The sequence below is a fragment of the Exiguobacterium sp. QJM3NY_9 genome, assembly GCF_056173545.1.
The window spans coordinates 72,672-130,342 of record NZ_CM149679.1 but is presented as its reverse complement, the minus strand read 5'-3'; the positions used below and the strand labels follow the sequence as shown (position 1 = coordinate 130,342).

At 48.6% G+C, this 57,671-nt stretch carries 51 protein-coding genes, 6 tRNA genes, 6 rRNA genes and 2 other annotated features (2 of these 65 cut by a window edge); of the genes, 1 reads left to right on the top strand and 62 read right to left on the bottom strand.

The features are described from left to right. The 24 genes from rpsC to sigH all read right to left on the bottom strand — a co-directional run. Positions 1-322, bottom strand: partial view of a 30S ribosomal protein S3 gene (rpsC, locus tag AC0VYQ_RS00710; protein WP_026834299.1) — the start only. Its footprint begins 335 nt before the window's first position; 322 of the gene's 657 nt are visible here — the first part of the coding sequence; the start codon lies at positions 320-322; the stop codon falls past the left edge of the window. Positions 323-334: 12 nt separating this feature from the next. Beyond that, complete coding sequence (gene rplV, locus AC0VYQ_RS00705) at positions 335-667, bottom strand: 50S ribosomal protein L22 (protein ID WP_029332264.1); 333 nt, start codon at positions 665-667, stop codon at positions 335-337. Positions 668-687: 20 nt separating this feature from the next. Continuing rightward, entirely contained in the window at positions 688-966 is a 279-nt protein-coding gene (rpsS, locus tag AC0VYQ_RS00700; RefSeq protein WP_012369013.1) for a 30S ribosomal protein S19, read from the bottom strand. 63 nt (positions 967-1,029) lie between these two features. Next, positions 1,030-1,860, bottom strand: a complete 831-nt coding sequence (gene rplB / locus AC0VYQ_RS00695; protein ID WP_029332262.1) for a 50S ribosomal protein L2 — start codon at positions 1,858-1,860, stop codon at positions 1,030-1,032. A 32-nt stretch (positions 1,861-1,892) separates the two neighbouring features. Then, positions 1,893-2,177, bottom strand: a complete 285-nt coding sequence (gene rplW, locus AC0VYQ_RS00690; RefSeq protein ID WP_029332261.1) for a 50S ribosomal protein L23 — start codon at positions 2,175-2,177, stop codon at positions 1,893-1,895. Beyond that, complete coding sequence (gene rplD / locus AC0VYQ_RS00685; protein ID WP_029332260.1) at positions 2,177-2,800, bottom strand: 50S ribosomal protein L4; 624 nt, start codon at positions 2,798-2,800, stop codon at positions 2,177-2,179. The genes rplW and rplD overlap by 1 nt, the downstream gene beginning before the upstream one ends. 29 nt (positions 2,801-2,829) lie before the next feature. Continuing rightward, on the bottom strand, positions 2,830-3,456 hold the full coding sequence (gene rplC, locus AC0VYQ_RS00680; RefSeq protein ID WP_029332259.1) for a 50S ribosomal protein L3: 627 nt from the start codon (positions 3,454-3,456) through the stop codon (positions 2,830-2,832). Positions 3,457-3,524: 68 nt separating this feature from the next. Next, positions 3,525-3,833 carry a 30S ribosomal protein S10 gene (gene rpsJ, locus AC0VYQ_RS00675; RefSeq protein ID WP_029332258.1) on the bottom strand — a complete coding sequence of 103 codons (309 nt, stop codon included), beginning with the start codon at positions 3,831-3,833 and terminating at the stop codon, positions 3,525-3,527. A 316-nt stretch (positions 3,834-4,149) separates the two neighbouring features. After that, positions 4,150-5,337 carry an elongation factor Tu gene (tuf, locus tag AC0VYQ_RS00670; protein ID WP_088836007.1) on the bottom strand — a complete coding sequence of 396 codons (1,188 nt, stop codon included), beginning with the start codon at positions 5,335-5,337 and terminating at the stop codon, positions 4,150-4,152. Positions 5,338-5,454: 117 nt separating this feature from the next. Further along, complete coding sequence (gene fusA, locus AC0VYQ_RS00665; protein WP_475403988.1) at positions 5,455-7,533, bottom strand: elongation factor G; 2,079 nt, start codon at positions 7,531-7,533, stop codon at positions 5,455-5,457. Between the two features lie 124 nt (positions 7,534-7,657). Beyond that, positions 7,658-8,128, bottom strand: coding sequence for a 30S ribosomal protein S7 (rpsG, locus tag AC0VYQ_RS00660; protein WP_012369005.1), 471 nt, complete (start codon positions 8,126-8,128; stop codon positions 7,658-7,660). A gap of 49 nt (positions 8,129-8,177) precedes the next feature. Then, on the bottom strand, positions 8,178-8,600 hold the full coding sequence (gene rpsL / locus AC0VYQ_RS00655; RefSeq protein ID WP_012369004.1) for a 30S ribosomal protein S12: 423 nt from the start codon (positions 8,598-8,600) through the stop codon (positions 8,178-8,180). 125 nt (positions 8,601-8,725) lie between these two features. Next, on the bottom strand, positions 8,726-8,977 hold the full coding sequence (locus AC0VYQ_RS00650; protein WP_029332255.1) for a ribosomal L7Ae/L30e/S12e/Gadd45 family protein: 252 nt from the start codon (positions 8,975-8,977) through the stop codon (positions 8,726-8,728). An 80-nt stretch (positions 8,978-9,057) separates the two neighbouring features. After that, the gene (gene rpoC, locus AC0VYQ_RS00645; RefSeq protein WP_088836005.1) at positions 9,058-12,657 is read right to left on the bottom strand and encodes a DNA-directed RNA polymerase subunit beta'; all 3,600 of its coding nucleotides are present in this window, start codon (positions 12,655-12,657) and stop codon (positions 9,058-9,060) included. Positions 12,658-12,677: 20 nt separating this feature from the next. Next, positions 12,678-16,235, bottom strand: a complete 3,558-nt coding sequence (rpoB, locus tag AC0VYQ_RS00640) for a DNA-directed RNA polymerase subunit beta (protein ID WP_088838389.1) — start codon at positions 16,233-16,235, stop codon at positions 12,678-12,680. A 231-nt stretch (positions 16,236-16,466) separates the two neighbouring features. Then, positions 16,467-17,063: a class I SAM-dependent methyltransferase gene (locus tag AC0VYQ_RS00635; RefSeq protein ID WP_088836004.1), complete on the bottom strand. Its 597-nt coding sequence runs from the start codon at positions 17,061-17,063 to the stop codon at positions 16,467-16,469. Between the two features lie 81 nt (positions 17,064-17,144). Continuing rightward, positions 17,145-17,510: a 50S ribosomal protein L7/L12 gene (gene rplL / locus AC0VYQ_RS00630; protein WP_012368999.1), complete on the bottom strand. Its 366-nt coding sequence runs from the start codon at positions 17,508-17,510 to the stop codon at positions 17,145-17,147. A gap of 76 nt (positions 17,511-17,586) precedes the next feature. Then, positions 17,587-18,093: a 50S ribosomal protein L10 gene (rplJ, locus tag AC0VYQ_RS00625; RefSeq protein WP_029332251.1), complete on the bottom strand. Its 507-nt coding sequence runs from the start codon at positions 18,091-18,093 to the stop codon at positions 17,587-17,589. Between the two features lie 50 nt (positions 18,094-18,143). After that, positions 18,144-18,298, bottom strand: a sequence feature (ribosomal protein L10 leader region). 54 nt (positions 18,299-18,352) lie between these two features. Next, entirely contained in the window at positions 18,353-19,039 is a 687-nt protein-coding gene (rplA, locus tag AC0VYQ_RS00620; RefSeq protein WP_029332250.1) for a 50S ribosomal protein L1, read from the bottom strand. Positions 19,040-19,156: 117 nt separating this feature from the next. Further along, positions 19,157-19,582, bottom strand: coding sequence for a 50S ribosomal protein L11 (rplK, locus tag AC0VYQ_RS00615; RefSeq protein WP_012368996.1), 426 nt, complete (start codon positions 19,580-19,582; stop codon positions 19,157-19,159). 149 nt (positions 19,583-19,731) lie between these two features. Next, the gene (gene nusG / locus AC0VYQ_RS00610) at positions 19,732-20,283 is read right to left on the bottom strand and encodes a transcription termination/antitermination protein NusG (protein ID WP_088836003.1); all 552 of its coding nucleotides are present in this window, start codon (positions 20,281-20,283) and stop codon (positions 19,732-19,734) included. Positions 20,284-20,301: 18 nt separating this feature from the next. Continuing rightward, a complete protein-coding gene (gene secE, locus AC0VYQ_RS00605; protein ID WP_029332248.1) occupies positions 20,302-20,472 on the bottom strand; it encodes a preprotein translocase subunit SecE in 171 nt (56 codons plus the stop codon). Positions 20,473-20,516: 44 nt separating this feature from the next. Further along, a complete protein-coding gene (gene rpmG / locus AC0VYQ_RS00600) occupies positions 20,517-20,663 on the bottom strand; it encodes a 50S ribosomal protein L33 (protein WP_029332247.1) in 147 nt (48 codons plus the stop codon). A 156-nt stretch (positions 20,664-20,819) separates the two neighbouring features. Beyond that, positions 20,820-21,464 (bottom strand): RNA polymerase sporulation sigma factor SigH, encoded by a 645-nt coding sequence (gene sigH, locus AC0VYQ_RS00595; RefSeq protein WP_088836002.1) that lies wholly within the window; start codon positions 21,462-21,464, stop codon positions 20,820-20,822. Between the two features lie 252 nt (positions 21,465-21,716). Between sigH and AC0VYQ_RS00590 the strand changes: the two genes are divergently transcribed. Further along, a protein-coding gene (locus tag AC0VYQ_RS00590; protein WP_475403374.1) for an IS3 family transposase occupies positions 21,717-23,044 on the top strand; the annotation gives its coding sequence in 2 pieces (ribosomal slippage) (positions 21,717-22,086 and positions 22,086-23,044; 1,329 coding nt in all). A 90-nt stretch (positions 23,045-23,134) separates the two neighbouring features. On the opposite strand, the gene AC0VYQ_RS00585 is transcribed toward AC0VYQ_RS00590, so the two are convergent. From AC0VYQ_RS00585 to AC0VYQ_RS00400, 38 genes are all read right to left on the bottom strand, one after another. Then, positions 23,135-23,665 carry an NYN domain-containing protein gene (locus AC0VYQ_RS00585; protein WP_088836001.1) on the bottom strand — a complete coding sequence of 177 codons (531 nt, stop codon included), beginning with the start codon at positions 23,663-23,665 and terminating at the stop codon, positions 23,135-23,137. Beyond that, positions 23,662-24,423, bottom strand: a complete 762-nt coding sequence (gene rlmB / locus AC0VYQ_RS00580) for a 23S rRNA (guanosine(2251)-2'-O)-methyltransferase RlmB (RefSeq protein WP_088838388.1) — start codon at positions 24,421-24,423, stop codon at positions 23,662-23,664. Before rlmB ends, AC0VYQ_RS00585 begins: the two co-directional genes overlap by 4 nt. A 79-nt stretch (positions 24,424-24,502) precedes the next feature. Further along, positions 24,503-24,907, bottom strand: a complete 405-nt coding sequence (locus AC0VYQ_RS00575) for a Mini-ribonuclease 3 (protein WP_214805995.1) — start codon at positions 24,905-24,907, stop codon at positions 24,503-24,505. Then, a complete protein-coding gene (gene cysS, locus AC0VYQ_RS00570; RefSeq protein ID WP_475403987.1) occupies positions 24,904-26,301 on the bottom strand; it encodes a cysteine--tRNA ligase in 1,398 nt (465 codons plus the stop codon). Before cysS ends, AC0VYQ_RS00575 begins: the two co-directional genes overlap by 4 nt. After that, the gene (cysE, locus tag AC0VYQ_RS00565; RefSeq protein WP_214805997.1) at positions 26,255-26,938 is read right to left on the bottom strand and encodes a serine O-acetyltransferase; all 684 of its coding nucleotides are present in this window, start codon (positions 26,936-26,938) and stop codon (positions 26,255-26,257) included. Before cysE ends, cysS begins: the two co-directional genes overlap by 47 nt. A gap of 45 nt (positions 26,939-26,983) precedes the next feature. Continuing rightward, positions 26,984-27,201: a binding site (T-box leader), on the bottom strand. Next, entirely contained in the window at positions 27,201-28,646 is a 1,446-nt protein-coding gene (gene gltX / locus AC0VYQ_RS00560; RefSeq protein ID WP_214767893.1) for a glutamate--tRNA ligase, read from the bottom strand. (Overlaps the previous feature by 1 nt.) A gap of 44 nt (positions 28,647-28,690) precedes the next feature. Beyond that, positions 28,691-29,173 (bottom strand): 2-C-methyl-D-erythritol 2,4-cyclodiphosphate synthase, encoded by a 483-nt coding sequence (gene ispF / locus AC0VYQ_RS00555; protein WP_029332239.1) that lies wholly within the window; start codon positions 29,171-29,173, stop codon positions 28,691-28,693. Positions 29,174-29,175: 2 nt separating this feature from the next. Next, positions 29,176-29,859: a 2-C-methyl-D-erythritol 4-phosphate cytidylyltransferase gene (gene ispD, locus AC0VYQ_RS00550; protein ID WP_088835996.1), complete on the bottom strand. Its 684-nt coding sequence runs from the start codon at positions 29,857-29,859 to the stop codon at positions 29,176-29,178. Positions 29,860-29,910: 51 nt separating this feature from the next. Further along, positions 29,911-31,002, bottom strand: a complete 1,092-nt coding sequence (locus AC0VYQ_RS00545; protein WP_475403986.1) for a PIN/TRAM domain-containing protein — start codon at positions 31,000-31,002, stop codon at positions 29,911-29,913. 130 nt (positions 31,003-31,132) lie between these two features. Then, entirely contained in the window at positions 31,133-32,509 is a 1,377-nt protein-coding gene (radA, locus tag AC0VYQ_RS00540) for a DNA repair protein RadA (protein WP_475403985.1), read from the bottom strand. Positions 32,510-32,586: 77 nt separating this feature from the next. After that, positions 32,587-35,034 carry an ATP-dependent protease ATP-binding subunit ClpC gene (clpC, locus tag AC0VYQ_RS00535; RefSeq protein ID WP_029332235.1) on the bottom strand — a complete coding sequence of 816 codons (2,448 nt, stop codon included), beginning with the start codon at positions 35,032-35,034 and terminating at the stop codon, positions 32,587-32,589. Beyond that, positions 35,034-36,107 carry a protein arginine kinase gene (locus AC0VYQ_RS00530; RefSeq protein WP_214846401.1) on the bottom strand — a complete coding sequence of 358 codons (1,074 nt, stop codon included), beginning with the start codon at positions 36,105-36,107 and terminating at the stop codon, positions 35,034-35,036. The genes clpC and AC0VYQ_RS00530 overlap by 1 nt, the downstream gene beginning before the upstream one ends. Then, positions 36,100-36,528, bottom strand: a complete 429-nt coding sequence (locus AC0VYQ_RS00525; RefSeq protein ID WP_475403984.1) for a hypothetical protein — start codon at positions 36,526-36,528, stop codon at positions 36,100-36,102. The genes AC0VYQ_RS00530 and AC0VYQ_RS00525 overlap by 8 nt, the downstream gene beginning before the upstream one ends. Before the next feature lie 17 nt (positions 36,529-36,545). Next, positions 36,546-37,001, bottom strand: a complete 456-nt coding sequence (locus AC0VYQ_RS00520; protein WP_088835991.1) for a CtsR family transcriptional regulator — start codon at positions 36,999-37,001, stop codon at positions 36,546-36,548. 140 nt (positions 37,002-37,141) lie between these two features. After that, positions 37,142-37,257: ribosomal RNA gene (rrf, locus tag AC0VYQ_RS00515) — 5S ribosomal RNA — on the bottom strand. Positions 37,258-37,303: 46 nt separating this feature from the next. Continuing rightward, positions 37,304-40,218, bottom strand: a 23S ribosomal RNA gene (locus AC0VYQ_RS00510). Between the two features lie 167 nt (positions 40,219-40,385). Further along, positions 40,386-41,947: ribosomal RNA gene (locus tag AC0VYQ_RS00505) — 16S ribosomal RNA — on the bottom strand. Positions 41,948-42,075: 128 nt separating this feature from the next. Then, a tRNA-Ala gene (locus AC0VYQ_RS00500) sits at positions 42,076-42,151 on the bottom strand. 22 nt (positions 42,152-42,173) lie between these two features. Then, positions 42,174-42,250 (bottom strand) — tRNA-Pro (locus AC0VYQ_RS00495). Between the two features lie 6 nt (positions 42,251-42,256). Next, a tRNA-Arg gene (locus AC0VYQ_RS00490) sits at positions 42,257-42,330 on the bottom strand. Positions 42,331-42,367: 37 nt separating this feature from the next. Next, a tRNA-Leu gene (locus AC0VYQ_RS00485) sits at positions 42,368-42,454 on the bottom strand. 61 nt (positions 42,455-42,515) lie between these two features. Continuing rightward, positions 42,516-42,591: transfer RNA gene (locus AC0VYQ_RS00480), tRNA-Thr, on the bottom strand. 15 nt (positions 42,592-42,606) lie between these two features. Further along, positions 42,607-42,682, bottom strand: a tRNA-Val gene (locus AC0VYQ_RS00475). Positions 42,683-42,690: 8 nt separating this feature from the next. Then, positions 42,691-42,806, bottom strand: a 5S ribosomal RNA gene (gene rrf, locus AC0VYQ_RS00470). Positions 42,807-42,899: 93 nt separating this feature from the next. Next, positions 42,900-45,814: ribosomal RNA gene (locus AC0VYQ_RS00465) — 23S ribosomal RNA — on the bottom strand. 167 nt (positions 45,815-45,981) lie between these two features. Beyond that, positions 45,982-47,543, bottom strand: a 16S ribosomal RNA gene (locus AC0VYQ_RS00460). Together the 16S, 23S and 5S rRNA genes with 6 tRNA genes alongside form the textbook arrangement of a ribosomal RNA operon. Before the next feature lie 400 nt (positions 47,544-47,943). After that, positions 47,944-49,425, bottom strand: coding sequence for a lysine--tRNA ligase (lysS, locus tag AC0VYQ_RS00455; protein WP_157898521.1), 1,482 nt, complete (start codon positions 49,423-49,425; stop codon positions 47,944-47,946). Positions 49,426-49,595: 170 nt separating this feature from the next. Continuing rightward, on the bottom strand, positions 49,596-50,591 hold the full coding sequence (gene dusB / locus AC0VYQ_RS00450) for a tRNA dihydrouridine synthase DusB (protein ID WP_475403983.1): 996 nt from the start codon (positions 50,589-50,591) through the stop codon (positions 49,596-49,598). A gap of 31 nt (positions 50,592-50,622) precedes the next feature. Continuing rightward, the gene (gene folK, locus AC0VYQ_RS00445) at positions 50,623-51,120 is read right to left on the bottom strand and encodes a 2-amino-4-hydroxy-6-hydroxymethyldihydropteridine diphosphokinase (RefSeq protein ID WP_088835989.1); all 498 of its coding nucleotides are present in this window, start codon (positions 51,118-51,120) and stop codon (positions 50,623-50,625) included. Further along, a complete protein-coding gene (gene folB / locus AC0VYQ_RS00440) occupies positions 51,117-51,488 on the bottom strand; it encodes a dihydroneopterin aldolase (RefSeq protein ID WP_088835988.1) in 372 nt (123 codons plus the stop codon). Before folB ends, folK begins: the two co-directional genes overlap by 4 nt. Before the next feature lie 2 nt (positions 51,489-51,490). Beyond that, positions 51,491-52,282, bottom strand: coding sequence for a dihydropteroate synthase (gene folP / locus AC0VYQ_RS00435; protein ID WP_088835987.1), 792 nt, complete (start codon positions 52,280-52,282; stop codon positions 51,491-51,493). Then, positions 52,279-53,118, bottom strand: a complete 840-nt coding sequence (pabC, locus tag AC0VYQ_RS00430; protein ID WP_475403982.1) for an aminodeoxychorismate lyase — start codon at positions 53,116-53,118, stop codon at positions 52,279-52,281. The genes folP and pabC overlap by 4 nt, the downstream gene beginning before the upstream one ends. Continuing rightward, positions 53,102-53,683: an anthranilate synthase component II gene (locus AC0VYQ_RS00425; protein ID WP_475403981.1), complete on the bottom strand. Its 582-nt coding sequence runs from the start codon at positions 53,681-53,683 to the stop codon at positions 53,102-53,104. The genes pabC and AC0VYQ_RS00425 overlap by 17 nt, the downstream gene beginning before the upstream one ends. Next, positions 53,680-55,068 (bottom strand): anthranilate synthase component I family protein, encoded by a 1,389-nt coding sequence (locus tag AC0VYQ_RS00420; RefSeq protein ID WP_475403980.1) that lies wholly within the window; start codon positions 55,066-55,068, stop codon positions 53,680-53,682. The genes AC0VYQ_RS00425 and AC0VYQ_RS00420 overlap by 4 nt, the downstream gene beginning before the upstream one ends. 91 nt (positions 55,069-55,159) lie before the next feature. Continuing rightward, on the bottom strand, positions 55,160-56,104 hold the full coding sequence (gene cysK / locus AC0VYQ_RS00415; protein ID WP_029332223.1) for a cysteine synthase A: 945 nt from the start codon (positions 56,102-56,104) through the stop codon (positions 55,160-55,162). 80 nt (positions 56,105-56,184) lie between these two features. Further along, positions 56,185-56,496, bottom strand: a complete 312-nt coding sequence (locus AC0VYQ_RS00410) for a SurA N-terminal domain-containing protein (protein WP_029332222.1) — start codon at positions 56,494-56,496, stop codon at positions 56,185-56,187. Positions 56,497-56,508: 12 nt separating this feature from the next. After that, positions 56,509-57,435, bottom strand: coding sequence for an Hsp33 family molecular chaperone HslO (gene hslO / locus AC0VYQ_RS00405; RefSeq protein ID WP_475403979.1), 927 nt, complete (start codon positions 57,433-57,435; stop codon positions 56,509-56,511). Between the two features lie 11 nt (positions 57,436-57,446). After that, positions 57,447-57,671, bottom strand: partial view of a type III pantothenate kinase gene (locus AC0VYQ_RS00400; protein ID WP_088835982.1) — the end only. It continues 537 nt past the right edge of the window; the window shows 225 of its 762 coding nt (coding positions 538-762); the start codon falls outside the window, past its right edge; the stop codon is at positions 57,447-57,449.

The window sequence follows — 57,671 nt, the reverse complement described above, 5'->3', positions numbered from 1 at the left end:
TTTTCACTTCAACGACGTTAACGTGAACGCGTTTGCCTTTTGCAAGGTTAGTGATGTCTGTACGAAGTGTTTCGATTTCAGAACCGCCTTTACCGATAACCATACCAGGTTTAGCAGTGTGAAGTGAAATGTTCAAGCGGTTTGCAGCGCGCTCGATTTCAATTTTAGAAACACTAGCGTCTTTAAGACGTTTTTCGATATATTCACGAACTACGTAGTCTTCATGAAGGAGATCAGCATAGTCTTTATCTGCGAACCAACGTGATTCCCAGTCTTTGATGATACCTACGCGAAGACCAGTTGGGTTAATCTTCTGACCCACGGTAATCCCTCCTTATTTTTCAGATACCACGATGTGAACGTGGCTCGTACGTTTGTTGATACGGCTTGCGCGACCCATTGCACGTGGGCGGAAACGTTTGAGCGTTGGACCTTCGTTGACGTAAGCCTCTGTTACTACGAGGTTTTCGATGTTCATGTCGAAGTTGTGCTCAGCGTTCGCGATTGCCGATTTCAATGCTTTTTCAACGATTGGCGTTGCTGCCTTGTTCGTGTAAGCAAGAATCGAAAGAGCTTCGCCGATTTGCTTCCCGCGGATTAAGTCTACTACGAGACGTGCCTTACGAGGAGCAATGCGAACCATATTAGCCGATGCTTTTGATTGCATAATGAGTACCTCCCCTCAGATTAACGTTTCGTCTTCTTATCGTTACCAGCATGTCCTTTATAAGAACGAGTTGGCGCGAATTCACCAAGTTTGTGACCGACCATATCTTCTGTCACGTAAACCGGTACGTGTTTACGACCATCGTAGACAGCGATCGTGTGACCGATGAACTCTGGGAAGATTGTCGAGCGGCGTGACCAAGTTTTGATAACATGCTTGTCACCAGCTTCGTTGGCTTTATCAACCTTAGCGAGCAAATGGTGATCTGCAAATGGACCTTTTTTCAAGCTGCGACCCATAGTTGTACCTCCCTTTGGCATGATTCAGGAACGGTTCCTACGAACCGTTCAGAAATCACGTAATTATTTTTTAGAACGGCGGACGATGTATTTATCGCTCGCTTTGTTTTTCTTACGAGTTTTGTATCCGAGTGCCGGTTTACCCCAAGGAGTAAGTGGGCCCGAACGACCGATTGGAGCACGTCCTTCACCACCACCGTGTGGGTGATCAACTGGGTTCATTACAGAACCACGAACTGTAGGACGTTTTCCGAGCCAGCGTGAACGACCAGCTTTACCGATATTGACGAGCTCATGCTCTTCATTACCGACAGCGCCGATTGTAGCACGGCAAGTAGCAAGGATCATACGTGTTTCGCCTGATTGAAGACGAACAATCGCATATTTACCATCTTTACCGAGAAGCTGAGCAGAAGTACCAGCTGAACGTACCAACTGACCACCTTTACCAGGCTTAAGTTCGATGTTGTGGATCAACGTACCAACTGGGATGTTTACAAGTGGAAGAGCGTTACCGACTTTAATGTCAGCTTCTGCTCCTGACATGATTTGCATGTCAACTTTCAATCCTTTAGGTGCGAGGATGTAGCGTTTTTCACCATCGATGTAGTGTACAAGAGCGATGTTTGCAGAGCGGTTCGGATCGTACTCGATTGTAGCGATACGGCCAGCGATGCCATCCTTGTTACGTTTGAAGTCGATGATACGGTATTTACGTTTGTGTCCGCCACCTTGGTGACGTACTGTCAAGCGACCTTGGTTGTTACGTCCGCCCTTTTTCGAAAGCTTTTCAGTTAACGATTTTTCAGGACGTGAAGCCGTAATTTCAGCAAAGTCGAGTGCAGTCATGTTACGACGACCGTTAGTGGTCGGTTTAAACTTTTTAATTCCCATCGAGAGTTCCCTCCTTTTCTACAGAGTACCGATTAACCGAGGTAATCGAGTTCTTTGCTATCTGCAGTAAGCGTGACGACCGCTTTTTTGCGGCGTGCTGTGTAACCAGCGTGACGACCTACGCGTTTTGCTTTTGGTTTTGAGATAAGTGTGTTGATTTTTTCAACTTTAACGCCGAAGATCGCTTCAACAGCATCTTTGATTTGAGTCTTAGATGCCTTCACGTCTACTTCGAACGTGTACTTTTTCTCAGCCATTTGGTTCACTGAGCGTTCAGTAATTACAGGACGTTTGATAATGTCGTGTGTATGTGCCATTATGCAAGCACCTCCTCTACTCTCGCAACTGCATCCTTCGTGAAGATGACTTTGTCGTGTCCGACAAGATCAAGGACGTTTACTCCAGCAGCGTCAACGACTGTGACACCAGGAATGTTGCGTGTTGAAAGAACGACTGTCTCGTTGTAATCAGCAGTAACTACAAGAACTTTACGTTCGATTGAAAGAGCAGCGAAGACCGAAATCATATCTTTTGTTTTCGGAGCATCGATTGTCAAACCTTCAAGAACGATGAACTCGTTGTTAGCGACTTTCGAAGAAAGTGCTGAACGTAATGCGAGACGACGAACCTTTTTAGGAAGTTTATAAGCGTACGAACGTGGTGTTGGACCGAAGACTGTTCCACCGCCAACCCATTGTGGCGAACGGATCGAACCTTGGCGTGCACGACCAGTACCTTTTTGTTTCCATGGTTTACGGCCGCCACCGCGAACTTCCGAGCGACCTTTTGTATCATGTGTACCTTGGCGACGTGAAGCTTGTTGCATGACGATTGCATCGTATACGACTGCTTCGTTTGGCTCGATTCCGAAAACGGCATCTGCGAGCTCAATATCTCCAACTTGTGTACCTGTTTGGTTAAGCAAAGCTACTTTAGGCATTCGTTATTCCTCCTTTCCTTGCAAACGGATTAGTTGCCTTTAACCGCAGTTTTGACGACAACTTGGCTCTTACGTGCGCCTGGGATAGCACCCTTGACGAGGAGTAAGCCACGTTCTACATCAACTTTTACGATTTCAAGGTTTTGAACAGTGATTTGTTCTCCACCCATGCGTCCTGGGAGCAATTTCCCTTTGAATACACGGTTTGGAGCGACAGGACCCATTGAACCTGGGCGACGGTGGTAACGCGAACCGTGAGCCATTGGACCACGTGATTGGTTGTGACGCTTGATTGCTCCAGCGAAACCTTTACCTTTCGACGTACCTGTTACATCAACCATTTCGCCTGCAGCGAAAGTATCTGCTTTAATCTCTTGACCGATTTCGAAATCTGTTACAGATGTACGGATTTCTTTAATGAAGCGCTTAGGTGTCGCACTTGCTTTCGCAGCGTGACCTTTTTGCGGTTTGTTTTGACGACCTTCTTTGATATCACCAAAGCCGAGTTGGACTGCTTCGTAACCGTCCACTTCCATTGTCTTCAATTGAAGAACAACGTTACCTTCTACTGAAACAACAGTAACTGGTACTACTTCGCCTGACTCGTTGAAGATTTGTGTCATACCGAGTTTAGTTCCTAAGATTCCTTTAGCCATGAGATACACCTCCTAATATTGAATGATTTTGATCTTCTGGCTAGTATCAACTATTTATAGAAGAAAAATTAAAGTTTGATTTCAATGTCAACGCCCGATGGAAGTTCAAGACGCATAAGCGCATCAACTGTTTTCGGTGTTGGGTTAACGATGTCGATCAAACGTTTGTGTGTACGCATTTCGAACTGCTCACGAGCATCTTTGTACTTGTGAACGGCACGAAGTACTGTGTAGATCGCTTTCTCCGTTGGGAGTGGGATCGGTCCAGATACAGTAGCACCAGAACGTTTTGCTGTGTCGACAATCTTCTCAGCCGATTGATCAAGCACGCGGTGATCGTATGCTTTCAAACGGATCCGAATTTTTTCATTTGCCATGTTGTTTCCCTCCTTTTCGCCTATTTCGTAAATAGACATTCTCCGCGGAAATTTCCACACTAGCCATGGCAATGCCGCCTGGTGTGTCATAACCTCCCGCTTCATCGCGTTGTGTTTGTGACCAACATATTCTAGTTTACTTAATTCCAAGCAAGAATGCAAGCAAAATAAATTAGAACTTGTTTTCAAGTCTCTCACCACTCGCACAAACACTTTCCTCAGTATATAAGATGTCTGACCATGTTGCAAGACTGTTTTTCAGAAAACAAAAAAAGGTCTTCCGTCACGGGAGACGGAAGACCTTTTTGCTTAAAAATTACTCAACGATTTCTGTAACTGATCCAGCGCCTACTGTACGGCCACCTTCACGGATTGAGAAACGAGTTTCTTTTTCAAGAGCGATTGGTGCGATGAGTTCAACAGTCAATTCGATGTTGTCCCCAGGCATAACCATTTCAGTACCTTCAGGAAGTTGGCACATACCAGTTACGTCAGTTGTACGGAAGTAGAACTGTGGACGGTAGTTACCGAAGAATGGCGTGTGACGGCCACCCTCTTCTTTTGAAAGGATGTAAACTTGCGCTTTGAAAGTTTTGTGCGGTGTGATTGTGTTTGGTTTCGCGAGAACTTGTCCACGCTCGATGTCGTCACGTGATACACCACGAAGAAGAGCTCCGATGTTGTCGCCAGCTTCAGCATAGTCAAGAAGCTTACGGAACATCTCTACACCAGTACATACTGATTTTTTAGTTTCTTCGTGAAGACCAACGATTTCGATCTCGTCGTTGACTTTAAGAACTCCACGCTCAACGCGGCCAGTAGCTACTGTACCACGACCAGTGATTGAGAAAACATCCTCAACTGGCATCATGAAGTCTTTTTCAGTGTCGCGAGTTGGCTCAGGGATGTACTCATCAACAGCTGTCATGAGTTCCATGATTTTTTCTTCCCATTTAGCTTCGCCGTTAAGCGCGCCGAGAGCAGATCCTTGGATAACTGGGAGGTCATCGCCTGGGAAGTCATACTCAGAAAGAAGTTCGCGGATTTCCATTTCAACGAGTTCAAGAAGCTCTTCGTCGTCAACCATGTCGACTTTGTTCATGAATACTACGATGAAAGGAACACCTACTTGACGTGAAAGCAAGATGTGCTCACGTGTTTGTGGCATTGGACCGTCAGTTGCAGAAACAACGAGGATCGCGCCGTCCATTTGTGCAGCACCAGTGATCATGTTTTTAACATAGTCAGCGTGACCTGGGCAGTCAACGTGTGCATAGTGGCGTTTTTCTGTTTCGTACTCGATGTGAGCTGTTGCGATAGTGATACCACGCTCGCGCTCTTCTGGAGCACCATCGATTTGGTCAAACTTAGTTGCAGCTTTACCTTGTGATTTTGCAAGTACAGCTGAGATAGCTGCTGTTAAAGTTGTTTTACCGTGGTCGACGTGGCCAATTGTACCAACGTTAACGTGCGGTTTAGAACGGTCGAATTTTTCTTTACCCATTCTGAATTCCTCCTCTATGTGTCTAATAATTTTTTATAACTAGGAAGGTGAATCGTCGAATAACGTACACCTTCCTTAGCTTACACTAATCAAATAATCGTGACAACCTGTGAAGGATTAGCCGTTTGATTTTTTGATGATTTCTTCAGCAACTGATTTCGGTACTTCTTCGTAGTGATCGAAGTGCATTGAGTACGTACCGCGACCTTGTGTGCGCGAACGAAGTCCTGTTGCATATCCGAACATTTCCGAAAGTGGAATCATCGAGCGAACGACTTGTGCGTTCCCACGAGCTTCCATACCTTCAACGCGTCCACGGCGTGACGTAACGTCACCCATGATGTCTCCCATGTATTCGTCTGGGATGACGATTTCAACTTTCATCATTGGCTCAAGGATAACAGCGCCGCTCTTATCTTTAAGTTGTTTGACTGCCATTGAAGCCGCGATTTTAAATGCCATCTCGTTTGAGTCGACATCGTGGTATGAACCGAAAACGAGTGCTGCTTTAACGTCAACTACTGGATAACCAGCAAGGATACCGTTTTGAAGAGCTTCTTCGATTCCGTGCTCAACCGCTGGGATGTATTCACGTGGAACAACACCACCGACGATTTTGTTGTTGAACTCGAAGCCAGCACCTTCTTCGTTCGGCTCGAATTCTACGACGACGTGACCATACTGACCACGACCACCTGATTGACGAGCGAACTTAGAATCGATTTTCGCCGCTTGGCGAATCGTTTCACGGTAAGCTACTTGTGGAGCACCAACGTTAGCTTCGACTTTGAACTCGCGACGCATACGGTCAACGATGATGTCGAGGTGAAGCTCACCCATACCTGAGATGATCGTTTGACCAGTCTCTGGGTTTGTTTCAGTGCGGAACGTTGGATCCTCTTCAGCAAGCTTAGCAAGTGCTTGACCCATTTTATCTTGGTCGGCTTTCGTTTTTGGTTCGATTGCGACCGAGATAACTGGTTCTGGGAATGTCATTGATTCGAGAACGACGTTGTCTTTCTCAGAACAAAGCGTATCACCAGTAGTTGTATCTTTAAGACCTACAGCTGCAGCGATGTCACCAGCGAAGACCATTGGGATCTCCTCACGGCTGTTCGCGTGCATTTGAAGGATACGTCCAAGACGCTCACGTTTACCTTTTGTTGAGTTCTTAACGTATGATCCTGCCGAAGCTGTACCAGAGTACACACGGAAGAACGTTAATTTACCAACATACGGGTCAGTCATAACTTTGAATGCAAGTGCAGAGAATGGCGCTTCGTCAGTAGACTCACGAATGATCTCTTCATCTGTATCCATGTTAATTCCTGTGATTGCTTTTACGTCGACTGGTGATGGGAGGTAGTCAAGGACTGCGTCAAGCATAAGCTGAACACCTTTGTTCTTGAATGCCGAACCAACGAGTACAGGGTAGAAATCAACTGTAAGAGTCGCTTTACGGATACCCGCTTTTAACTCTTCGATTGAAATTTCCTCGCCCTCGAGGTATTTCATCATCATTTCTTCTTCGTAATCCGCAACAGCTTCGATTAATGATGCACGAAGTTCTTCAGCTTCGTCTGCGAATTCTGCAGGGAAACCATCCGTTACTTCGATATCAGTACCGATGTCGTTACCGTACATGTATGTTTTCTTTTCAACGAGGTCGATGATTCCTTTGAATTCATCTTCAGCGCCGATTGGAATTTGGATTGCGTGTGCGTTCGCTTGAAGGCGATCGCGGAGCGTTCCGACCGAGTACAGGAAGTCTGCACCGATTTTATCCATTTTGTTTACGAAAACGATACGTGGTACGCCGTAAGTTGTAGCTTGGCGCCATACTGTCTCAGTTTGTGGCTCAACACCAGACTGAGCATCAAGTACTGCAACCGCACCATCAAGTACACGGAGTGAACGTTCAACTTCAACAGTGAAGTCTACGTGTCCAGGAGTATCGATGATGTTTACGCGGTTACCTTTCCATTGTGCAGTTGTTGCTGCCGATGTAATCGTGATTCCACGTTCTTGCTCTTGCTCCATCCAGTCCATTTGTGAAGCACCTTCGTGCGTTTCACCGATTTTGTGGATACGACCCGTGTAATAGAGGATACGCTCAGTCGTTGTTGTTTTACCAGCATCGATGTGGGCCATGATCCCGATATTACGGGTGTTCTTAAGGGAGAATTCTCTTGCCATCTTTAAACATTCTCCTTTCGCATTTTAATTTAGTGTACGTGCGTTGCCACACGTCATGACTATACCCGAAAGCCACCTCATATTTCCATACAAAATGGCATAGATGAGGTGGTTAATTCCGGATTTACCAGCGGTAGTGAGCAAACGCTTTGTTCGCTTCCGCCATTTTGTGCATATCTTCGCGCTTCTTAACAGAAGCACCAGTGTTGTTTGCAGCGTCCATGATTTCATTAGCAAGACGAGCATCCATAGTTTTTTCGTTACGGAGACGTGAGTAGTTCACGAGGTAACGAAGTGCAAGTGTCGTACGGCGCTCAGGGCGGACTTCGACAGGAACTTGATAGTTAGCTCCACCTACACGGCGTGCTTTTACTTCAAGAACTGGCATGATGTTGTTCATCGCCTCTTCAAAAACTTCCATTGCATCGCGACCTGAACGTTCAGCGATAGCTTCGAAAGCTTTGTATAAGATTTGTTGAGCAGTACCTTTTTTACCATCTAACATAAGACGGTTGATAAGGCGGGTAACGAGTTTAGAGTTGTAGATCGGATCAGCCATTACATCACGACGTTCTACTTGACCTTTACGTGGCATTCCGAGTCCCTCCTTTCATATAGTGAGGTGATATCTTCAGATATCTAGATTATTTTTTTGCTGCTTTTGGACGTTTAGTACCATATTTCGAACGACCTTGCATACGGCCGTCAACACCAGCTGTATCGAGTGCACCACGAACGATGTGGTAACGTACCCCTGGTAAGTCTTTTACGCGGCCTCCGCGAATAAGAACAACACTGTGTTCTTGCAAGTTGTGGCCGATACCTGGGATGTAAGCTGTTACTTCCATTGTGTTCGTCAAGCGTACACGTGCGTACTTACGAAGAGCCGAGTTCGGTTTCTTCGGAGTCATTGTACCTACACGAGTACAAACACCACGTTTTTGTGGTGAGCTGATGTCAGTACGAGCTTTAATGAAGCTGTTGTACCCTTTGTTCAGCGCTGGCGAATCTGATTTCACAACTTTTGATTGACGTCCTTTACGGACCAATTGATTGATAGTAGGCATCTTTGAGATCCTCCCTTCCTGAATTCATGACAAGTTTCAAAACCACCGAGCCGGGTGGTTCATCGAAAGTCATAATGAAACGTTTTGCGTGGCTCAGGCATTCCATCGCCACACAAAACGTATTATCAAACTTTCTTAATGGCAACAGCAGTTGCCGCGACATCGATTCCACAAACCTTACCAAGCTCAAGCTTAGAAGGCACGCTCACAACCGGAACGTTAGCTTGTTTCGCCGCATCCAGCAATGCTTGTTTTACGTGTTCATCTGCGTCATCCGCGATGATCACTTCCGACGCCTTGCCAGATCGCAATGCTTTGAGCGTTTGCTTTTGACCGACAAACTTCAAATCTGCGCCGACTACTTTTTTGTAAGACATGAAGATATCCTCCAAAATAACACGGCCGGTTGGCAACACTATATCATAGTAGCACCGCCATACCGACGTGTCAAGGCGTTTTATTCTACAGGAGAATCTGCTTCTACAGGTGCTTCACCAGCTACTTCGAGTCCGATTTGACGGTAACGTGTCATTCCTGTACCAGCTGGAACTAGTTTACCGATAATAACGTTCTCTTTCAAGCCGCGAAGGTAGTCGCTCTTCCCTTTGATTGCTGCATCCGTAAGGACACGAGTAGTTTCCTGGAACGAAGCAGCTGATAGGAACGAGTCTGTCTCAAGCGATGCTTTTGTAATACCAAGGAGAACTGGTTTAGCGGAAGCGAGTGCTTTTCCTGCACGGAGCGCTTCTTTACATGCTTCTTTAAAGGTACTGATATCAACGAGTGAACCAGGGAGAAGTGTTGTCTCACCTGACTCGATGACGCGAACGCGGCGAATCATTTGACGAACCATGACCTCGACGTGCTTGTCACCGATTTCAACTCCTTGCATCCGGTATACTTTTTGAACTTCCTGAAGAAGGTAGTTCTGAACACCAGATACACCTTTAACGTTTAAGAGTTCTTTCGGATCAATCGATCCTTCTGTGAACACTTGACCGGCAATGACTTCTTCACCGAGTTGGACACGAAGACGCGATCCGAATGGAATCGTGTATGTGCGTGTTTCGCTCAGACCTTGAATCGTCAATTCACGTTTGTCACGCGACTCTGTAAAGTCGATGACTTGTCCGTCGATTTCCGAGATGACCGCTTGACCTTTCGGATTACGGGCCTCGAACAACTCTTGGATACGTGGAAGACCTTGCGTGATATCATCTCCGGCAACCCCACCTGTGTGGAAGGTACGCATTGTAAGCTGCGTTCCTGGCTCACCGATTGATTGTGCCGCAATGATTCCGACTGCTTCACCGACTTCAACATCGTTACCCGTTGCAAGGTTACGTCCGTAACATTTCTTACAGACACCATGACTCGTGTTACAAGTGAAGGCAGTACGAATTTCAACGTTGTCGATACCAGCGTCCGTAATTGTACGCGCGATATCTTCGTCGATGAGTTCGTTAACAGAAACAAGAACTTCTCCCGTTTCCGGGTGAACGACTTTTTCGAATGCCGTACGTCCGACGAGTCGGTCGTAAAGACTTTCGATTTCTTCCGTTCCTTCGCGAAGAGCCATGACACGGATACCACGATCCGTTCCACAATCATCTTCACGAATGATAACATCTTGCGCTACATCAACGAGACGACGAGTCAGGTAACCTGAATCGGCAGTTTTCAAGGCTGTATCGGCAAGACCTTTACGCGCACCGTGCGTCGAGATGAAGTATTCCTGAACCGTCAGACCCTCACGGAACGAAGATTTGATCGGGAGCTCGATGATCCGTCCACTTGGAGCGGCCATGAGTCCACGCATCCCTGCAAGCTGCGTAAAGTTTGATGCGTTACCACGGGCACCAGAGTCACTCATCATGAAGATCGGGTTTAGACGGTTGAGGGATTTCATCAGACGAGACTGAATTTCATCCTTCGCGTCGTTCCACGACTTGACGACACGCTCATAGCGCTCGTCTTCCGTGATGAGACCACGGCGGTACGATTTCATAACGCGATCCACGTTATCTTGTGCTTCGACCAGGATTTCCTGTTTGTCCGGGAGTACGATGATATCCGAGATACCAACCGTGATACCGGCACGTGTCGAGTGTTTGAAACCAAGGTTTTTCATGCGGTCGAGCATACGGCTCGTCTCCGTCGTTTCGAAACGTTTGAAGACTTCCGCGATGACATTTCCAAGGAATCCTTTTTTGAATGGCTCAATGATTGGACGGTTCTTGATTTCAGCAGCAACATCCGTTCCATTTTCAAGGAAGTACTTCTCAGGCGTTGCTTCCTGTAAGTTACTCATTGTTGGCTCATTCAAGTATGGGAAAGTCGTTGGGAGGATCTCGTTGAAGATCAACTTACCGACAGTCGTAACAAGTAATTTCTCGTTTTGTGATTCTGTAAACGTCGGGTTCTTAAGAACGCCGGCAGGAATCGCAACACGTGAATGGAAGTGAACATACCCATTTTGGTAGGCGATGAGTGCTTCATTCACAGTCGAGAAGATTTTACCTTCACCGATCGCGTTTTCGCGTTCGAGTGTGAGGTAATAGTTACCGAGGACCATATCCTGCGATGGTGTAACAACAGGCTTACCGTCTTTCGGGTTCAAGATGTTTTGTGCAGCGAGCATGAGAAGACGTGCTTCTGCTTGTGCTTCTGCAGAAAGTGGTACGTGGACCGCCATTTGGTCACCATCGAAATCGGCGTTGTAAGCCGTACATACGAGTGGGTGAAGGCGAATCGCGCGACCCTCGACAAGTGTTGGTTCGAACGCCTGAATACCGAGACGGTGAAGTGTCGGTGCACGGTTCAAGAGAACCGGATGCTCGCGGATGACTTCTTCAAGTACATCCCAGATTTCAGGTTGAACGCGTTCGATTTTACGTTTCGCACTCTTAATGTTTGGTGCGATACCACGTGAGACGAGTTCTTTCATGACAAACGGTTTGAAGAGCTCAAGGGCCATTTCTTTTGGAAGACCACATTGATACATCTTCAAGTTTGGACCAACGACGATAACCGAACGACCAGAGTAGTCGACACGTTTACCGAGTAAGTTTTGACGGAAACGTCCTTGTTTCCCTTTCAACATATGTGAAAGAGATTTAAGTGGACGGTTACCTGGTCCAGTGACCGGACGGCCACGACGACCATTATCAATCAAGGCATCAACCGCTTCTTGTAACATCCGTTTTTCATTCTGAACGATGATGTTCGGAGCGCCAAGGTCAAGAAGACGCTTGAGACGGTTATTACGGTTGATAACACGACGGTATAAATCGTTTAAATCTGATGTCGCGAAACGTCCACCATCAAGCTGGACCATCGGACGAAGTTCCGGCGGGATGACTGGCAATACTTCGAGAACCATCCATTCCGGGTTGTTGCCTGAGTTGCGGAAAGCATCTAAGACTTCAAGACGTTTGATCGCACGTGTACGACGTTGTCCTTGAATCATTCGAAGGTCTTCACGTAAACCAGCTACTTCTTTTTCGAGTTCAACGTCGCGGAGCAATTTACGAACTGCTTCCGCACCCATTTCAGCTGTGAATGAGCTACCGAATTTCTCACGGTATGCACGGTATTCTTTTTCTGAAAGGAGTTGTTTTTTCTCGAGTGTCGACTCGCCCGGATCTGTAACGACGTACGATGCGAAGTAAATGATCTCTTCGAGCGCACGTGGTGACATATCTAAGACAAGACCCATACGACTTGGGATTCCTTTGAAGTACCAAATGTGCGAAACCGGTGCTGCGAGCTCGATGTGACCCATGCGCTCACGACGGACTTTCGACTTCGTGACTTCAACGCCACAGCGGTCACAAATGATTCCTTTATAACGGATTCGTTTGTATTTCCCACAGTAACATTCCCAGTCTTTCGTTGGACCAAAAATCCGTTCACAGAACAAGCCATCTTTCTCTGGCTTGAGCGTACGATAGTTGATCGTCTCCGGCTTTTTCACTTCCCCGAAAGACCACGAACGGATCTTTTCGGGGGAAGCGAGGCCGATTTTCATATATTCAAATCTATTAACATCTACCAAGGGGTGGACCTCCCTTTCGCTTATTCCTCTTCAGTAACAACTGGTGCGACAGGCGCTTGAACTTCTTCGAGTGCTGGAGTCGCGTTCGGGATGTTGTCCTCGTCGTCGTCCTTCATTTCGATCTCTTCGTCCTCAGCAGACATCATCTTAACGTCCATACCAAGTGATTGAAGTTCTTTAATGAGAACTCGGAACGATTCCGGTACGCCCGGTTGCGGTACATTTTCGCCTTTAACGATCGCTTCATACGCTTTAACACGACCGATCGTATCATCCGATTTGATCGTTAAGATCTCTTGGAGTGTATACGCGGCACCATATGCTTCAAGTGCCCAAACTTCCATCTCTCCGAAACGCTGTCCACCGAACTGGGCTTTACCACCGAGCGGCTGTTGCGTAACGAGTGAGTAAGGACCCGTCGAACGTGCGTGAAGCTTATCATCGACCATGTGGGCGAGTTTAATCATATACATGACACCGACCGAGATGCGGTTATCAAACGCTTCACCTGAACGACCGTCATAAAGAACAGTCTTCGCGTCGCGATCCATACCGGCTTCTTCAATCGTTGCCCAAACATCTTCCTCACGTGCACCATCAAATACCGGTGATGCGACTTTGATTCCGAGTTGGCGTGCAGCCATACCAAGGTGAAGCTCGAGCAACTGCCCGATGTTCATCCGTGATGGTACACCAAGTGGGTTCAACATGATGTCGATTGGTGTGCCGTCTGGCATGTACGGCATGTCTTCTTCTGGCAAGATACGTGAGATAACACCTTTGTTACCGTGACGACCTGCCATTTTATCTCCTTCGTGAATCTTACGTTTTTGAACGATGTACGCACGGATCAACTGGTTGACACCAGGAGATAGTTCGTCGCCGTTATCACGATCGAAGATTTTGACGTCAAGGATGATACCGTCGCCGCCGTGTGGTACACGGAGTGATGTATCACGCACTTCACGTGCTTTTTCACCGAAGATTGCATGTAACAGGCGTTCTTCAGCTGTCAATTCCGTTACGCCCTTAGGTGTAACTTTACCAACTAAGATATCCCCATCTTTTACTTCAGCACCGACACGAATGATTCCGCGGTCGTCGAGGTTTTTCAGGGCGTCGTCACCGACGTTCGGAATATCACGAGTGATTTCTTCCGGTCCGAGTTTTGTATCGCGTGATTCACATTCGTATTCCTCAATGTGGATCGACGTGTAGACATCATCTTTCACAAGACGTTCGCTCATGATGACGGCATCCTCGTAGTTGTAACCATCCCATGTCATGAAACCGACGAGTACGTTACGACCGAGCGCAAGTTCCCCACCGTCCATTGATGGACCATCTGCAAGAATCTCGCCTTTATCGACAGGATCGCCTGCTTTGATGATTGGTTTTTGGTTATAGCACGTTCCTTGGTTAGAACGAATGAATTTTTGGATTTTATAACGATCAAGTTCACCTTGAACGATGTTGCCATCGACTTCCGTCGTACGACGGACAAGGATTTCACGAGCCGTTACGCGCTCAGCGATACCAGAGTGTTTTGCAACAACGGCAGCTCCTGAGTCTTTCGCAGACACGTACTCCATCCCAGTTCCAACAATCGGAGATTCTGGATCGAGAAGTGGTACGGCCTGACGTTGCATGTTCGCTCCCATGAGGGCACGGTTCGAGTCATCGTTCTCAAGGAACGGAATACATGCTGTCGCTGCCGAAACAACCTGTTTCGGAGAAACATCCATGTAATCGACACGTGATGGCTCAACAGACAAGTTTTGTCCACGGAAACGTGAGAGGACGTGTGTATCTTGGAACGTCTTCTCTTCCGTCAACAACATGTTTGCCTGCGCAACGACGTAGAGATCTTCTTCGTCTGCCGTCATGTAGTGAATTTCATCCGTGACAACACCCGTTTCCGGATTGACACGGCGGTATGGTGCTTCGATGAAACCATACTCATTGACTTTCGCGAACGAAGACAGTGAGTTGATCAAACCGATGTTTGGTCCCTCTGGCGTTTCGATTGGACACATACGGGAATAATGCGAGTAGTGAACATCTCGAACTTCAAAGCCAGCACGCTCACGTGTCAAACCACCGGGTCCGAGAGCAGATAGACGACGTTTGTGCGTCAACTCAGCGAGCGGGTTTGTTTGGTCCATGAACTGTGATAACTGTGAGCTACCGAAGAACTCTTTAATTGACGCGATAACAGGACGAATGTTGATCAATGCCTGTGGCGTGATCGCATTCTGATCTTGAATCGACATACGTTCCTTAACGACACGTTCCATACGTGAAAGACCAATACGGAACTGGTTTTGGAGCAATTCACCGACAGAACGGAGACGACGGTTACCAAGGTGGTCGATATCGTCTGTTGTTCCTACTTCATGCAACAAGTTGAAGAAGTAGTTGATTGCAGCAATCATGTCAGCAGGCGTAATGTGCTTGATGTCACGATCGATGTTACCGTTACCGATGATATTGATGATGCGTTCACCTTCAGCATCGTCCGGTGCGAACACCTTGATCGACTGTAAGTTGAAGGCTTCGCCTTGTGTTACGCCGCCAGTTGGCGTCGCTTCGATGTAACCGACAGATCCTTCAAGGAATGGCAAGACTTTGTCGAGCATACGACGGTCAAGAACCGTTCCAGCTTCTGCGATTACTTCACCTGTTTCCGGGTCAACGAGCGTTTCCGCAAGCTTTTGTCCGAACAGACGATTTTTTAAATGAAGCTTTTTGTTAATTTTATAGCGACCAACGTTTGCCAAGTCGTAACGTTTCGGGTCGAAGAACCGTGACACGAGAAGTGCTTTCGCATTTTCAACTGTCGGTGGCTCACCCGGGCGTAGACGCTCATAGATTTCGATGAGGGCTTTTTCCGTTGATTCTGTATTATCTTTTTCAAGCGAATTCCGGAGGTACTCATCATCTCCAAGGAGATCGATGATTTCCTGATCCGTACCGAAACCAAGAGCACGTAAAAGAACCGTTACAGGAATCTTACGCGTGCGGTCGATTCGGACATATACGATATCTTTCGCATCTGTCTCAAGTTCGAGCCATGCTCCACGGTTCGGGATGACCGTTGCCGAGAATCCACGTTTACCGTTCTTATCTAACTTATTGTTGTAATACACACTTGGCGAACGAACAAGCTGAGAAACGATAACTCGTTCCGCACCATTAATAATGAATGTTCCCGACTCCGTCATAAGCGGGAAGTCACCCATGAAGACTTCTTGTTCCTTCAATTCACCCGTCTCTTTGTTTTGAAGACGGACTTTAACGCGCAGTGGTGCCGAATAGGTCACGTCGCGTTCTTTCGATTCATCAATCGAATACTTCGGCTCACCGAGCGAGTAATCGATGAATTCTAATACGAGATTTCCTGTGAAGTCGGAAATCGGCGAAATGTCATGAAACATCTCACGAAGACCTTCCCGTAGGAACCATTCGTATGAATTCGTTTGAATCTCAATTAGATTTGGAAGTTCTAATACTTCGCTGATACGTGCATAGCTTCTTCTCTGACGGTGACGACCGTACTGAACAAGTTGACCAGTCAACTGATTCACCTCTCAGACCCACTTCTTCTTCTAGAGAAGGACGGGTGTAATATCGAACATTGAAGCCATTTTTTGACCGATAAGCGCAAAAAAGCGACGTCTTGTCTACTCAATCATCTGTAGTCGAGAACGCCAGCTACTTTCAACCTGCTTATCCAAAAATCACTCCAATGGCATTTTATAATACTATCATAGACACAACACAAGGTCAACGACAAATCACCCGATTTGTCAAGACCGAATTGATTTAAATATTGAATACCCTTTATCGCGGGTTACTGTCTCGCAAGAACCGAAGACCTCTTCCATCAGTTTCTTCGCTGATGGCCCCCCTTGTTTTTTCTGAATGACGACCCAGAGGGCGCCCCCTACTACGAGGTGATCATAAGCTTCACGTAAAATCCGATGAACAACTGCTTTTCCTGCCCGAATCGGTGGATTCGTCACGATCGCTGCAAATGTCTCATCACCTACGCCAACATACCCGTCACTTACACCGGTCGTCACGGAAACACCATTCGCACGTGCATTTTCAGCCGCTAGTTCAAGTGCCCGTTCGTTAACATCAACGAGTTTCGCGTCACGCCCGGTCGCTTTTGCCAGTGAAATCCCCATCGGCCCATATCCGCAACCGACATCTAGAATCGCACCCGGTACATCCGGCTCAACGAATGCCTCAATCAATAGACGCGAACCAAAGTCGACGCCACCTTTTGAGAACACACCGTGGTCCGATGTGAAGCGGAACGTTTCGCCGCGTAAGACGAACTCCCATGATTTCGGATCTCGTTTTGAGGAGGGATCATTCGTGTAATAATGGTCTGCCATGTTTCCTTCCCCTCTCTTGATTAAAGATGAAAACAAAAGAAGCCCGCAAAGCGAGCTTCTTTTGTCTGCGGAAGAAGAAAATTACTTAACTTCTACGCTTGCGCCAGCTTCTTCAAGCTTAGCTTTGATTGCGTCAGCGTCTTCTTTCGAAACGCCTTCTTTAACTGGAGCCGGAGTTCCGTCAACGAGTGCTTTCGCTTCTTTAAGACCGAGGCCTGTCAATTCGCGAACTGCTTTGATGACGTTGATTTTACCAGAACCTGCGCTAGTAAGGATTACGTCGAATTCAGTTTGCTCTTCAGCTGCTGCTGCGCCTGCACCTGCTGCTGCTACTGGAGCTGCTGCTGATACGCCGAATTCTTCTTCGATTGTTTTTACGAGTTCGTTAAGTTCAAGAACAGTCATGCCCTTGAGGTCTTCGATAAATTGCTCTTTGTTGAAAGCCATTATGGTTTTCCTCCTTTGATTTAGCCCACGTTGGGGTTTGAAAAATTGTGTGTTTGCCTATCCCGCTAAGCGGACATTAAGCAGATTGTTCTTCTTTTTGCTCTGCGATTGCGTTCGTTGCCACCGCGAGACCGCGGATTGGCGCTTGAAGCACGCTGAGGAGCATTGAAAGGAGACCTTCGCGTGATGGAAGTTCTGCAAGGGCTTTGACATCTTCTACTGAAGTGACTTTGCCTTCGATGATACCACCTTTAAGTTCGAGAGCCTTGTGTTCTTTAGAGAAGTTGTTCAAGATCTTAGCTGGCGCGATAACGTCTTCATTGCTGAATGCGATCGCACTAGGACCAGTGAATACTTCGTCAAGACCTTCAAGGTTGCTTTGAACTGCTGCGCGGCGAAGGAGACCGTTTTTGTAAACTTTGAATTCAACACCCGCTTCGCGGAGTTGTTTACGAAGTTCAGTGACTTCGTCTACTGTGAGACCACGGTAGTCGACGACGATTGTTCCAGCGCTCGCTTGCATTTTCTCAGCGATCTCAGATACGAGATCCGCTTTGACAGCGATAACTTTTTCGTTTGCCATTTCTGTTGCACCTCCTGGTAAATAAATTGTACCGGCGCGAGGGGCTGCTCGATTTCAAATAAAAAGCCTCCTTCTGCAGGGCAGAGGAGGCGTAATCGTCAAAAAGGATACCTGAACAAACAGGCTCTCTGAGCAAGAACACCTCGGAAGGGTTTAAGCTCAATCGTTGAGCACCTTCTGTCTACGGTATGTCGAATATATCAACGTTTTATACTGTAACAGCGTTCTTAGAACGTTGTCAAGTTCGTTTTAGACGAAATTATTTCGCGAAGTCAGCTGAAGATACTTTAACACCAGGACCCATTGTAGAAGCGATCGCGATGTTTTTAAGGTAAACACCTTTAGCAGTAGCAGGCTTAACTTTTACGAGAGTTTCCATAACGGTAGTGATGTTTTCAACCAACTTCTCGTTATCGAATGATTTTTTACCGACAGGAACGTGGATGTTACCTGATTTGTCGACACGGTACTCAACTTTACCAGCTTTGATATCGTTGATTGCTTTTGTGACGTCAAATGTAACAGTTCCTGTTTTCGGGTTAGGCATGAGGCCTTTAGGTCCGAGAACACGACCGAGTTTACCAACTTCACCCATCATGTCAGGTGTCGCAACGATAACATCGAAGTCGAACCATCCTTTTTGGATTTTAGCGATATACTCAGAATCACCAGCGTAATCTGCTCCAGCAGCTTCCGCTTCTTTCAATTTCTCACCTTTCGCGAAGACGAGAACGCGTTGTGTTTTACCAGTACCGTGTGGCAATACGACTGCTCCACGGATTTGTTGATCTGCTTTCTTCGGATCGACTCCGAGACGAACAGCAAGTTCGATCGTTTCATCGAATTTCGCTGTTGCAGACTTTTTAGTTAAGTCTACAGCTTCAGCGAGTTCGTATGAAACCGTACGATCGATAAGTTTAGCAGCTTCTTTGTACTTCTTACCCATTTTAGGTTCCTCCTTTGTGGTTGTGCGGAAAATCCTCCCACATAATGAAAGGGTAGCAAGGCTTCAATTAACTATCCGCCTGCGACCCTCATCGTTGTTCATTGTAATTCGAAAGACTTAGTCTTCGATTACGATACCCATAGAACGTGCAGTACCTTCAACCATCAACATCGCTGTTTCAACAGATGCTGCGTTGAGGTCTGGCATTTTCGTTTCAGCGATTTCGCGAACTTTGTCACGTTTGACAGTCGCTACTTTCTTACGGTTAGGCTCGCCTGAACCGCTCTCGATTCCAGCTGCTTTCTTCAAGAGAACTGCTGCTGGTGGAGTTTTAGTAATAAACGTAAATGAACGATCTTCAAAAACCGTGATGACTACAGGGATAATCAAGCCGGCTTGGTCTTGTGTACGAGCGTTGAACTCTTTACAGAAGCCCATGATGTTCACACCTGCTTGACCGAGTGCCGGTCCAACTGGTGGAGCTGGGTTTGCTTTGCCCGCAGGAATTTGAAGTTTAACTAGTTTCATAACCTTCTTCGCCACGAGACACACCTCCTTAATTCTTTAATGTGGTTTAATTGGACGTTGCGCGTCCTCCCACTCATTCTATTCGACGAGTTATTTATCGAAATAAGCACAACATCAAACAGGAAAAATTGTACCATTAAAACAAAACATTCGCAATAGGAAACTTAATCGATTTTTTCAACTTGTGAAAAATCGAGTTCTACTTTCGTTTCGCGACCGAACATATCTACAGAAACTTTCATTTTTTCTGTTTCTGTATCAAGCTCTTCAACCGTTCCTTCAAGGTTCTCGAAGGCACCCTCTTTGATTCGGACGATTTGACCGAGTGAGTAGTCATAACGACTCTTCATGTCGACAAGTCCCATTGAACCAAGGATGTTTTCAGCTTCTTCAGGAAGAAGCGGCGTCGGTTTCGATCCACCACCCACTGAACCGAGGAATCCGGTTACGTTCGGTGTGTTACGAACAACATACCAAGAATCATCCGTCATGACCATTTCAACGAGGACATACCCCGGGAAAATCTTAACTTCACGCTCTTTGATTTTTGTTTCGCCTTTTTTATTCGTTACTTCTTCCTGTACCGTTTCAATCGGAACGAGTACACGGAAGATTTTCTCGTCCATGTTCATAGACTCGATCCGACGTTCAAGGTTAGCCTTGACGTTGTTTTCGAATCCAGAGTACGTTTGGACGACAAACCACTGTTTATCCATGGTACGCCACCTCTTCTTTTACTTAATCAACCAACTCATGAGTGCGCTGAGACCAGAATCGATACCAAAGATGAAGACGCCCATGAAGATAACCATACCGATTACCGTCAATGTGTACTTCGTCAATTCTTTTCGTTTTGGCCAGCTCGTCTTTTTCAGTTCATTCCATACGTCACGCAAAAATTTCATCGTACTTTCCCTCCAGGATGTATTAAATCGGGATAGATGAAGCCTTATTTCGCTTCTTTATGAATCGTATGCGCGTTACAACGCCGACAGAATTTTTTCAATTCCAAGCGGACTGTGACATCCTCTTTTTTCATCGTCGTATAATCGCGGGCACCGCAAATATCACAAGCAAGGCCTACTTTCTTCGCCATCTCAAAAGACCTCCTTCTTTGCCGCTCTCTCTCTCGAACGGAGGAGATTCCTCCAAAAAAGAGCGTAAAAAAAAACGCCTATGAGCGGCGTCTCGCTAGTAAGGCGCTATTTATACAGTAGCATACGGTAGTCGGATTGGTCAATCCACCTCGCGGTTAGACAATCAACTCACGTGCCTCGAGGTATCGCTCCAGTTTCCGTTTGACACGCTGTAACGCGTTATCAATTGATTTGACGTGGCGATCGAGATCATCCGAAATCTCTTGGTACGTTCTTCCGTCGAGATAAAGTGCCAACACTTTTCGTTCTAAGTCACTAAGAATTTCATCCATCTTCGTTTCGATATCTGCATACTCTTCTCGGTTGACGATCAAGATTTGCGGATCCGATGGTGCCGTTGAAGTGATGATATCAAGCAACGTCCGTTCAGAAGATTCATCATCATAAATTGGTTTATCGAGCGAGATGTACGAATTGAGCGGAATATGTTTTTGACGGGTCGCCGTCTTGATTGCCGTGATCATTTGCCGTGTGATGCAGAGTTCGGCAAATCCTTTAAAAGAAGCCAACTTATCAGTCCGGTAGTCACGTACTGCTTTGTATAGGCCAATCATACCTTCTTGAATGATATCTTCGCGGTCCGCACCAATCAAAAAATATGACCGGGCCTTCGCACGTACGAAGTTACGATAGCGCTCGATCAAAAATTCAAGGGCATCGCTATTATCGAATACCTTCGCTTGTTCCACAAGCGCCTCATCAGACATGCACTCAAACTGGTCGAACGAAACCAAACTCATCCTTCATCCCTCCAAGCTTCTATGACGAACTAATCAATTGCCTACAATTATACAATAATTTCCTATCCTGCGACAGTGAAAATTGGCATGACCTCTTTTTATCTGTATTTCGCCCTTAAAAAAACCGCCTTCTCGACAGGTATGAACTGAACCCTGAATGGTGGACACTTGATAAAAGACCCCATTCGGGGTTTTTTGTGTTTAAAGATATCGATATACTGTATCTATTCAATTTAGACGGGAGAATTATTCATGAACAGACGTACCTTCAATCCAGATCAAATCAGACAACTTGAAGCGAATCTTCACGTAGCCTCGGTATCAGATCGTACGATTCAATATAAAGGAGAATTTAAGATTCACGCTGTACGTGAGAATTTAGCTGGTAAGCGACCGATACAAATCTTTGAAGAAAGCGGCTTTGACCTGGACATGATCGGTAAGCGAACAACGAACGAAGCGTTGAAACGATGGCGGAAGACCTATCGCATTTATGGAGAAGAAGGACTCTTGAATGAGAGACGTGGAAAATCAAATCTTGGAGGTCGACCGAAAAAAGATGATTCCGTCGAACGACGCCTTGCGAAAGCTGAAGCACGAATCAAGTACCTCACAGCGGAGAACGAATTACTAAAAAAGCTCGACGCTCTCGAAAGAGAGGCGAAGTATCGAAACTAACCGCATCTGAGCGCTATCAGGCAATCAATATTGTCTTACGGAAACAATCATCGGGCCGATTCGTGACGGACCTATGTACGCTCGCTGAAGTGAGCCGCAGTGGTTATTACGCCTGGCTCGCACGTACGGATAGTGTTTCCCTTCGGGAAGAACGCGACTATGCGGACTACCTACTTCTAAAACGTGTTCATGATCGTCACAAGGGAAAAATCGGCTATCGTGGTCTTTACATGGAGATGCTTGATGTCATTGGTGGACCGATGAATCATAAACGTATTTTGCGTATCATGAGGAAGTTTGGAATCGTGACGAAAATCCGTAGGCAGAACGCTTATCGTAAAATCGCTAAAGCGACATATGAACATAAGACTGTACCGAACCACTTGAACCGTCGGTTCGATCAAGATGAGCCTGGTAAGGTATTCGTCACAGACATCACTTATCTCCGTATTGGATCTGGTCAAACTGTTTATCTCTCTTGTGTGAAGGATGTCGCTACACGTGAAATTATGGCACATCATCTATCTACAAGCCTCCATATGGAACTAGTCCTTCATACAACGAATAAACTCGCAGAACGACTTCAAGGGAATATACACCCGGAAGCCATGATACATTCCGATCAAGGATTCCATTATACGCATCCTGCTTATCAAACACGCATCCGTGAGATGGGAATGCTTCAATCCATGTCCCGTAGAGGAAACTGCCTGGATAATGCCCCGATCGAATCGTTCTTTGGGCACTTGAAAGATTATGTCGATTATAAATTAGCATCTGACCTCGATGAGGTCTGTGCCATGGTCGATGCTTACATTGATTATTACAATAGCGAACGAAGACAATGGAAACTACAAAAGATGACTCCGGTACAATACCGAAGCCATCTCATAGCAGCTTAATACGTTAAGGGTGCTTTTATTAAACTGTCCAAACTCTAGGGCTCAGTTCAGTACGTCAAGAAAACGGTTTATTTTTAAGGGGAGACCCCCTTACTGATCTGAATTTTTTCTTCTTCGGATTTGTTCAAGCCGTTCGATGACATCTGCCGGCAAATCGATAGTCGACCGCGGTTTCTTGCTCGTCTTCGACATCGTCGTCTGTCCCTGAATGACGGCGACCGCTGCTTTCCAGTCCCGTCTCAACTCTTGTGCCGAGATGCGGAGTGCGCCGAGCGTAAAGATCACCCATTGTTCCGTGAAGTCGTTCGTCGCGACCGTCAGCTTGACACGGATGTCTTGTAACCACTCGGCTGCCGTTTTTTCTATCCATTCGTCAGCAGTTTCATTCTCGCGTGTATAAATGACCTCGAGTCCACTCTTTTTTAAGCGTGACTCGCGCCCTGGCTGAAGATAGGCATCAAAGACGATGGTGACACTAATTCCTGTCACTGCCTGATATTCCGCCATTGCATCGACCAATCGTTCCCGTGCTAATTCAAAATCTTGCTCCCGCAATGTCCGGAATTCCGGCCATGCGCCAATGATATTGTAGCCATCAACGATCAGACGGTCATATTTCATCGCGCGTACGGCTTTCTCGTCCGGTACACTTCATACAATAAGAGTGACGCGGCAACGGAAGCATTGAGTGACGTGACATGGCCCGCCATCGGAAGGTGGACAAGGAAATCACATTTCTCTCGGACGAGGCGACTCATCCCTTTTCCTTCACTACCAATGACGATTCCAAGCGGCATCGTTCCGTCAAGCGTCCGGTAATCATCACTTTCACGCGCATCCGTCCCGACGAACCAAAGTCCTTTTTTCTTGAGGTCTTCCATCGTCCGCGTTAAGTTCGTCACGCGAACGACCGGAATATGCTCGATTGCACCCGTCGATGCTTTTGCGACGACTTGTGTCAATCCGACCGAGCGCCGTTTCGGAATGATGACCCCGTGCGCACCGACAGCGTCTGCCGTCCGAAGAATCGAACCGAGGTTATGCGGGTCTTCCAGCTCGTCGAGTAAGACGATGAGTGGTGTCTCATCCTTCTTCTCTGCTAGGGCAAAGATATCGTCGAGTTCCGCGTATTCATAGGCGGCAACTGCCGCAACGACACCTTGGTGGTTGTCGCTCCCTGTCAGACCATGCAGTTTTGAACGGGGGACGATTTGAATTTGGACATTCGCTTCTTGCGCCATCGCATGGATGACGGCGAGTGGACCTTTTTGTTGACCTTCCTGGATAAAGAGTTTATTCATTTCGCGTCCACTTCGTAACGCTTCGAGAACGGGATTTCGTCCGTAAAGGAAATCCTGCCCTTCCGCGAGTGGTTCGATGACGACCGGGTCCTCTTGTTTCTTTTCAACACGTTTTCGTTTTTCGCCAGTCTTAGGGCGCTGTCCTTGATCGACTGGGTTATTTTCCGTCTGTCGTTTCGGCTTCGAGTAATTCGAACGCTTGCCCGATGAGTTCTTCAAGACGATCCCCTCCTTCTGAAAGATAAATGTAGCCTAACAATGCTTCGAACGCCGTCGCGTAGCGGTACGTATGGACATCCGTACTTTTTGGTACAGAACCGGACTTCGCATTTTTCCCACGCCGGACGACGGCTTGTTCCTCTTCTGTCAGTGTTCCCTGATTGAGCCAATGTGTAACGACGGTCGCCTGTGCTTGCGCCCGGACATACTGGACCGCCGCTTTATGCAACTCGCCTGGTTTGACGAAACCACGGTCAAGTAGTCGCTCTCTTACATGCATCTCATAGACGACGTCTCCCATATAGGCGAGCGCGAGCGCGTTCAATTGTTTATAGTTCTTCATCCGCGCTTCCACCGCATCCCTTGCGCTGTATCTTCAAGCAAGATGCCCTGGTCGCGTAACTGATCGCGGATTTCATCTGCCCGTCCGAAATCACGATTTTTCCGTGCTTCGTTTCGTTCTGTGATCAACTGTTCGACTTCTTCGTCGAGCAGTCCGCGGTCGACCGTCAACGTTACACCTAATACGCCCGACAATTCATTGAAAACGGTCAGGAAGCGCTCAAGAACTTCTTTTGACACTTGTGCTTCTGCAAGATAAAGATTTGCTTCTTTCGATAAATCGAACAAATCCGTTACAGCATTCGCTGTATTGAAGTCATCATCCATCGACGTGATGAAATGTTGCTTGATGCCTTCAATCCGCTTTAACCATTTTTCGTTTGCCGTTCCGAGATCTGCCGTCATCGCGAGACGATGCTCGACGTTTGCGACCGACTCCCGAATTCGCGCGAGACCGTTGACCGCTTGATCAATCAGCTCACGGCTGTAGTTGATCGGATGACGATACTGAACAGACAGCATGAAGAAGCGTAAGACCATTGGATCGACGACTTGAATCGCTTCATGGACCGTCAAAAAGTTTCCGAGTGATTTCGACATCTTCTCGTTTTCGATGTTGACGAATCCATTGTGCATCCAGTAGTTCGCGAATTTTTGAGAATTGCATGCTTCCGACTGGGCAATTTCATTTTCATGGTGCGGGAATTTCAAGTCTTGTCCACCGGCATGGATATCAATCGTATCGCCAAGGTATTTCTTTGCCATCGCCGAGCACTCGATGTGCCAGCCCGGACGTCCTTCACCCCATGGACTTGTCCAAGACGGTTCGTCCGGCTTAACGGCTTTCCAAAGAACGAAATCGAGTGGATCTTCTTTTTTCTCGCCGACTTCAATCCGCGCGCCCGATTGTAATTCATCAATCGATTGCTGACTCAACTGACCATACGTCTCAAAACTCCGTGTCCGGAAGTAGACATCTCCGCCTGAAGCATAGGCATTTCCTTTTTCAACGAGAACTTTGATGAAGTCGATGATATCATCCATCGTCTCCGTAACGAGCGGATGGACGTCCGCTTGTTGCACGTTCAAAGCGCCAGTATCTGCATGATACGCGGCAATGAAACGTTTCGTTAAGTCATGATAATCTTCACCGAGTTCATTTGCCGTCCGAATGATTTTATCATCGACATCCGTAAAGTTCGAGACGTACTGAACCTCATAACCGCGGTACGTAAAGTAGCGGCGGACTGTATCGAAGACGATTGCCGGGCGGGCATTACCAATGTGGATATAGTTATAGACGGTCGGTCCACAGACGTACATCTTGACCTTACCTTCTTCTAACGGTTTAAATGGTTCCTTTTTTCCGGTCATGCTGTTGTAGAGTTGTATCATTCCGAAGTCCTCCTTTGATTCGTTCAATTTCCCGTTTTAGTTCATCGATTTCAATTTCAATCCGTTCCTGGCACTCACTAACAGGATCCGGTAGACGGTGATCGAGAGGGGCCTCGACTTTCATTCCGTCCTGGATGACGACACGTCCCGGAATCCCGACGACGGTTGCGTTAGCAGGGACGTCTTTCAGGACGACTGAGCTTGCCCCGATTTTTGATGCATCGCCGACCGAAATATCACCGAGTACACGTGCTCCGGCTGAAACGAGCACGCCATTACCGAGCGTCGGATGACGTTTGCCCGTCTCTTTGCCCGTCCCGCCGAGCGTCACGCCTTGAAAAATCGTCACATCGTCGCCGATGATGGCTGTTTCTCCGATGACGACACCCATCCCATGGTCGATGAAGAAGCGACGACCAATCGTCGCACCCGGATGAATTTCGATCCCTGTCAAGAAGCGGCTGAACTGTGAAATGCTTCGCCCCAGTAACTTTAAGTTCAACTTCCATAACCGATGGGCTACACGGTGCATCCAAATCGCATGTAAGCCGGGGTACGTCAAGATGACTTCAATGCTACTGCGTGCAGACGGGTCTTGGTTGAATACATTGCGAATGTCTTCTCGTATACGTGTCATGTTCAATCTCCTCTCCATAAGAAAAAGCGCCCCCGTGCATCGCTGCACAGAGACGCTAATTAGCGCGGTCCCACTCTGTTTGGACGAATCACTCGTCCCTCTCCGTGTCCGTTAACGCCGGAGATACGTCTACGCCTACTCTCACTGATTTCGGGTAGCACTCAGAGGGGCATTTCATGGCAATTTTCTTCAAGCTCTCGCACCACACAAGCTTGTCTCTGGAGAAGAAACATTGACACTACTTTCCTCATCTACGCTTTATTTATACGTCTAGTCGCGCAAGTACGCGGTCTTTTCCTAATAGTTGAATCGTATTCGGAAGTTCTGGACCATGTGTTTGTCCCGTCGTTGCGACGCGGATTGGCATGAACAGATTTTTTCCTTTTTGACCGGTTGCTTTTTGTGTTGCCTTAATCGATGCTTTGATCGCTTCCGGCGTCCACTCTTCAAGTGTCCGCAATTGGTTCGCGAATTCAGCTAAGACGGTCGGAACCGTTTCGCCACTCAAGACAGTGTTTGCTTCTTCATCATACACCACTTCATCTTCAAAAAACATCTCTGAAAGCTCAACGACTTCCGCTCCGTGTGTCATCTGCTCACGGTAAAGTCCGACGAGGTTCTTCGCCCAGTCGAGTTCTTCTGCTGACGGCTCGTTTGAGACGCGTCCTGCTGCTTGAAGGAATGGAAGACTCGCTTCGAATACTTCTTCGAACGATTGATGTTTCATGTACTGTCCATTGATCCAAGCGAGTTTTTGTTGATCGAAAACAGCTGGACTCTTCGACAGGCGGGACGCATCAAAGATTTCGATGAATTCTTCTTTCGTAAAGATTTCTTGTTCTCCGACCGGCGACCAACCAAGCAACGTCACGAAGTTAAGTAACGCTTCCGGGAGATACCCGAGGTCTTTATACTGCTCGATGTACTGAATGATTGATTGATCACGTTTCGACAGTTTTTTATGCTCTTCGTTGACGATGAGCGTCATGTGACCAAATGTTGGATACTCCCAACCGAACGCATCATAAATCATCATCTGTTTCGGTGTATTCGAGATATGGTCGTCTCCACGTAAGACATGGCTGATTGCCATCAAGTGATCATCGACAACAACGGCGAAGTTATACGTCGGGATTCCGTCTTTTTTGACGATGACCCAGTCCCCGAAGTCTTTTGATTCAAACGATACGTCTTCTTTGACGATATCGTTCCACGTATATGTCACGCTTTCCGGTACACGAATCCGAATCGATGGTGTCCGTCCTTCCGCGACGAATGCGTCTTCTTGTTCTTGCGATAAATCTCGGTGTGCACCTGAATAACGCGGTGCTTCACCACGTGCGATTTGTGCTTCACGTTCCGCCTCAAGTTCTTCCGAGGTCATGTAGCAACGGTAGGCGAGTCCTTTTTCAAGTAACTCGTCTGTGTATTTTTGATAAAGATCAAGCCGTTCCATTTGGAAGTAAGGACCGTAATCGCCACCGCGGCCTGGACCTTCATCCCAATCGATTCCGAGCCACTCGAGGTACTTCATCTGACTTTCAACGCCACCATCAATGTTTCGTTTTTGGTCCGTATCCTCAATCCGTAAAATCATTTTCCCGCCCGCATGACGTGCGAACAAATAGTTGAATAAAGCCGTCCGTGCATTCCCAATATGAAGGTGCCCGGTCGGACTTGGTGCATAACGTACACGTACTTCTGCCATTGCCGATCACTCCTTTAGTCTCAAATTCGCTTAATTAGTATACCTTATTCTTCGATTCGTTTCAGCAGAATCACAGCTTGGCACGCAATTCCTTCTTCACGCCCTGTAAACCCGAGCCATTCAGTCGTCGTCGCTTTGACATTGATCTGCTCGATGTCCGCTTCAAGCAGTTCCGCAATCCGCGCACGCATCGTATCGATGTACGGGCGTAATTTAGGCGCTTGCGCGATGACGGTCGCGTCTAAGTTACTCAATTCATATCCTTTACGTTTGACGAGTGCATAGACATGTTCGAGCAGTTTAGCGGAGTCCGCATCTTTGAACTCAGGATCGGTGTCCGGAAAATGTTTTCCGATATCCCCTTCTGCAATCGCTCCGAGTGCTGCATCCGCAATCGTATGGAGCAAGACGTCCGCATCCGAGTGACCGAGTAATCCTTTCGTATGTGGGATTTCAATCCCACCTAAAATGAGTTTCCGATCTTCTGCGAATGCATGTACATCAAAACCTTGTCCAATTCGAATCATCGTTATTTCCCTCGTTTCATTAGGATCGCTTCACCAAACCATAAATCATCCGGTGTCGTCACTTTAATATTTTCATACTGACCGGTGACGAGCGTCACCTTTCCTCCGTCCCATTCTATCAAACTTGCATCATCTGTACCTAAATAGTGTTCTGCTGCTTTTTGATGGACGGTTCGGATCGTGTCGAGGTCGAAGGCTTGCGGCGTTTGAGCTGCCATCAGTTCGTCACGCGGAACCGTTTCGACGATCGTCTCTCCGATGATCCGTTTGACCGTATCTTTGACCGGGACGGCGAGAATCGCTGCTTTGTGCTCGACTGCCGCCGCGACGACGGCATGAATCGCTGTCTGTTCGATGAATGGCCGGGCGCCGTCATGAATCAACACGATCCCGGGTGCTTCGATGACTTCCAGTCCGCGTAAGACACTTTCTTGTCGCTCCCGTCCTCCGGCAACAAGGCGTACAGGCGTTGCGTATCGGTCCGTCACTTGCTCAAACCAGACTTGTTCCGCCGGATTGATGGCAAGAATGATTTCTTCACATAAGGGATCGGCTTCAAACACATCGAGTGTCCACTCAATGATTGAACGGTCCCGTAACAGCAGCATCAGTTTATTACGATCTGCGCCCATTCTTTTTCCGGCACCAGCTGCCGGAATGACGACGCGGTATGTCTGTTCTATCACTGCATTCCCTCTTTTCTCATAAGTAAAGACTGCCACAGTTGTGGCAGTCCCTTATTTTTCTTGTGGCTTCGCAAAAATCATCCGTCCAGCAGACGTCTGAAGGACACTCGTCACGACAACACCAATCGTTTTCGAAATCAAGTGTTTACCACCTTCGACGACGACCATCGTACCATCTTCGAGGTAGGCAATCCCTTGCTTTTGCTCTTTTCCTTCTTTGATGACAAGCACCATCATCTCTTCACCCGGAATCACAACTTGCTTGACGGCATTTGCTAAATCATTGATGTTCAAGACGGGTACGTTCCGGACTTCACACACTTTATTCAAGTTGTAATCGTTCGTAACGACAATCCCTTTCATCAACTCTGCCAGCTTAATCAGTTTGATGTCGACTTCTGGTACCTCCTCGAAGTCACCATCATAAATTTCGACTTCCATACCGGGGATTGATTGGAGTTCTTTTAAGACGTCAAGCCCCCGGCGTCCACGATTTCGCTTTAATGTATCCGATGAATCGGCGATGTATTGAAGTTCCCCAATCACGAATTGCGGAACAATCAGTTTCCCTTCGACAAATCCGGTCTTCGCGATATCTGTGATCCGTCCATCGATGATAACACTCGTATCGAGTACTTTACTGTTTGATTTTGCGACAACAACGGGTTCCGGTGTCGACTTTTTATCCGAGTTACTACTGTTTGACCGTAAAAAGATTTTCGTCAACTCATGCCGTTTGCGATATCCGACCGTAAAGCCGAGGTATCCGAATAAGGCAGTCGCGAAAATGGTTAAGACATTACTAAGCAGCGGAATCCCGACAAGTTCGATCAACATGCTGACGAGAAATGCCATCACGAGACCTAGCAAGAGACCAAATGTTCCAAAGAATAAATCTGCAGCGGGCGCCTTTACTAGTTTTTCTTCTAAAAATCGGAGAAGTCGAATAACCGCATCCGTAATGAATAATCCAATTAATAAAAATATGAGTGCACCAATCGTTCCGGTTACGTATGTCGTCATCAACCATTCCGGGAAAGTCATCCCTGTCGCCGCTTCAATTAATTGAAATAACTGGGGCAATAACAAGACACCAAGCGCAAGACCGAGTAACGCGAAAAAGATTCGAATGATGATTTTCAATCTTCCCACCTCCTTCTATTATTTTAAGTTCATTGTAACATGTATTTATTTGAATCACCTACGCCTTAAGGTGGGGAAACTGTTTACATATCCATTACAGCCTCCCCATCTTTTCCTGCATTTCAGGCGTTTAAAACGGGATGGTTTCGCGTAACGCTTCGTCAACACTTTCGACACCGATGACCGTGATGCCGTCCGGATAGGTCCATCCCCCGAGATTGTTTTTCGGAATGATGGCTCGTGTGAATCCGAGCTTCGCAGCTTCTGCGACGCGTTGCTCAATCCGTGAGACGCGCCGGACTTCTCCCGTTAAACCGACTTCGCCAATGACGACGTCTGTCGGACGTGTCGGCTTGTCGCGAAAACTCGAGGCAATCGCGACACAGACTGCGAGGTCGATCGCTGGTTCATCTAACTTGACGCCACCAGCTGCTTTCAAATAGGCATCTTGTGTCTGGAGCAGTAAACCAGATCGTTTCTCAAGCACTGCCATCAGCAAGGCCACTTTGTTTTGGTCAATCCCTGTTGCCATACGGCGTGGATTACCGAATGATGTCGGTGAAATCAGGGCTTGTAACTCAACGAGAACAGTCCGTGTCCCCTCCATCGAAGCAACGATTGTCGAACCCGATACACCGGACGTCCGCTCCTCGAGGAAGATTTCCGATGGATTCAAGACTTCTTCTAAACCAGACTCCCGCATTTCAAAGATTCCAATCTCGTTCGTCGAACCAAACCGGTTTTTGACGGCACGGAGGATCCGGAACGTATGGTGACGTTCCCCTTCGAAGTACAGGACGGCATCGACCATGTGTTCGAGTAAACGAGGTCCGGCAATCGAACCTTGTTTCGTGACGTGACCGACGATAAAGATGGCAATGCCGCGACTCTTCGCGATTTTCATCAGCATCGCCGTACATTCACGCACTTGCGTGACGCTACCAGGGGCCGACTGAACCTCATCGATATAGACCGTTTGAATCGAGTCGATGATTAAAAAGCCTGGTTTTTCTTCGTCGACGACCCGCTCAATCATATTCATGTCCGTTTCACTGAGCACGAATAAGTCTTGAGTCGGTAAACCGAGCCGTTCAGCGCGGAGTTTCGTCTGTTTGAGCGATTCCTCGCCTGAGATATAGAGGACTTTTTCGCCGCGTTGTGCAAGGCGGGCACTTGTCTGTAACAGAATCGTCGATTTCCCAATCCCCGGGTCACCTCCGACGAGGACCATCGATCCGGGCACAATCCCGCCGCCGAGCACACGGTCAAATTCACTACTCCCCGTGAAGACACGACTTTCTTCTTGTGAGACGATATTTGCGAGGCGTTCCGGTTTCAATTGTTTCGTCGTCGTATGGACAAAAGCGGAACCGCGTCGTGCTTTCTTCTCCTCGACGACTTCTTCGACCATCGTATTCCATTCCCCACAGCCGGAGCAGCGTCCCATCCATTTCGGTGACTCCGTCCCACAGCTTTGGCAAACAAATTTCGTCTTCATTTTAGCCACTCTGTTCATCCTTTCTCTATCCAAGAAAAAGCCCAGCTTTCGCTTCGTACTTGCGAAAGCTGGACCCTGTTGATCACTTATTCTGTCGTTGCCGGTTCCACTTGGTGGCGGCGGACGATGAATTCATCGTTTTCTACATCAAGTGCAACACGTTCTCCTTTTTGAATGTCTCCCGCAAGCAATGCTTCCGACAAACGATCCTCAGCTTCTCGTTGAAGTGCACGACGGATTGGGCGAGCTCCGTATTCTGGGTCGTATCCGATGTCGGCAATCTTCGAAAGCGCGGCAGGTGTCAATTCAAAGTGAACCTGTTGTTCCGCAAGGCGTTTTTCGAGAGTCTTCGCCATGAGTTTGACGATCTCTTCGATGTGTTTTTTCTCAAGTGAGTGGAAGACGATCGTTTCGTCAATCCGGTTCAAGAACTCTGGACGGAAGGCTCTTTTCAACTCATCCATGACTTTCCCCTTCATGTCTTTGTATTCGCGGTCCGTATCGTCCGACACTGCGAACCCGACGTACTTGTTCCGTTTAAGGGCACTTGCACCGACGTTCGACGTCATGACGATGATCGTATTACGGAAATCGACTGTCCGGCCTTTTGAATCCGTAAGACGTCCATCATCGAGCACTTGAAGCAAGATGTTGAAGACTTCAGGGTGAGCTTTTTCAATTTCATCAAGCAAAATGACGGAGTATGGTTTACGGCGTACTTTTTCAGTCAATTGACCGCCTTCTTCATACCCGACATACCCTGGAGGTGAGCCGACGAGACGGCTTGTCGCATGTTTCTCCATGTATTCTGACATGTCGATTCGGATGATGGCATCCTCGTCACCAAACATCGATTCTGCGACGGCACGGGCAAGTTCCGTTTTACCGACACCCGTTGGACCGAGGAAGATGAATGAACCGATTGGACGTTTAGGATCTTTAAGTCCAGCACGTGCGCGACGGATTGCTTTTGAGATTGATTTGACCGCTTCATTTTGACCGATGACCCGACTATGAAGAATTTCTTCGAGACGGAGCAAACGATCGGTTTCTTCTTCAGCGATTTTCGTTACCGGTACGCCCGTCCAGCTCGCGACGACCTGCGCGATATCATCTTTTGTGACTTCAAGCTTCTCATTGCCTTGTTTGTTCTGCCATTCTTCTTTTAAGCGCTCGAGCTCATCGCGAAGTTTTTGCTCTGTGTCGCGTAAGCTTGCTGCTTTTTCGAATTCTTGGCTTTGGACGGCTTCGTCTTTATCTTTTCGGATACCTTCAAGTTTTGCTTCGACTTCTTTTAAGTTCGGTGGTGCTGTATATGAACGAAGACGAACTTTTGAAGCCGCTTCGTCAATCAAGTCGATTGCTTTATCCGGTAGGAAACGGTCCGAGATGTAACGGTCAGAAAGCGTCACCGCTTCTTGAATCGCTTCATCCGTGATCGTGACACGGTGGTGGGCTTCATAACGGTCACGAAGACCAAACAAGATTTGTGTTGCTTCGTTCGCTGTTGGTTCAGCGACTTGAATTGGTTGGAAACGACGCTCAAGCGCTGCATCTTTTTCGATATATTTACGGTATTCGTCAAGTGTCGTCGCACCGATACATTGGAGTTCACCACGCGCAAGCGATGGTTTTAAAATGTTCGACGCATCGATTGCGCCTTCTGCTCCACCTGCACCAATCAATGTGTGCAATTCGTCGATGAAGAGAATGATGTTTCCAGCTTGACGGATTTCATCCATGACCTTTTTCAAACGGTCTTCGAACTCACCACGGTATTTCGTCCCGGCGACGAGCGTCCCCATGTCGAGAACCATGACGCGTTTATTCCGTAACGTTTCCGGCACTTCATTGTTGATGATTTGTTGGGCGAGTCCTTCGACGACAGCTGTTTTACCAACACCTGGCTCCCCAATCAAAACCGGGTTGTTTTTCGTCCGACGACTCAAGACTTCGATGACACGTTGAATTTCTTTTGCGCGTCCGATGACTGGGTCGAGACGTGTCTCACGTGCTTGTTGCGTCAAGTCGCGTGCCAAGCCATCTAGCGTTGGCGTCGCGACGCCTGAGCCTGCTTGTGATGCGTTAGCTGTCGTTTCGCTGTTCCCAAGCAGTTGCAATACTTGCTGACGTGCTTTAGAGAGACTGATTCCAAGGTTGTTCAAGACACGTGCCGCGACACCTTCTCCTTCACGAATCAAGCCGAGTAAGAGGTGCTCCGTGCCGACATACGAATGACCGAGCTTACGTGCTTCATCCATCGAAAGTTCGATGACTTTTTTTGCACGTGGTGTATAGTGAATCGTCGTCGCACCATCTTGTCCACGACCGATCAATGCTTCGACTTCCATTTGAATTTTATCTGAACTGAGTCCGAGTGCTGTTAAAGCTTTCGCAGCAATCCCGTCTCCTTCACGTACAAGCCCGAGTAAAATATGTTCTGTCCCGATATTATGGTGTCCGAGTCGTACCGCTTCTTCCTGTGCAAGTGCGAGTACGCGTTGGGCACGTTCTGTGAATCGTCCAAACATCATTACGCAAAACCTCCTTGTGTGTGATCCCTGTGTTTCTGTTCGGTTAACATCTGACGAATCACATTCGCTCGCTCGATGTCCCGTTCTCTTGTTGTTAATTGATTCCCGAAATGCTTTTGTAGAAAACCTGTTTGTAAGGATACAAGTAAATGATGGAACACATTCGGTGCGAGATTGACAGCTAGTCCTAGCCCATCTGCTAAGCGAACATCGGATAGACGTTCCGTTGCTTCTCGTGCCGTAATTAAACGGGCGGATGTTAAAATGCCATACGACCGGTATAACCGGTCTTCTAGTTCTTCTTGATACATCTCCAATAATCCTTTTCTTGCGGCCTGTTCTGCCTCAATTAATGCTTCAACAGCAAAAAGATAATCCGTAATCAACATATCTTCACTCGCTCCAAGAGTCCGTTGATTCGACAGTTGAAACATCCGCCCAGAGGCGTCGCTGCCTTCACCATACCGGCCACGAATCGCAAAACCAAGCTGTCTCAAGTGTTTGACGTATCCTTGAATCTGATTCGTCAAGACAAGTCCAGGTAGATGTAGCATGACAGAAGCGCGAAGTCCTGTCCCGACATTGCTTGGACAGGTCGTCAAATAACCGAGTGTATCATCAAAGGCAATCTTAAAACGTTCACTAATCAATTGATCGACTTGTTTCGCGATCCGAAAAGCTTCTTCGAGTTGTAGACCCGGAAACAATGTTTGAATCCGGAAATGATCTTCTTCATTCACCATGACGCTAATCTGTTCATCTTCACTAATAAACAATCCCGTCCGTGGATGGGATGCAAGTGCGGGACTGATTAAATGTTTTTCCACTAAAGCAGTCCGTGTCAGCGCATCCGCCTGGTCGACCCGTCCAAATCGGAATCCTTTTAGTCCACTCAACTGGCGTTCCGTTTCATCAATCAGTTCATTCGCCTCTTTTTCCGACAGCATCGTCGAGAACGGATATTGCATCGCATTTCGAGCTAAACGAATCCGTGTCGAGACGACGATGTCATCATAAGGGGCTTGTTGATTCATTTTTTCACTTAAAGGATGCGTCAATAATTCTTTAAACATGGCGCAAATCCTCCTCGACGCTAACAATCTGTTGTTTAATCAGTTCAGCTTCTTCGTAATCTTCTGACAAGACCTTCCGATTGAGTTGTTCTTTTAACCGGCTTAACTGTTGCTTCAAACGCTTTTCGACTGATTCTTCATCAGCGCGTGATCCATAATGTTTGGAGTGGCCATGCTGGAATTGACGGACCATTCCATCGACTTCATCCTTAAATACGGTGTAACACGTCGCACAACCAACTTTTCTCAAATGCAACAACTGTTGTCGTGTCATACCACAAGAAGGACACGTTGTACCTTGATACTCGCGCGCAAGCTCTCGGACACATACAGAACATAAAACACGCTCTGCTCCTTCCGTTTCTTGTGGAAGTTTGACACGTACGATTGCCTCGCGCTTTAAACAACGTTGACATCGCATATGGCATTCCTCCAATGCTACAATCGCTTGATGGTTTGGAGAAGTGATTGCATCAGATGCGCTCGCATCCGGTGTTGATCTTCTACATCCATCGGTAGACTTTCTTTTCGTAACAACGCTTGGATGATAATCGCTTCACGTCGCGTTAATAATTGTTCATTCATTAATCGAATCAAATAATCTTCAGCAGCCTGTTCGGTTAATTGATCACCGACCCAGGCACTCATCTCGTCTAAGAGATCGTGACTATCTAGCAAAACGATTTTCTGAATCCGGATATACCCTCCACCACCACGCTTACTTTCGACAAAATAGCCTTTTTCGACTGTAAAACGTGTGTTGATGACATAATTGATTTGGGAAGGGACACAATCAAAACGCTGGGCAATTTCTTGACGTTTGATTTCAACTTTTGTTTCATCATTTAAGATTTGTTTTAAATAGGCTTCGATGATATCTGTGATGTTTTGCATGGGCACCACCTCTCTGACCATCTTTGACTATTGTTTGATTTAATAGTAATCATCTTAAAAGTGAATTGCAAATAATTTAACTCTAAATGAACATACACAAAAAGACCGACCTGCAAGATGCAGATCGGTCTTTTTCAATTGCCTGGCAACGTCCTATCCTCACAGGGGGAAGCCCCCAACTACTTTCGGCGTTCAAGTGCTTAACTTCCGTGTTCGGCATGGGAACGGGTGTGACCACTTGGCTATCGTCACCAGACGACGGGCTCGCGCCCTCAAAACTGAAGTCATCAACAATCATCTGCTAGAACAAGGCCTCGACCGATTAGTATCACTCAGCTCCGCATGTCACCATGCTTCCACCCGTGACCTATCTACCTCATCGTCTCTGAGGGGTCTTTCTTGATTACTCAAAGGGAAATCTCATCTTGGAGGGGGCTTCATGCTTAGATGCTTTCAGCATTTATCCCGTCCGCACGTAGCTACCCAGCGATGCTCCTGGCGGAACAACTGGTACACCAGCGGTGCGTCCATCCCGGTCCTCTCGTACTAAGGACAGCTCTCCTCAAATTTCCTGCGCCCACGACGGATAGGGACCGAACTGTCTCACGACGTTCTGAACCCAGCTCGCGTACCGCTTTAATGGGCGAACAGCCCAACCCTTGGGACCTACTCCAGCCCCAGGATGCGATGAGCCGACATCGAGGTGCCAAACCTCCCCGTCGATGTGGACTCTTGGGGGAGATCAGCCTGTTATCCCCAGGGTAGCTTTTATCCGTTGAGCGATGGCCCTTCCATGCGGAACCACCGGATCACTAAGCCCGACTTTCGTCCCTGCTCGACTTGTAGGTCTCGCAGTCAAGCTCCCTTCTGCCTTTGCGCTCTACGAATGATTTCCAACCATTCTGAGGGAACCTTTGGGCGCCTCCGTTACTGTTTAGGAGGCGACCGCCCCAGTCAAACTACCCGCCTGACACGGTCCTCCAGCCGGATTACGGCTGCGAGTTAGAGACTCTATGCATGAAGGGCGGTATCCCAAGGGTGACTCCTCCGAAGCTGGCGCTCCGGTCTCGACGTCTCCCGCCTATCCTGTACATCATGCACAAAGCCTCAATATCAGGCTGTAGTAAAGCTCCATGGGGTCTTTCCGTCCTGTCGCGGGTAACCTGCATCTTCACAGGTACTATGATTTCACCGGGTCTCTCGTTGAGACAGTGCCCAAATCGTTACGCCTTTCGTGCGGGTCGGAACTTACCCGACAAGGAATTTCGCTACCTTAGGACCGTTATAGTTACGGCCGCCGTTTACTGGGGCTTCGGTTCAAAGCTTCGCTTGCGCTAACCCATCCCCTTAACCTTCCAGCACCGGGCAGGCGTCAGCCCCTATACGTCATCTTGCGATTTAGCAGAGACCTGTGTTTTTGCTAAACAGTCGTTTGGGCCTATTCACTGCGGCTCTACTCATGTAGAGCGTCCCTTCTCCCGAAGTTACGGGACCATTTTGCCGAGTTCCTTAACGAGAGTTATCCCGCGCGTCTTAGAATTCTCATCCCGCCTACCTGTGTCGGTTTACGGTACTGGCACCTTCCACCTCACTAGAGGCTTTTCTTGGCAGTGTGAAATCGTGACCTTCGTCCCTAGGGGACTCCGCGTCGTTCCTCGATCTTGATGCCTGACGGATTTGCCAATCAGACAATCTCGAAACTTACACATGCACTTCCATCCGCATGCGTCACTATCCTCCTGCGTCCCCCCATTGTTCAAACGGTGGATCGGTGGTACAGGAATATCAACCTGTTATCCATCGCCTACGCCTTTCGGCCTCGGCTTAGGTCCAGACTAACCCTGAGCGGACGAGCCTTCCTCAGGAAACCTTGGGCTTTCGACGGAGGGGATTCTCACCCCTCTTTTCGCTACTCACACCGGCATTCTCACTTCCAAACGCTCCACTGCTCCTTCCAGTACAGCTTCACAGCGGTTTGGAACGCTCCCCTACCATTCCTTACGGAATCCGCAGCTTCGGTGGTATGTTTAGCCCCGTTACATTTTCGGCGCGGCGCCACTCGACTAGTGAGCTATTACGCACTCTTTGAATGGTGGCTGCTTCTAAGCCAACATCCTAGCTGTCTAGGCAGCGCCACATCCTTTTCCACTTAACATACACTTTGGGACCTTAGCTGGCGGTCTGGGCTGTTTCCCTCTTGACTACGGATCTTATCACTCGCAGTCTGACTCCCGAGTATAAGTTGCCGGCATTCGGAGTTTAACTGAATTCGGTAACCCTGTGGGGGCCCCTAGTCCAATCAGTGCTCTACCTCCGGAACTCTCAACCTCGAGGCTAGCCCTAAAGCTATTTCGGGGAGAACCAGCTATCTCCAGGTTCGATTGGCATTTCACCGCTACCCACACCTCATCCCCGCACTTTTCAACGTGCGTGGGTTCGGACCTCCAGTCAGTGTTACCTGACCTTCATCCTGGACATGGGTAGATCACCTGGTTTCGGGTCTACGACAACGCACTATGGCGCCCTATTCAGACTCGCTTTCGCTACGGCTCCGCCTCATCAGCTTAACCTCGCGCGCTATCGTAACTCGCCGGTTCATTCTACAAAAGGCACGCCATCACCCATTAACGGGCTCTGACTACTTGTAGGCATACGGTTTCAGGATCTATTTCACTCCCCTTCCGGGGTGCTTTTCACCTTTCCCTCACGGTACTGGTTCACTATCGGTCACTAGGGAGTATTTAGCCTTGGGAGATGGTCCTCCCGGATTCCGACGGGGTTTCACGTGTCCCGCCGTACTCAGGATCCACTCTGGAGGGAAAACAGTTTCAGCTACAGGGCTGTCACCTTCTTCGGCCGACCTTTCCAGGTCATTCACCTACTGTCTTCCTTTTTGACTCCGTATAGAGTGTCCTACAACCCCGGAGAGCATGCTCTCCGGTTTGGGCTGTTCCCGTTTCGCTCGCCGCTACTCAGGGAATCGCATTTGCTTTCTCTTCCTCCGGGTACTTAGATGTTTCAGTTCCCCGGGTCTGCCTCACGCTACGCTATGTATTCACGTAACATGTCCCATCCCATTACGGATGGTGGGTTCCCCCATTCGGAAATCCTCGGATCAAAGCATACTTACTGCTCCCCGAAGCATATCGCTGTTCGTCGCGTCCTTCATCGGCTCCTAGTGCCAAGGCATCCACCGTACGCCCTTCATACCTTGATCTAGCATTTTGGTATTCTAAGAACACACGTCTAATGACATGGTTATAAAAAATTTGATGTCTTGTTGATGTCTTCAGTTTTCAAGGTGCGAGTGTCTCTATCGAGACTAGAGAGACGAGCTCTCAAAACTGAACGATGGGCATGTCCCTTACGGGACGTTTTCCTTAGAAAGGAGGTGATCCAGCCGCACCTTCCGATACGGCTACCTTGTTACGACTTCACCCCAATCATCTACCCCACCTTCGACGGCTGGCTCCTTACGGTTACCTCACCGGCTTCGGGTGTTGCAAACTCTCGTGGTGTGACGGGCGGTGTGTACAAGACCCGGGAACGTATTCACCGCAGTATGCTGACCTGCGATTACTAGCGATTCCGACTTCATGCAGGCGAGTTGCAGCCTGCAATCCGAACTGGGAACGGCTTTCTGGGATTGGCTCCACCTCGCGGTCTCGCTGCCCTTTGTACCGTCCATTGTAGCACGTGTGTAGCCCAACTCATAAGGGGCATGATGATTTGACGTCATCCCCACCTTCCTCCGGTTTGTCACCGGCAGTCTCCCTAGAGTGCCCAACTAAATGCTGGCAACTAAGGATAGGGGTTGCGCTCGTTGCGGGACTTAACCCAACATCTCACGACACGAGCTGACGACAACCATGCACCACCTGTCACCCTTGTCCCCGAAGGGAAAACTTGATCTCTCAAGCGGTCAAGGGGATGTCAAGAGTTGGTAAGGTTCTTCGCGTTGCTTCGAATTAAACCACATGCTCCACCGCTTGTGCGGGTCCCCGTCAATTCCTTTGAGTTTCAGCCTTGCGGCCGTACTCCCCAGGCGGAGTGCTTAATGCGTTAGCTTCAGCACTGAGGGGCGGAAACCCCCCAACACCTAGCACTCATCGTTTACGGCGTGGACTACCAGGGTATCTAATCCTGTTTGCTCCCCACGCTTTCGCGCCTCAGCGTCAGTTACAGACCAAAGAGTCGCCTTCGCCACTGGTGTTCCTCCACATCTCTACGCATTTCACCGCTACACATGGAATTCCACTCTTCTCTTCTGTACTCAAGCCTTCCAGTTTCCAATGACCCTCCCCGGTTGAGCCGGGGGCTTTCACATCAGACTTAAAAGGCCGCCTGCGCGCGCTTTACGCCCAATAATTCCGGACAACGCTTGCCACCTACGTATTACCGCGGCTGCTGGCACGTAGTTAGCCGTGGCTTTCTCGCAAGGTACCGTCAGGATACGAGCATTACCTCTCGTATCTGTTCTTCCCTTACAACAGAGTTTTACGATCCGAAAACCTTCATCACTCACGCGGCGTTGCTCCATCAGACTTTCGTCCATTGTGGAAGATTCCCTACTGCTGCCTCCCGTAGGAGTCTGGGCCGTGTCTCAGTCCCAGTGTGGCCGATCACCCTCTCAGGTCGGCTATGCATCGTCGCCTTGGTAGGCCATTACCCCACCAACTAGCTAATGCACCGCAAGGCCATCTCAAGGTGACGCCGAAGCGCCTTTCATCATCGGACCATGCGGTCCGAAGAACTATCCGGTATTAGCTCCGATTTCTCGGAGTTATCCCAATCCTTGAGGCAGGTTCCTTACGTGTTACTCACCCGTCCGCCGCTCATTCCACTCGCTTCCCTCCGAAGAGTTCCGCGAGCTTCCTGCGCTCGACTTGCATGTATTAGGCACGCCGCCAGCGTTCGTCCTGAGCCAGGATCAAACTCTCCATAAAGTGTTTGACTTGCTCGTTTTTGTGACTAAAAGTCACGTTGACGAAGCTTGCGCTTCATTCATTGTTTGTATCCGAAGATACGTTTTTGCCTCATCGTTCAGTTTTCAAAGTTCGTCAAAGATAAAATTTGGTGGAGCCTAGCGGGATCGAACCGCTGACCTCCTGCGTGCAAGGCAGGCGCTCTCCCAGCTGAGCTAAGGCCCCATTAAAGGGATTAAATTGAAGATGGTCGGGAAGACAGGATTCGAACCTGCGACCCCTTGGTCCCAAACCAAGTGCTCTACCAAGCTGAGCTACTTCCCGAAAAAGTGCACCCTGAGAGATTCGAACTCCCGACCCCTTGATTCGTAGTCAAGTACTCTATCCAGCTGAGCTAAGGGTGCGGGGTATAATGGATCAAACAGTTATTAAAATTAAAAATGGTACCGAGGGCCGGAATCGAACCGGCACGGGGAAACCCCCGCAGGATTTTAAGTCCTGTGCGTCTACCAGTTCCGCCACCCCGGCAGGGTTTTAAAGGTAGAACCTAAATTCTAAATCAGAATCTTCGGTGATATTCAAATGAAAATGGTGCCGGCAACAGGAGTCGAACCCGCGACCTACTGATTACAAGTCAGTTGCTCTACCAGCTGAGCTACACCGGCAAGTGTAAATAAAAATGGTGGAGGATGACGGGATCGAACCGCCGACCCTCTGCTTGTAAGGCAGATGCTCTCCCAGCTGAGCTAATCCTCCATATGTACGCCTGGCAGCGTCCTATCCTCACAGGGGGAAGCCCCCAACTACTTTCGGCGTTCAAGTGCTTAACTTCCGTGTTCGGCATGGGAACGGGTGTGACCACTTGGCTATCGCCACCAGACATCTATTATCTTAACATTATGTTTCCATAACGTCAAGCACTTTTTTTGAAAGGCTCGCGCCCTCAAAACTGAAGTCATCAACAATCATCTGCTAGAACAAGGCCTCGACCGATTAGTATCACTCAGCTCCGCATGTCACCATGCTTCCACCCGTGACCTATCTACCTCATCGTCTCTGAGGGGTCTTTCTTGATTACTCAAAGGGAAATCTCATCTTGGAGGGGGCTTCATGCTTAGATGCTTTCAGCATTTATCCCGTCCGCACGTAGCTACCCAGCGATGCTCCTGGCGGAACAACTGGTACACCAGCGGTGCGTCCATCCCGGTCCTCTCGTACTAAGGACAGCTCTCCTCAAATTTCCTGCGCCCACGACGGATAGGGACCGAACTGTCTCACGACGTTCTGAACCCAGCTCGCGTACCGCTTTAATGGGCGAACAGCCCAACCCTTGGGACCTACTCCAGCCCCAGGATGCGATGAGCCGACATCGAGGTGCCAAACCTCCCCGTCGATGTGGACTCTTGGGGGAGATCAGCCTGTTATCCCCAGGGTAGCTTTTATCCGTTGAGCGATGGCCCTTCCATGCGGAACCACCGGATCACTAAGCCCGACTTTCGTCCCTGCTCGACTTGTAGGTCTCGCAGTCAAGCTCCCTTCTGCCTTTGCGCTCTACGAATGATTTCCAACCATTCTGAGGGAACCTTTGGGCGCCTCCGTTACTGTTTAGGAGGCGACCGCCCCAGTCAAACTACCCGCCTGACACGGTCCTCCAGCCGGATTACGGCTGCGAGTTAGAGACTCTATGCATGAAGGGCGGTATCCCAAGGGTGACTCCTCCGAAGCTGGCGCTCCGGTCTCGACGTCTCCCGCCTATCCTGTACATCATGCACAAAGCCTCAATATCAGGCTGTAGTAAAGCTCCATGGGGTCTTTCCGTCCTGTCGCGGGTAACCTGCATCTTCACAGGTACTATGATTTCACCGGGTCTCTCGTTGAGACAGTGCCCAAATCGTTACGCCTTTCGTGCGGGTCGGAACTTACCCGACAAGGAATTTCGCTACCTTAGGACCGTTATAGTTACGGCCGCCGTTTACTGGGGCTTCGGTTCAAAGCTTCGCTTGCGCTAACCCATCCCCTTAACCTTCCAGCACCGGGCAGGCGTCAGCCCCTATACGTCATCTTGCGATTTAGCAGAGACCTGTGTTTTTGCTAAACAGTCGTTTGGGCCTATTCACTGCGGCTCTACTCATGTAGAGCGTCCCTTCTCCCGAAGTTACGGGACCATTTTGCCGAGTTCCTTAACGAGAGTTATCCCGCGCGTCTTAGAATTCTCATCCCGCCTACCTGTGTCGGTTTACGGTACTGGCACCTTCCACCTCACTAGAGGCTTTTCTTGGCAGTGTGAAATCGTGACCTTCGTCCCTAGGGGACTCCGCGTCGTTCCTCGATCTTGATGCCTGACGGATTTGCCAATCAGACAATCTCGAAACTTACACATGCACTTCCATCCGCATGCGTCACTATCCTCCTGCGTCCCCCCATTGTTCAAACGGTGGATCGGTGGTACAGGAATATCAACCTGTTATCCATCGCCTACGCCTTTCGGCCTCGGCTTAGGTCCAGACTAACCCTGAGCGGACGAGCCTTCCTCAGGAAACCTTGGGCTTTCGACGGAGGGGATTCTCACCCCTCTTTTCGCTACTCACACCGGCATTCTCACTTCCAAACGCTCCACTGCTCCTTCCAGTACAGCTTCACAGCGGTTTGGAACGCTCCCCTACCATTCCTTACGGAATCCGCAGCTTCGGTGGTATGTTTAGCCCCGTTACATTTTCGGCGCGGCGCCACTCGACTAGTGAGCTATTACGCACTCTTTGAATGGTGGCTGCTTCTAAGCCAACATCCTAGCTGTCTAGGCAGCGCCACATCCTTTTCCACTTAACATACACTTTGGGACCTTAGCTGGCGGTCTGGGCTGTTTCCCTCTTGACTACGGATCTTATCACTCGCAGTCTGACTCCCGAGTATAAGTTGCCGGCATTCGGAGTTTAACTGAATTCGGTAACCCTGTGGGGGCCCCTAGTCCAATCAGTGCTCTACCTCCGGAACTCTCAACCTCGAGGCTAGCCCTAAAGCTATTTCGGGGAGAACCAGCTATCTCCAGGTTCGATTGGCATTTCACCGCTACCCACACCTCATCCCCGCACTTTTCAACGTGCGTGGGTTCGGACCTCCAGTCAGTGTTACCTGACCTTCATCCTGGACATGGGTAGATCACCTGGTTTCGGGTCTACGACAACGCACTATGGCGCCCTATTCAGACTCGCTTTCGCTACGGCTCCGCCTCATCAGCTTAACCTCGCGCGCTATCGTAACTCGCCGGTTCATTCTACAAAAGGCACGCCATCACCCATTAACGGGCTCTGACTACTTGTAGGCATACGGTTTCAGGATCTATTTCACTCCCCTTCCGGGGTGCTTTTCACCTTTCCCTCACGGTACTGGTTCACTATCGGTCACTAGGGAGTATTTAGCCTTGGGAGATGGTCCTCCCGGATTCCGACGGGGTTTCACGTGTCCCGCCGTACTCAGGATCCACTCTGGAGGGAAAACAGTTTCAGCTACAGGGCTGTCACCTTCTTCGGCCGACCTTTCCAGGTCATTCACCTACTGTCTTCCTTTTTGACTCCGTATAGAGTGTCCTACAACCCCGGAGAGCATGCTCTCCGGTTTGGGCTGTTCCCGTTTCGCTCGCCGCTACTCAGGGAATCGCATTTGCTTTCTCTTCCTCCGGGTACTTAGATGTTTCAGTTCCCCGGGTCTGCCTCACGCTACGCTATGTATTCACGTAACATGTCCCATCCCATTACGGATGGTGGGTTCCCCCATTCGGAAATCCTCGGATCAAAGCATACTTACTGCTCCCCGAAGCATATCGCTGTTCGTCGCGTCCTTCATCGGCTCCTAGTGCCAAGGCATCCACCGTACGCCCTTCATACCTTGATCTAGCATTTTGGTATTCTAAGAACACACGTCTAATGACATGGTTATAAAAAATTTGATGTCTTGTTGATGTCTTCAGTTTTCAAGGTGCGAGTGTCTCTATCGAGACTAGAGAGACGAGCTCTCAAAACTGAACGATGGGCATGTCCCTTACGGGACGTTTTCCTTAGAAAGGAGGTGATCCAGCCGCACCTTCCGATACGGCTACCTTGTTACGACTTCACCCCAATCATCTACCCCACCTTCGACGGCTGGCTCCTTACGGTTACCTCACCGGCTTCGGGTGTTGCAAACTCTCGTGGTGTGACGGGCGGTGTGTACAAGACCCGGGAACGTATTCACCGCAGTATGCTGACCTGCGATTACTAGCGATTCCGACTTCATGCAGGCGAGTTGCAGCCTGCAATCCGAACTGGGAACGGCTTTCTGGGATTGGCTCCACCTCGCGGTCTCGCTGCCCTTTGTACCGTCCATTGTAGCACGTGTGTAGCCCAACTCATAAGGGGCATGATGATTTGACGTCATCCCCACCTTCCTCCGGTTTGTCACCGGCAGTCTCCCTAGAGTGCCCAACTAAATGCTGGCAACTAAGGATAGGGGTTGCGCTCGTTGCGGGACTTAACCCAACATCTCACGACACGAGCTGACGACAACCATGCACCACCTGTCACCCTTGTCCCCGAAGGGAAAACTTGATCTCTCAAGCGGTCAAGGGGATGTCAAGAGTTGGTAAGGTTCTTCGCGTTGCTTCGAATTAAACCACATGCTCCACCGCTTGTGCGGGTCCCCGTCAATTCCTTTGAGTTTCAGCCTTGCGGCCGTACTCCCCAGGCGGAGTGCTTAATGCGTTAGCTTCAGCACTGAGGGGCGGAAACCCCCCAACACCTAGCACTCATCGTTTACGGCGTGGACTACCAGGGTATCTAATCCTGTTTGCTCCCCACGCTTTCGCGCCTCAGCGTCAGTTACAGACCAAAGAGTCGCCTTCGCCACTGGTGTTCCTCCACATCTCTACGCATTTCACCGCTACACATGGAATTCCACTCTTCTCTTCTGTACTCAAGCCTTCCAGTTTCCAATGACCCTCCCCGGTTGAGCCGGGGGCTTTCACATCAGACTTAAAAGGCCGCCTGCGCGCGCTTTACGCCCAATAATTCCGGACAACGCTTGCCACCTACGTATTACCGCGGCTGCTGGCACGTAGTTAGCCGTGGCTTTCTCGCAAGGTACCGTCAGGATACGAGCATTACCTCTCGTATCTGTTCTTCCCTTACAACAGAGTTTTACGATCCGAAAACCTTCATCACTCACGCGGCGTTGCTCCATCAGACTTTCGTCCATTGTGGAAGATTCCCTACTGCTGCCTCCCGTAGGAGTCTGGGCCGTGTCTCAGTCCCAGTGTGGCCGATCACCCTCTCAGGTCGGCTATGCATCGTCGCCTTGGTAGGCCATTACCCCACCAACTAGCTAATGCACCGCAAGGCCATCTCAAGGTGACGCCGGAGCGCCTTTCATCATCGGACCATGCGGTCCGAAGAACTATCCGGTATTAGCTCCGATTTCTCGGAGTTATCCCAATCCTTGAGGCAGGTTCCTTACGTGTTACTCACCCGTCCGCCGCTCATTCCACTCGCTTCCCTCCGAAGAGTTCCGCGAGCTTCCTGCGCTCGACTTGCATGTATTAGGCACGCCGCCAGCGTTCGTCCTGAGCCAGGATCAAACTCTCCATAAAGTGTTTGACTTGCTCGTTTGTGTGACTAAAAGTCACGTTGACGAAGCTTGCGCTTCATTCATTGTTTGTATCCGAAGATACGTTTTTTGCCTCATCGTTCAGTTTTCAAAGTTCGTCGTGTCGTTTTCAGCGACTTTAATATCTTACCAAGTTATTAACACAATTGTCAACAACTTTTTTTGATATTTTTTTCGGTGTGTCACAACCATTTGCGGCACAAGAAATAATATACCATGGCTTTTTCGATTGTACAAGCATTTTATTAGAAAAACATTTAAAAAGATTATTTACCCGTTTTATTGCTGATTGATTCCAATTCATCATGTCTTTTCGAGCCTTCATTTTTCATAATAAAGCTCCCTCTCTACTATATATAGAAGAAAGGGAGCAAACGTGTTTGTTAGTTTTGTTGGTGGCGCATCGTTGGGAATAAGAGAACGTCACGAATCGATGGTGCATTTGTTAGCAACATGACAAGGCGATCGATTCCGATTCCAAGTCCACCCGTTGGCGGCATTCCGTATTCCAATGCTTCGATGAAATCATTATCCATCTCGTGTGCTTCGTCGTTCCCAGCTTCCTTTTCAACAAGCTGTGCTTCGAAACGTTCACGTTGGTCGATTGGATCGTTTAACTCCGTGAAGGCATTCGCATGTTCACGACGCACGATGAATAATTCGAAACGATCCGTAAAGCGTGGATCTTCTGGGTTTTTCTTCGCGAGTGGTGAAATTTCAACTGGGTGACCATAAACGAAAGTCGGTTGAACGAGTGTCTCCTCGATTTTTTGTTCGAAGAATTCATTTAAGATATGCCCCGTCGACATATGTGACTGAACTTCGATTCCGTGTTCATGGGCAAGTTCGTGGGCCCGCTCTTTCGAAATATCATCAAAGAAATTGATTCCTGTCGCTTCTTTAACGAGATCTGCCATATGGGCACGTTTCCAACCAACCGTTAAATCGATGACGTCTTCGCCATACGTAACTTTTGTTGTCCCAAGTACTTCTTGAGCGACGTGAGCAATCAGGTTTTCTGTTAAATCCATGATATCTTCATAGTCCGCATATGCCTCATACAACTCAATCATAGTGAACTCTGGGTTATGGCGTGTTGAAATTCCTTCATTCCGGAAGACACGACCAATTTCATATACTTTTTCAAGTCCACCGACGATAAGACGTTTTAGGTGCAATTCAATCGCAATTCGCATGTAAAGCGTCATATCAAGAGCATTGTGGTGCGTGATGAACGGACGCGCAGATGCTCCACCTGCGATTGTGTGTAACATCGGTGTTTCGACTTCCAAGTAGCCGAGACTATCGAGGTATTGACGGATGCCTCGAATTACTTTGCTTCGGGCGATGAATGTCTCCCGTGATTCCGTATTTGTAATGAGATCGAGGTAACGTTGACGGTACCGTTGTTCCACATCTTTTAATCCATGATATTTATCTGGAAGCGGACGAAGTGCTTTCGTCAACAATGTAAACGACGTGACATGGACTGATAACTCGCCGACGTTCGTTTTAAAGACATAACCACTGATTCCGATGATATCACCTAAATCGCATGTCTTGTAAATTTCATATGCTGCTTCTCCGACATCGTCTTTCCGGACATATAACTGAATTTGACCTGTCACATCCTGAACGTTCGTAAATCCAACTTTCCCTTTACGGCGTGTTGTCATGACACGTCCCGCAATCGTTACTTCCGGTTTTAATTCAGCTAATTCCTCTTTTTCGTTCTCGCCGTAAGCTGAACGAATGCTTGCTGTATCCGTTGACCGTTCAAAACGAGCACCGAACGGGTCGAGTCCTTGCTCACGCATCGCGTTCATCTTACCGAGACGCACCTGCATTTGATCATTCATTTCCATGTCCTGACTCACTGTATTCACTCCTTCTAAAAATTGTTCACGACGGTCTTCATCATTCTGCATCAAAAAGCTGCCGGCATGACCGACAGCACCTTGAAAAAAACCGATTCGCTCATCTTTAATGCAATTAGCGTACCATAAAACGGGTAATGCCGACTATACTTTACCTGTCACGCATGTACTGCGGTTGTTTCCAAGGTTTCGACATACTGACATAACAACTCTTGAAGACCGGCATGGGTATCAATATCGAATAAGGCTTTTCGGACTTGCCCGTTCCCACTTAATCCTTTAAGATACCACGCGACGTGGGTACGCATTTCACGAACGGCTAGTTTCTCACCCTTCAGTGCAACGAGTCGTGCCGCATGCAACAAGCAAATATCAATCTTTTCACGTGGTGTCGGCTCGGCTGGTAACGTTCCGGATTCAAGATACTGGATGGTCTGATAGAGCATCCATGGATTGCCGAGCGCCGCCCGACCAATCATCACACCATCTACCCCGATTTCATCAATCATCCGTTGCGCGTCTTGCGGCGTTTGCACATCACCGTTTCCGATGATCGGAATCTGCACTGCCCGTTTTGCTTCCCCGATGATGTTCCAGTCCGCAACGCCCTCATACTTTTGCGAACGGGTCCGCCCGTGAATGGCAACCGCCTTTGCTCCACCCGCTTCCGCTGCCCGGACATTATCGACACAATAAATATGATGACTGTCCCACCCTGTCCGCATCTTGACCGTGACGGGCTTCTCGACCGCTTGCGATACAGCATGAACCATTTCATATACTTTATCGGGATCAAGCAACCATTTTGCACCGGCATCACATTTCGTGACTTTTGGAACCGGGCATCCCATGTTGATGTCAATGATATCCGCATTCGTGTTGGCATCGACATACTGTGCCGCCTTTACGAGTGTTTCCTTCGATCCGCCGTAAATCTGCAGACTGAGCGGCTTTTCGCGTTCGTCGACATACAGCATCTCTAACGTCCGTTCATTTTCATACAAAATCCCTTTATCGCTGACCATTTCCGCACAGACGAGTCCTGCCCCGAATTCTTTTGCAATCAAACGAAACGCAGGATTGCAGACGCCCGCCATCGGTGCGAGGATGACACGATTGTTCAGTTCGACGTCACCAATCTTAAAACCTGACATGTAGCGCTCTTCCTCTCTTCTTCAATACCCTCTATTCCTTCACGATTCGTCTGACGCCCGCTCGTTCCGTTTCCGGTAGTTGCGCGTAGAGTTCCTCGACCGTCCTCTTTAAATGCGGTACCTCATATTGCGGATTCAATTCCTGCAACGGCGCGAGGACAAATGCCCGCTCTTGCATCCGTGGATGCGGCACCGTTAATCCTTCTGAATGTATATCATCTGTATTATAAAGGATGATGTCAAGGTCTAACGTTCTCGGTCCATTCTTGAACAATCGCTTCCGTCCTTCTTGACGTTCGATGCCCTGCAAGTGCTCGAGCAACACCTCCGCGGACCAACTCGTCTCAAGTTCGACGACCATGTTGTAGAATAAATCTTGATCGAGGTAACCGACAGGAACGGTCTCATAAATCGAGGAGGGGCGAATCGCTTGAATCTCCGGGTACGCCGTCATCGCTTCAATTGCAGCATGTAAGTGCCCGGCCTTATCCCCGATGTTCGACCCAAGGGCGATGTAAGCACGGTTCATGCATAATCCCCCCGAACCCGATTGATTTCTACCGCGACATGCTCATAGTGCCCTGCGATCGGTGGATCAGGTTTGATGACTTTGACGGTCGCTTCCAAAATTCGTGGATCGAGCAAAAAGACGTGTCGGACGATTCGGTCCGCGAGCGCCTCGACCAATTGAACGGCCTCCCCTTCGACAACATGTTTCGTCGCTTCATAGAGTTCCGCATAATTGACACTTTCCCGTAAATCATCCGTCTCGCCAGCGCGTGATAAATCAAGTCCGATGGATAAATCCACATTAAAGCGCTGTCCTAACTTCGTTTCTTCTGCGAACACTCCATGATAACCATAAAAACGCATCCCTGAAACGTGTATGCGATCCATCTTCATTCCCCCTTCGGTAATTCTGCTGCAAGCATCGCGTCCATCATCAGAGCGGCCCGCTTGATTTCTTTCACGTCATGGACACGCATCCACTCGCAACCTTGTTGGATTCCGTAACAGACGGTCGCAATCGTCCCTTCCACCCGTTCCGCCGCCGGGAGTCCGAGCGTCAATCCGATCAGTGACTTGCGTGACGTCCCAAGTAAAACCGGGTATCCAAAATCTGTCGCGATCGCGAGGTGACGCATCAAAAATAAATTCTCTTCATACGTTTTCATGAAACCAATCCCTGGATCGAGCCAAATCCGATTTTCCGATACACCCGCCTGTTTCGCTAATCGGATTGATTCTTCAAGGTCGGCGCGGACTTCAGCTAAGACGTCTGTTCCGTGTGGTTCCGTCCGATTATGCATCAAGATGATTGGGACTTCGTGCCGGGCGGCGACCGTTACCATTGAACGATCCCCCCATTTCGAACCCCAGACGTCATTGATGAGATCTGCACCGGCACGGACAGCGGCTTCAGCGACTTCCGGTTTATACGTATCAATCGAAATCAAGACATCGAGCTCACGCTTCAAGCGACGAATCACTGGAACAACGCGGTCGATTTCATCTGCTGCTGAAACAAATGTCGCACCCGGTCGCGTTGATTCTCCACCAACATCGATTGCATCTGCCCCGTCCGCAACAAGTTGCCTAGCATGACGAACAGCGAGTTCGACATCAACGTATTGTCCACCATCTGAAAACGAATCCGGCGTCACATTTAAAATTCCCATGATTTTTGTCAACGTTTTTCCCTCCTCGACCACCGCGTCTCGACGGCCTCATCGAATAGCTGACGCACACGTTGATAGCCGCTTCCCGATTGCCCCGGGAACGTTCGTCCGTCAAGTGATGAAACGGCGACTGCTTCTTGAACGGAATTCGTGTAGAGAATTTCGTCCGCCTCCATCAACTGTGGCAATAAAGCAAGGCGTTCTTCGACCATAAGTTGCTCCATCAAGAACTGGCGGGTGATCCCATTCAAGGCACCCGTCTCAAGCGACGGTGTATACCACTTCTCCCCATAACGCCAAAAAATGTTCGAAGTGATGCCTTCACAAATGAATCCTTCCTTCGTCAAGAAGAGCCCTTCCGCTTCCGGATTAAACAGTTGGCGTTTCGCAACTAGATTGTTCATGTAGTGATGCGACTTTAAGCGATACGCCGTTTCCGGTGTACTGCGTGGCAACCGGACCGTTTCAAGCGCCCGCTCCGTCGCTTGTCGCGCGCCAATCGGTCTCGCATAAATCACGACCGTCGGCGCGTCATACCGTTCAACGGAGAGTCCGATATCACGGGGACCAGCCGAGACATTTAAGCGGATGTATAAATCAGTCGTCGCATGGGCACGGTATAAGGTCTCAATCGCAACTAACAGTTCGTCCCGCGTATAGGGGATGACGATTCCAATCGCGGCACAACTCATCTGTAGCCGTTTAATATGATCATCAAATAAAAATGGATGTCCTGCATACGTCCGAAAGGTCTCAAAAATCCCCATTCCATATAAATAACCATGGTCAAATGGTGAAATCCGAACGTCTTCTTCTTTTACTACCTGTCCATCATGCCAAAGATACATATCGATTCAACTCCAAAAAGTTTTTTAACATCCGTTTCCCGTCTCGGGTCAAGATTGCTTCCGGGTGAAACTGGACACCGACGATCGGTAACTCGCGATGTCGCAGGGCCATGATTTCTCCCCCTGCTTCCGCCGTCACTTCCAGGGCATCCGGAAAGGTCTCCCGCTCGACGACAAGCGAATGGTATCGTGTCACTGGTGTATCTTGAGCGATGCCTTCAAACATCCCGGTCGCGTCGTGAGACAATAACGAAACTTTTCCGTGCATTAAGTCTTGTGCCCGGACGACTTGTCCGCCGAAGATTTGCCCGATTGCTTGATGACCGAGGCAGACACCAAGGATAGGCAACTTGCCTGCGAAGTATTCGATTGCAGCAAGGCTGATGCCCGCCTCGTTCGGAGTACAAGGTCCTGGCGAAATCACTAGGTGATCGGGTTTGAGTTGTTCAATCTCCTCGAGTGTAATCGCATCATTCCGAAACACCTGGATCTCTTGCCCGAGCTCCCCAAAGTATTGGACTAAGTTGTACGTAAATGAGTCATAGTTATCAATCAATACAATCATGTCGTTCCCTCCGCCATTTCTTTTGCGACCCAAAGTGCCTTTGCCTTACTGAGTGATTCTTCATATTCGCTCACTGAACTAGAATCGGTGACGATTCCTGCTCCCGCCTGAATATAAGCGACGCCATCTTTGGCGACGAGCGTCCGAATCAAGATGTTGAAGATCGCATCGTCCGCCCAACTGATAAATCCGAGTGACCCTGTATAAATACCACGCCGGACCGGTTCTAACTCCTCGATGATCTCCATCGTCCGGATTTTTGGTGCACCGGTGATCGTCCCACCGGGGAACATCGCTGCGAGAACATCGCTCGCACCTTGGTGTTCCGCTACTTTCCCACGGACATTCGAGACGATATGTTGGACATGAGAATATTTTTCGATCACCATCAATTCATCGACATGAACGGACCCATACCGGCTGACCCGTCCTAAATCGTTGCGTTCTAAATCAACGAGCATGACGTGTTCCGCCCGCTCTTTTTCATTATCGAGCAGCGTCTTCGCAAGCGCTAAGTCTTCCGCTTCATCCTTCCCGCGCGGACGTGTCCCAGCAATCGGACGCGTCGCGAGATCGTCTCCAATTTTTTCGACGAGCAACTCGGGTGACGCTGAGACGAGCGTCAACTCTTCATCGACGAAGTAGCCCATGTACGGCGACGGGTTCACCTGCCGCAAGACGTCATAGACATGAGCCGGCGATGTTAAGAGACGTTCATGTTGACGAACCGCAAGATTGACTTGAAAGACGTCACCCGCTTCAATATAACGTTTGACGCGGTCTGCCGCCTCGACAAAGTCGGCTTGTTCGAACGACCGCCCCCGCTCTAACCGTTCCTTCGAAACCGGGCGAAAGACTGGCGCAGGACTCTCCACTTTCCAAGCAAGCACTTCAATTTCAAGTGCTGCTTCCGCTGCCTCGACCGTATCACGCGTCACGGCAACGAATAACTGACCTGCCTGTTCGTCATACACGGCGACTTCATCGTACCAATACAACGAAATATCTGCTGTTTCTAAATCGTCCTCCGCTTCGTCCGGTAATCGCTCTAAATACCGGACAGCGTCATAACTGACGTAGCCTGCCAGTCCACCGAAAAATGCAGGCATCCCGTCCGGACGAGCCGATGCATGACGCGCGCGTACTTCTTCAATTAATGCAAACGGAGAATCTGTTCGTTCTTCGACACCATCACGGGTTGTAATCGTCGTTTGTCCGGATTTCGAGCGTAACTGCCCGACCGGGTGCACACCAGCCATCGTATAGGAACCGATACGACCACTTTCGAGCCAGATATGACCGGTTTGTTCTTTTGTCCGCTCCACATAACGGTTATAAAATTGTTCCTTCGTCCATGTAAATGCTACATATCTCGTCTGTCGCACTTGCGTCCCCCACCTCTGTACGTATTCTGTCCTCATTATACGCAAAAAAAGGCACGCGGGAGTCGAATGACTTCCGTGTGCCTGAAAAAAATTATAGTTTCGAACCTTCTTCTTCCTCGACTTGATAGAGTGGCGTACTGAGGTAACGTTCTCCATTCGAAGGAATGATCGCTAACACATTTTTGCCTTTTCCAAGACGTTTGGCCGTTTTAAGAGCTGCAGCGATTGCAGCACCTGAAGAAATCCCACCGAGAACTCCGTTTGATTTCGCGGCACGGCGCGCATGATCAAATGCTTCTTCCGTCGTGATTTGTTCGACACCGTCATAGATGTGTGTATCGAGAATCGAGGGTACGAAGCCAGCACCGATTCCTTGGAGCTTGTGTGGACCCGGTTTACCACCCGAAAGAACAGGTGAATCCGTTGGTTCGACCGCGATGATTTCGATTCCTGGGAAAGCGTCGCGTAATACTTTACCAGCACCCGTAATCGTCCCACCTGTTCCGATTCCGGCGATGAAGGCATCCAGTGATAGTCCTTCGAACGCTTCAACGATTTCAGGTCCTGTCGTCTGTTCGTGGACGACGGGGTTCGCTCCGTTGTTGAATTGTTGCGGCATGAAATGACCATGTTCTTCTGCTTCCGCCGTCGCTCGCGCGATTGCACCCTTCATCCCTTCCGGACCAGGTGTTAAAATCAACTCCGCGCCGTACGCACGAAGAAGAGTTCGACGTTCCATGCTCATTGTTTCTGGCATGACGAGAATGGCCCGGTATCCTTTCGCTGCTGCGACCATCGCTAGACCAATCCCGGTGTTGCCACTCGTTGGTTCGATGATCGTATCGCCCGCTTTCAGTTTCCCAGCTTCCTCTGCCGCTTCAATCATCGACAGCGCAATCCGGTCTTTGACACTTGACCCGGGATTCATGTACTCCAGTTTCAAGTAGACATCTGCATCCTCTGGTCCTGTCAGATGGTTCAATTTGACAATCGGCGTGCGGCCGACTAAATCTAGTACTGAATTTGCAATACGCATGACCATTCCTCCTCATAATGAAAAACCTTTAATTCCAAGTAATCCGATAAATCAATTATCAATGGACTGGATGAAATCTGTCAATCAAAGCGCTCCACGGTAGGTTTCGTTCCATTTTTGGATTGACGTTCTACCGCTTCTTGAATCAAACGATCGAGTGTATCTTGTTCGTGTTCTTTACGCATTACTTGATAGACATCCGCTCGTGTGATGTCTTCGTCTCCGACTGTCGCGACGACGTCTTCAAGCGGTCCACCGATACTTTCTTGGACAATCTTCGGAGAATCAACTTTCGGTAGTTCTCCCATGAAGGCATATGCTCCCGTTAAAAAGTTCGTCAACAGTAAGATGAAAATCAACATCCACAAGTACTTAGAGTTTACATTTCCCATTTTCAGACCCTCTTATGCTCGTTCGAGCGATTTTTCACGAAGTGATTGTAATTCTTCGATGCCATACTGATAGTGTTCTGAACAGAAATGACAAACTGCCTCTGCTCCACCATCTTCATCAATCATCGATTGAATCTCGTCAGGTCCGAGCGCCACGATGGCTGTCGCGAGCTTTTCGCGATCACATGTGCAACCAAACGTAACCGGCACTGTATCGAGGACTTCGTATGATTCACCGAGGACGAGTTCAAGCATTTCTTCCGGTGTTTTTTCTTCTCCGACAAGAATCGAGATTGGTTTTAATGCGGCCACTCGTGCTTCGAGTGCGGCAATCGTTTCTTCCGATGCACCTGGCATCAATTGCACGATTAACCCACCTGCTGCGATGACCGACTCATCTTCCGGATAAACGAGCACACCTGCACCGACGACAGATGGACTTTGTTCTGAGACTGCGAAGTAATACGTAAAGTCTTCACTGATTTCACCGGTTTGGATCGGTGATTGCCCTCCGACGAAGTCACGAAGCCCTAAATCTTTGATAACGGAAATATTTCCGCGACCGACTGCATCGCCGACTTTTAATTTCGTCAGACCGTCTGCATTGACGTACGTATCCATTTCGACACGTGGATGGCTGACGTATCCACGGACCGTTCCTTTTGCATCGGCATCGACGATGATTTTTCCGATCGGACCGTCCCCTTCAACTTTCAGGGTCACACGTGTGTCGCCTTTTTGCATCGTTCCCATCATCGCACCGATTGTCAGCGTCCGGCCAAGCGCCGCCGTGACGACCGGAGTCGTTTGGTGCCGGAGCTGTGCTTCATACACCGACTTTGTCGAACGGATTGCAAATGCACGGACTTCGCCGTTAAAACCGAGCGCCCGTACTAAATAATCATCTTTTAGTTGTGCTAATAATTCTTCACGTTTCATTATTTATTCCCTCACTTATTTCGTTCGTAGATAATACGCAACCCGTCAAGCGTCAAAAATGGATCGACGATTTCAATCGTTGCGGATTCCTCGCTGATTAATCGGGCAAGCCCACCAGTCGCGATGACTTTTGCTTCACCCATTTCTTCTTTCATCCGGTGGACAAGACCGTCCACTTGCGCGACATATCCAAAATACGTCCCTGACTGCATCGCATGAATCGTATTCCGCCCAAT

Bases quoted from the DNA above. Each gene is read 5' to 3' on its own strand.
- rplV (WP_029332264.1), bottom strand. From the start codon at position 667: ATGCAATCAAAAGCATCGGCTAATATGGTTCGCATTGCTCCTCGTAAG.
- rpsS (WP_012369013.1), bottom strand. From the start codon at position 966: ATGGGTCGCAGCTTGAAAAAAGGTCCATTTGCAGATCACCATTTGCTC.
- rplB (WP_029332262.1), bottom strand. From the start codon at position 1,860: ATGGGAATTAAAAAGTTTAAACCGACCACTAACGGTCGTCGTAACATG.
- rplW (WP_029332261.1), bottom strand. From the start codon at position 2,177: ATGGCACATACACACGACATTATCAAACGTCCTGTAATTACTGAACGC.
- rplD (WP_029332260.1), bottom strand. From the start codon at position 2,800: ATGCCTAAAGTAGCTTTGCTTAACCAAACAGGTACACAAGTTGGAGAT.
- rplC (WP_029332259.1), bottom strand. From the start codon at position 3,456: ATGGCTAAAGGAATCTTAGGAACTAAACTCGGTATGACACAAATCTTC.
- rpsJ (WP_029332258.1), bottom strand. From the start codon at position 3,833: ATGGCAAATGAAAAAATTCGGATCCGTTTGAAAGCATACGATCACCGC.
- tuf (WP_088836007.1), bottom strand. From the start codon at position 5,337: ATGGGTAAAGAAAAATTCGACCGTTCTAAACCGCACGTTAACGTTGGT.
- fusA (WP_475403988.1), bottom strand. From the start codon at position 7,533: ATGGCAAGAGAATTCTCCCTTAAGAACACCCGTAATATCGGGATCATG.
- rpsG (WP_012369005.1), bottom strand. From the start codon at position 8,128: ATGCCACGTAAAGGTCAAGTAGAACGTCGTGATGTAATGGCTGATCCG.
- rpsL (WP_012369004.1), bottom strand. From the start codon at position 8,600: ATGCCTACTATCAATCAATTGGTCCGTAAAGGACGTCAATCAAAAGTT.
- AC0VYQ_RS00650 (WP_029332255.1), bottom strand. From the start codon at position 8,977: ATGTCTTACAAAAAAGTAGTCGGCGCAGATTTGAAGTTTGTCGGTCAA.
- AC0VYQ_RS00635 (WP_088836004.1), bottom strand. From the start codon at position 17,063: ATGGCAGACCATTATTACACGAATGATCCCTCCTCAAAACGAGATCCG.
- rplL (WP_012368999.1), bottom strand. From the start codon at position 17,510: ATGGCTTTCAACAAAGAGCAATTTATCGAAGACCTCAAGGGCATGACT.
- rplJ (WP_029332251.1), bottom strand. From the start codon at position 18,093: ATGGCAAACGAAAAAGTTATCGCTGTCAAAGCGGATCTCGTATCTGAG.
- rplA (WP_029332250.1), bottom strand. From the start codon at position 19,039: ATGGGTAAGAAGTACAAAGAAGCTGCTAAACTTATCGATCGTACGGTT.
- nusG (WP_088836003.1), bottom strand. From the start codon at position 20,283: ATGGATAAACAGTGGTTTGTCGTCCAAACGTACTCTGGATTCGAAAAC.
- secE (WP_029332248.1), bottom strand. From the start codon at position 20,472: ATGAAATTTTTGCGTGACGTATGGAATGAACTGAAAAAGACGAGCTGG.
- rpmG (WP_029332247.1), bottom strand. From the start codon at position 20,663: ATGGCGAAGAAAGTAGGCCTTGCTTGTGATATTTGCGGTGCCCGCGAT.
- sigH (WP_088836002.1), bottom strand. From the start codon at position 21,464: ATGAGTTTGGTTTCGTTCGACCAGTTTGAGTGCATGTCTGATGAGGCG.
- AC0VYQ_RS00585 (WP_088836001.1), bottom strand. From the start codon at position 23,665: ATGAAATATGACCGTCTGATCGTTGATGGCTACAATATCATTGGCGCA.
- AC0VYQ_RS00575 (WP_214805995.1), bottom strand. From the start codon at position 24,907: ATGAAGAACTATAAACAATTGAACGCGCTCGCGCTCGCCTATATGGGA.
- cysS (WP_475403987.1), bottom strand. From the start codon at position 26,301: ATGATACAACTCTACAACAGCATGACCGGAAAAAAGGAACCATTTAAA.
- cysE (WP_214805997.1), bottom strand. From the start codon at position 26,938: ATGACACGTATACGAGAAGACATTCGCAATGTATTCAACCAAGACCCG.
- gltX (WP_214767893.1), bottom strand. From the start codon at position 28,646: ATGGCAGAAGTACGTGTACGTTATGCACCAAGTCCGACCGGGCACCTT.
- ispF (WP_029332239.1), bottom strand. From the start codon at position 29,173: ATGATTCGAATTGGACAAGGTTTTGATGTACATGCATTCGCAGAAGAT.
- clpC (WP_029332235.1), bottom strand. From the start codon at position 35,034: ATGATGTTTGGACGATTCACAGAACGTGCCCAACGCGTACTCGCACTT.
- AC0VYQ_RS00530 (WP_214846401.1), bottom strand. From the start codon at position 36,107: ATGTTTAAAGAATTATTGACGCATCCTTTAAGTGAAAAAATGAATCAA.
- AC0VYQ_RS00525 (WP_475403984.1), bottom strand. From the start codon at position 36,528: ATGCGATGTCAACGTTGTTTAAAGCGCGAGGCAATCGTACGTGTCAAA.
- AC0VYQ_RS00520 (WP_088835991.1), bottom strand. From the start codon at position 37,001: ATGCAAAACATCACAGATATCATCGAAGCCTATTTAAAACAAATCTTA.
- lysS (WP_157898521.1), bottom strand. From the start codon at position 49,425: ATGGAAATGAATGATCAAATGCAGGTGCGTCTCGGTAAGATGAACGCG.
- dusB (WP_475403983.1), bottom strand. From the start codon at position 50,591: ATGTCAGGTTTTAAGATTGGTGACGTCGAACTGAACAATCGTGTCATC.
- folK (WP_088835989.1), bottom strand. From the start codon at position 51,120: ATGAACCGTGCTTACATCGCCCTTGGGTCGAACATCGGGGATAAGGCC.
- folB (WP_088835988.1), bottom strand. From the start codon at position 51,488: ATGGATCGCATACACGTTTCAGGGATGCGTTTTTATGGTTATCATGGA.
- pabC (WP_475403982.1), bottom strand. From the start codon at position 53,118: ATGTATCTTTGGCATGATGGACAGGTAGTAAAAGAAGAAGACGTTCGG.
- AC0VYQ_RS00425 (WP_475403981.1), bottom strand. From the start codon at position 53,683: ATGATTGTATTGATTGATAACTATGACTCATTTACGTACAACTTAGTC.
- cysK (WP_029332223.1), bottom strand. From the start codon at position 56,104: ATGCGTATTGCAAATTCAGTACTAGATTTAGTCGGCCGCACGCCGATT.
- AC0VYQ_RS00410 (WP_029332222.1), bottom strand. From the start codon at position 56,496: ATGGGAAATGTAAACTCTAAGTACTTGTGGATGTTGATTTTCATCTTA.
- hslO (WP_475403979.1), bottom strand. From the start codon at position 57,435: ATGAAACGTGAAGAATTATTAGCACAACTAAAAGATGATTATTTAGTA.